This window comes from Oligoflexus sp., assembly GCF_035712445.1.
GTDB lineage: Bacteria > Bdellovibrionota_B > Oligoflexia > Oligoflexales > Oligoflexaceae > Oligoflexus.
Genome location: NZ_DASTAT010000099.1, coordinates 1 through 57,671, shown reverse-complemented (window position 1 = coordinate 57,671; position 57,671 = coordinate 1). Strand labels below are relative to the sequence as shown.

Below are 57,671 nucleotides of genomic sequence, written 5' to 3'. Positions count from 1 at the left end.
ACATTCTGGATGTAGCATTCCGTGCGTCCATAAACAGTTTTGCAGACTTCCTTCGGCTGAATGCTGCAGACTTTTTTGGTCTGATATTCCGTTTTGCAAACCTGCTTCGGTACAAAACGGCTTTTCACGGGACCGAGCAGGGCATCGGCGGGGGCGGCGCTCAGAGGCAGAAGTTCATCGGAGAAATCCGCCACGCGGTGCTCGCCGAATGAGGAATTCACGAAAAGGTCCTGCGTTTGCTGTTCGAACTTTAAGCGTTGGAAATCATCGAGACCCAGGCTTGCATCACTGCTGAAGCGCGGCACCGTTCCGGTGCTTACGATCTGGAGCGACGGGAAAGAAGCCTGCACCGCGCAGACTATGTACGCCTGGGATCCTGCATCGAAATTGATGATGGCCGGCGTGGCCGTGGCAAGATCATTGGGGTCCAGCTCCTGACAGGTCACGTCCGGTCCCAAAGTCAGCCGCAGCTCCTGTCCCGCGGCCGCCATGCTCGTGAACGCAAGACAACCCATCCAGATGTAGCTTTTCCAGTTAAGAAGAATGTTCATAGCAATTTCCTTTCAGAATTTAGGTCTCATCTCGTTCTTAGGTTTAGCGGGAAACTTTGTTCGGAGCCACAAAGATGACAAAAGATCTTCAAGGTGAAAGGTGGTCATGGGTAAAAATTGGGCTTACTGGCGTAAAAAAATCCTCCCATTGAGCTTTGCCCCAAGCTTCGTCACAGTGAAGCCTTCTTTCAACCTTTTGCCAGGAAAGTTTAGAGGCGCATGGAAACTCAAAAGCAGGACACCGTCCTTGTCAGCGACTGGCTGACACTTACGCAGGAGCGCATAGAAACCTTCGCCGCCGCGACCGAGGACCATCAGTGGATCCATACTGACCCTGAACGCGCCCGGGCCGAATCGCCCTTTGGTGGAACGGTCGCGCATGGCTTTCTCGTTCTCTCGCTCCTCAGTCGCCTTATGGCGACCGCCATGGACTTAAGCACGCTCCGACTCGGGGTGAACTATGGATTGAATCGGGTGCGTTTCGTGGCGCCGGTTGCATCGGGCTCCCGTATTCGGGCCCACTTCAGACTCCTCAGCAGCGAGGCCCTGCCAGCCCTGGGCGAGTTGAGTGGAGAGCAGATGACCTGGGAAGTTGTGATCGAACGGGAAAACGAGGATAAACCAGCCTGTGTCGCGGAATGGTTGACACGTCGCTATACATGAAAAGGAGAGCCTATGAAAAAGCCCTATGATCGACATGGAAACGTTGCCGTCATCGCTTTAAACAGTCCGCCCGTCAATGGTCTGAGCCACGAACTGAGAACGCAGATTGATGACGGACTGAAAGCCGCTGCCACTGATGGTGCGATTGATGCCATCGTGCTGATCGGCGCCGGCCGGGTCTTTTCCGGAGGCGCCGATATCCGCGAATTCAAGACAGGGAAAGGCCTTTTGGAACCGACTCTGCCGCGTCTGATCCACACGCTGGAATCCAGTCAAAAGCCGGTGATTGCCGCCATCGGTGGTGTTTGCATGGGCGGTGGCTTGGAGCTTGCTTTGGGCTGTCACTTCCGTATCGCTCTTGCGGACGCGATGATCGCGCTGCCGGAAGTCAAACTCGGTCTTTTGCCCGGCGCGGGCGGCACGCAAAGACTTCCGCGTCTGGTTCCAGGTCCGATGGCGCTGCAGCTGATCGTTTCAGGCGAGGCTCTACCGGCCCGCGCGTTTCAGGAAACCAAACTATTGGATGCGATCGTGGACGGGGAGCTTTTTGAAGCTGCCTTGGCCTTTGCGCATCGGGTCATTCAAGAAAAACAAAAGCTGCCAAGAGTTCGTGACCTGCAGCTGACGGCGTCGGATGATTTTTTAAAACTCTGTCAGAAAACCGAAGAGACTCTTTCCCCGCATTATCCGGCTCCTAAAAAATGTGTCGCCGCTGTGCGCGCGGCCTTTACCTTGCCTTTTGATGAGGGGCTCAAGCTGGAGGGTGAATTTTTTCAGGAGCTGGTGACAGGGGACGTTTCCCAGGCTTTGCGTCATGCTTTTTTCGCCGAACGCGCGGCGAGCCGGATCTCCGATATTCCCGACAGCATCAAGCCGCGTTCCGTGCAGCGGGTCGGAGTCATCGGAGCCGGCACGATGGGCAGCGCCATAGCCATGAATTTTTTAAATGCAGGGCTGCCCGTGATCCTGATCGAGCGTGAGCAGGCGGCTTTGGATCGGGGCGTGGCGACCATCCGCAGAAATTATGAAAGCTCTGTAAAAAAAGGCAAATTGAAGCAGGAGGACTATGAAAGGAGGCTGGCGCTCCTGACTGCGGCATTGACCTATGACGCGCTGAAAGACGCGGACCTGATCATCGAGGCGGTCTTTGAAAACATGGATATCAAAAAGGAGGTTTTCAAGGCTTTGGATCAAATCGCGAAGCCGGGCGCGATCCTGGCCAGCAATACCTCGACTCTCGATATTGATGCGATCGCGGCCGTGACGCAGCGTCCGGGGGATGTGCTGGGGCTGCATTTTTTTAGTCCCGCGCACATCATGAAGCTCCTTGAGGTCGTGCGCGGAGCACAGACGTCACCCGAGGTCCTCGCGACGGCCATGGCTCTGGCCAAAATCATTAAGAAGACCGCCGTGGTTTCCGGTGTCTGCGATGGTTTCATAGGCAATCGCATGATCGCGGCTTACAGTCAGCAGGCGATGAACCTTATGGAAGAAGGCGCAAGTCCTTACGCTATCGATAATGCTCTGGAAGCTTTTGGTATGGCCATGGGACCTTTCCGCATGAGCGATCTTGCCGGCAACGATATCGGTTGGGCCATTCGCAAGCATAAACTCCAGGTGGAGCCGGATCCGCATTATCCCCGGATCGCCGATCGACTTTGTGAAATGGGACGCTTCGGGCAGAAGACAGGGTCGGGCTGGTATCGGTATGCGACCGATCGCCGTGAAGGCGAGGCCGATCCGATCGTCGAGGAGCTGATTGCGTCCTGGCGTCGGGAAAAAGGCATTCAGCCGCGAACGGTGACGGATCAGGAGATCGTCGAACGATGCATCCTGGCTCTGGTGAATGAAGGGGCACGTATCCTGGAGGAGAAGATCGCCCAGCGGGCCTCGGATATTGACCTTGTCTACCTGAGTGGTTACGGCTTTCCTGCCTTCCGCGGGGGGCCCATGTATTACGCTGAGCGGCTGGGACTGAAGCACGTCGTGGAAAGCATGAAGGGCCTTTATCAAAAGACCGGCGATGGATTCTGGAAGCCCGCGCATCTCCTGCTTGATTCCACGACTCTATCATGAAGATCGTGACAGCTCATGAGACGACCGTTTGAATGAAGCGAACAGCTCCACTCGTCATTGCGGTCGATCCTCTGCGTTTTTGGACAGGTCGGTATCCAGGAACTATCGCGAAAGAGCCCGGGCGGTAGCCAAGGACCCGGGCAAGGAAACGGATCGTGCCGAATACCCAGCCTCTCGCAGTCCCTGACTTGCCTTGTGAATCCTTATTCCGAAACTTCGGTCATGTCTTCTGGTTCTTCGGCTTCCCGCGCTTCGTCTGCAGCGCTGGGCTGGCCGGTGGCGACAATTTTACCAACTTTCACAGCCTTGGATGCGACAGCCGGGTCGGAATGGAAGGTAATCCTGACAGGCGTCACAAGACCATTCAGATTCCAGGTGGTGCGACCGCAGTAGCGCGAGGATCTCCAGCCGCGGGCATCTTCCACGACCACGTAATCGTATTCACAGGCCGCGTGCTGTTCCAGATCAACCGACAAGGGGAAGCTCACATTGCGACCCGCACTGGACGGGATGGTCATGAGAACCCGGTTTTCATTGTTGCCGAAGGGGCCGAACGTCGTCAGCTTATCCTTGACAGGAGTGGGGGCCGGAGCGGGTTTGGGAAGCGGGCTCGGCCGTGACGGAATGCTGGTTCCCGCAAGGCTTGGATAGAGGTAACGAAGGCCTGCGACATCACCGGGCGAGAGTGTGCTGAGGCTGGAGTTGTGACAGTAGTTCATGATGGAGTTGGCATCGAAGTTACCAACATAGACATTCCAGTCGTTTTCGCGAACCTTGTCATCATAATCCCCGCAGCCAGGAGCATCAGTCCTTTCGTGTTCATGCAAAAGACCGAGCGCATGACCGAACTCGTGAACGGCAGTGGCCCGCGTCTGCGTGGTGGCAAAATTTCTGGCCCAGCTGCCTGACGATGGATAACGACCGTCCTGGCTGACATCAATCCGCATCGTTCCGCCCTGACAGCCGGTGCCACAGGAATAGCGGGAGGCACCCACCATCGAAAGACCGCCGCCAGCGCCTATTTTGCTTCCATACCAGTTATGAACCCGACTGAAGGTGACGCGAATGACCCGCGCGCTCTTGTCCGCTGCCGTACATGATCCCCAGCCGACCAAACCGATGCCGGCCTTGCTGGAGTAATCATTGGTCACATGATTTTTGATATCGTTGAAAAGTTCGTCCGACACATCACCCCGATTCATGATGCATACGGGAACCGATCTCGGATCTGGCCATTTGTTTTGGGTGGACACTACGGATTCTGGATTCGATGTTTCAGAATTTTGCTGACCGCAGGCCATGGCACCCAAGAGGATCAGACCAGAAGAGAAAATTCGATTCATTACAACTCCTGTGTTGAGAAATGCGGCTCTGAAAGCCGCCAGGCAAAAGGACTCCAGCGTCCATCCTGGGGATGAAGCGGTATGGGCTCCCGACTTGAAAATCGGCCGGCAGCGGAGTCTATAACCTTGATTTGACTATTCGCCTCGTCATGCGACAGGACTCGGGACGATGACTCGTGAAAAAAAACTGAACTATTGAAATGAAGTATTCGATGCGATCCGTCAACCGGAAAATTCCCTCAGATGCGTGAGTCTGTGTTTGGTGACAGATTTCATGCGATATCTTCGGACCCTGAAAACGACGAGAAAAGGCTTATCTCAAATCATCGTTCAAGACAACCCTTCTTAAAAAAAAGCAAGGCATGAGAGAAATTTTTGAAAAGCAGACGGGTTTTTCACCAGAGGTCTGCACTCTTTAAGCCAGACCTTTTTCTGCGGGTTTTTATATGCCAACCCGGCGTTCAGCAATGACTTTGTTGATGAAGGTCCGGTGCTCTTTCAGATACTGATTGAACTGATTCATAAGCTTCTCATGTCGCAGCGTTGACAGATGATAAGCGCTGCGTGTGAAGGGAAGGCTTTCTTGAAAAACCAAGGTGCCCAATTCCGGGTGCTCTTTCTTGATCTGTTCCAGGTTGTAATCGGCAACCTTGATATTGAGGTAGGCGCCATCGACAGAGCCCTTCAGCGTGGCGATGATCAGTTCGCGGAAGGAGTCGAAATATTTGGCTTCGATCTTTCCGGCTTCGATCTCGGCTTTGTAATCAAAGATCGTGAACCCGCGGAAGCTTCCGACCTTTTTCAGATCGGCAAGGCCCTTCACGGCCTTGGGATCGCGAACCAGCACGCCATCAATGAATTCGAAGACAGGATCGGAATAGATCACCTTGTGCTTCCGCTTCAGATCCGTTTGCCAAAACTTGTGGTCGGGAAATTTGAAATCGAGAGTGCCGTCCAGGAACTTTTCATAGAGGCGATTGACCGGCAGGGGCACGTATTCAAAGGTGTGGCCGTGCTTTTTGGCGAAGTCATCGAGTATATCCTTGGAAGCGCTGGCATCGGAGGGTTTGCCGATGTAATTATAGGCCGGATAGTAGTCGAGGTACTCGACGCCCACCTTGAATGATGCGGATTGCGCGAAGTCCGGTAACAGGAGCAGGAAAAGCAGGAGAATACGCATAGTGGATTCCTCGGCGAGAGCGTTATATGAAACGACCAGGACCGCTCAACCGGCCTTGGACAACTGGCGCTTCTGGGCCTTCGGGAACTCCAGCGTCAGCGTCGTTCCCTGTTTGAACCTGCTCTGCAAATGAATCCGTCCTTCATGATGCTCGACGAGCTTCTTGATGGCGGCCATGCCGATGCCGCGACCGGAGCTGATCGTCAGCTGTTCGGCCGTGCTGAACTCAGGCATGAAGATGATCTCGTCGGCGCGAAACGCCTTCGTGTCAATTCCCAATTCCTTGGCTTTGCTCAGCACCGCATCCTCGTCGATGCCATAGCCCTGATCGCTGATCTCCACGGCAAAGCCGAACTCCGTCGGCCTGGATCGCAGCGAGAGGATGATAGGACGCTTTTCCCCGTGTTTTTTCTCTGGCAGCAAAAAGCCGTGATCAAGGCTATTGGTGACGGCATGCACGAGGCAAGGGGCGATCACCTGCTCGACGAGCTGCTCATCCCAGTTTCCATAGTGATCGAGGATCTCAAAGCGTTCCAGGGTAAGGCCCTCCTGGGCCAGGCGCTCCCTGAGGTTTTGATGCAGCCGGCTGGCGGCTTGCACGAAGGTGCTCTGCGCACGCTTTTGATTGTTGAAGGTCTGTTCAAAGATGGAGATGTAGCTTTGAAAGATCTGCAAAGTCGTCTGCAGCTGCTCCATGATGCTGGCTTTCACCTTCTGCTTCACGGCCGTTTCCGAGTCATGGACCGAGGCGGCCAGATCATTGAAGTCGAGGGATCGGGCCTCCCCTTTGATCGTGTGCAGATGAAGGAGGGTATCAGGCTTGTCCCAGTTCTGCTGAATGTCCTTAATGATGCGCGGGCCTTGATTCAGGAAATTGCCGATGCTGCCCATGCCGTGATTCTGCGCAGAGGCCACCAGGGCAATGAGCTGTTGATTGCGGATCGAGAGCTGGCGCTTATGCTCTTCCTCCTGCTTTTCCTTGGTCAAGTCCGTGATGCTGACGAGCAGAGCTGCGATGCTGTCATCTTCCTTGTTCACGATGGGATACCAGGCGAAGCGGAAGAAGCGGCTGGATCCGCTGCTATCTTGAATACTGCCCTCGCGCGGCAAATGAGGGAGGTTGCCGATCAAAGCGATTTCATCGTCGCCTATGATGGAGTTGATCGCAGCCAGCATCTGATCACGACGGTCTTCGGTCATTTGGATCCTATCCAAAAGACAGGCCCTCAGGCCCTTCTGCAGCAAGTCCTCGCCGCTGACTCCCAGGATTTCCAGCGATTTTATGGAGTATTCGCTATCGACCTTAAAGCTCCCATCAAAGCTCAGGATGCCCTGGTCGATCGTATCGAAGACCACTTTGATCTTGTCACGGCTTTCCTGGAGTTCCCGCGTCCGGTCCTTGACCTTGTTCTCCAGATCCATCTGATAGCTCTGGATTTCATCCGACATGGATTGGAAGGTGTTGCCGAGCACAGCGATTTCATCGCTGCCTTTAAGCGCCGTGCGGGCCGTGAAATCCCTTTGCCGGATCCGGTTGGCCGCGGACTTCAGCCATTCCACGCGGGTCAGGACCGAAATCCTGAGGAAGAAGAAGATCACAAAAAGAAGGATCGTGGCCATGATCGTCGCGGATATAATTTTGGTGATCGCCGCCGTGCGGACTTTGGCCGCCACCTGACGGACGGAAAAATCGAAAAGCACATGGCCGACGAAGGTTTGATTATCGCCATCGTTATACCAGAGCGTAGCCTTGTAGCGCTGGATGCCCGGACTCAGGATCCCAAGATCCTGAACGAGGCTGGAGGTCAGGGAATTATAGGGAAGTGAGGGCTTGCGAAAGGTGTCCAGAACCTCTTCCGACCAGGCGGCATAGGCGGCATCACTGGCTTTCACGGGGCCATTATCCCGGGGATCCTGGGTATAGTAGGCGGTAATCTTGCCCCGATCGTCGATCAAGAGGATCGAGGCGATATTGCCGAACTCGAAGGACGAGGTGACCTGCGCATTGATACGGGGCGTATCAATGTTGAACATGGCGCCTGCCAGGTTGCTGACGAGATTGGTGAGAATGATCTTGTGAGCTGTGGAATTCTGCTCGGAAAAGTCCTTTTCCAGTTTACTCAGCTCGATGGCGGTGGTGATGGAAAACGTACCCACGATGGACACAATGAGGAGAACCAGGACCTTGTAGGTCAATTTCATAATCACCCTTCCTAAAAGCTGAATCAAGGACCTCCGAGCCGATCGGATCGCGATTAAAGATTCAGGCGAATGGCCAGCTGAGGAACGCTATCCTGCAGATCTTCCATACCATATTTATTCGACCAGTACTGATACTCAAGCCCTACGGCAAAGCTGTCCGTGACCAAGGCGTAAAGAGCGGGCTGGGCCAAGAGGTTGGCGACCGAGATGCCTGTGGCCTCCTTGCCTTCCTGGGTGGCGTAATCAAGGAACCCGGAAAATTCGAGATTCAGGCCGGCCTGGAACTTCGAGGACCAGACCACGGTCAGCTGGCTCGAAGTGCCTTCGATGGCCCGATCATCACGCAGATAGAAGTGGGTTTGCACAAAGTCAAAGGCCGGCACTTTCCAATCCACCGCCAAACCATAAAGGTAAACGGGGTTGGCATTCTTCCCGGCATTGTACTGGAGCGTAACCAGGACATCATCGACGACCGAACCGTAGTCCATGTCCAGGTTCTTTTTGGAACTGATGCGCGGATTGAATTCAAAATAGGGGTCGTCGCGCAGCGTCGACGAATTGGTGGCATCCAGGAAGAAGAAGGTATCGCCCCACTTCGTGCCGTTCACATGCTCGAAGGTTACGATGTCGGCCTCATTCTTCTCGGCCTCGTCAACAATCACTTTGCCGTCTTCAAAGCGGGTCGTTTTAGGGCTTTCGTAGCCATCGCCCCGCAGATAGACGAGCCGCGTGGCCCCCCAATCGAAAGCCATGGATTCCGCGCCACACACCAGGGTCACTGCACCGATCAGACAACTTAGCTTTTGCATGAATTACAATCCCCATTTTTGCTTGAGAACGGCCACTTCGGACTTCTTCTTTTTCATAAATTCATTGAACTTGTTAACGATATCCGGGTGTTTTGTGGTGGAAAGCTGATAGCTTGAGGTGTCGTGTGGAAGTTCTTTGTCGAAAACCGCCAGATCAACCTTCTTCTGATCGTTGACCAGGGAGTATTTGGCAACCGCCAGGTTGATGAAGACGCCATCGATGCGATTTTCAGCCTCCAGCTGGGCGAAGAGCGCCGAGAGGGAAGTATTGGGGACCAGCGTGATCGTACCGGCAGGATTTTTCTCGGACTTGATATACTGCGCATATTGAAAGGGCGTGAAGCCAGCTATCATGCCGAGTTTGGTCAGGCCTTTGAGTCCTTTGCCAAGGTTTTTGGGTCTTACCATCACGCCATCGGTGAACTCGACGATATCGTCCGTATAGTGGAGCGTCCGGCCTTTCCGAAGGTCTGAGGCCCATTCCGGGCGATCCGGGAATTTGAAATCCAGAGTGCTCTTCTTGTCGAAATAGTTGGCGTAAATGCGGTGGATGGGATTTGGGACGTATTCGAATTCAATGCCGGCATCGGCCGCGAAGAGGTCGAACAGCTCGCGGGCAAAACCCAGGTACTCGTTCCCGTCGACCCGGAAGTAGGGCATGTAGTTCTGATTCTCGACCGCGATCGTGTAGCGCGGCTTTTTCTGGGCAAAGAGTGCTTCGGAACAAAGCAAAAGCGATAGAAGGAGTACGCGCATGCTGGCCTCGGATGAAAATTAGGTATTTTGGTTATGCATATCATCTTCGAAGGCCGAATGGAAAAGCAAGTGTCTTTTCGCGTTGCTGGGTTGTGAGGGGGGTGAGGGCAGGAAGGCCTGGCGATCAGGGGTAAGTACATATTTATACAGGGGCTTGGTTCTATGGCATTTGCGCGTCGCATGCCTGGCGAGAACGAAGGCATCGTGGCTTCTGAATGAGTTCATCATCAGTCAGCTGCCGCCGATGCCAGCCCGGTAAGCGCAGCGTCTTACTTCAAAGGAATCAGCACGAGAGCGGCATCATCATTGCCGCCCTCGGCTCCTGCACCTTTCAGCCCGACGACCACAGCCTTATCGCCGGTTGGGGATACGGCCGCGCCCCAAAGGAAATCCGCAGATCCGCCGAAATCAAAAAGTTTGGTGCCTTTTTCGGCAAAGCCTTCATCCACGGAACCATCGACGCCCAGAACAGCGACCATGCCGTCGACAGCCTGCTCCGCCGTGCGGCCACCACCGACCAGCAGCATGCGGCCATCCGGAAGCGCTGTCATGTTACGGCCGTTATCATTGAAGCCTGCTGCATCCACGCGCACATAGCCGTTGCCGCCGAAGGCCGTATCACGGGTTCCATCGGCTTTGATGCGCAGTGAAAGGAAATCAAGATTTTCCTGCTCATTATTGCGACCATAACCGACCGTGACAATGGCGTCACCCTGCAGAGCCGCCGAGTAAACTTCCGTGACGGCACTCAGAACGGCTTCGCTGTAGATGCCGTTGACGCCGTAGCTGGTATCAAGCTGACCATTGGCATCGGTGCGGTAGATGACAGGAACCACGACGCTGCCATCCCGCATGTAACCCGTTCCCAGGATTTGACCATTCGGCAAAATCAAAGCAGGCTTCGGCGTCGCACTGAGATTTCGGATATCAAGAGAGGTTTGACCCGCGGTGCCGAAGCTCGTATCGAGCACACCGTCGGCGCTCAGGCGCAGCAGTACAAAATCCGTATCGGTGGCCCCATCACGTTTCTTCGAGGCATGAACCACAAGGCGACCGCTGCTATCGGCAGTCAAACCACCCAGACTGTCGGCCACGAAACTCGTTCCACTGACTTCACCTTCGCTCAGATCGAGGGTCACAACTCCATTCGTTCCAAAGCTGCTGTCCAAGGATCCATCTGCGTTCAGACGCAGAAGGGCGATATCGCGGTCACGGGCATCCTGGGCCCCAGCGTGTTCCACCGTTCCGGCAATAACGATCTTGCCCGTATCCTGCAAAAGAATACTGCGAGCCACTTCACCGCCCGCACCGACGATCGCATTGTGAATGGCGTAACCATTGGTTCCAAAGCCGGTATCGAGTTCACCATCGGCTTTGAATTTGGCGACGAGCATTTTTGAATCCGCGGTGGTTTCCGTCGAATCCGCCACGGAGCCCGTCGCATAGAAGTTGCCTTGGCTGTCAAACGCGACGCCGAAGAGCCGATCATGGCCGCTTGCGGAAACCGCCAAAACCTTCTGGGTTGGCTCGGCAGGAGTGGCCGCTGTCGTGTCATTCGAGTCGCTATCACCACCGCAGCCTGTGAGAAGGCCCATGGCCACTGCACAGCTAAAAGCACCAAAATTCTTGATCATTTTCCAGTTCTCCTCAGTTGTCCGGGGTAATGATAGCGAAGTTGAGAATCATTTTCAAAGTTAAAATGCAGGAGGGGTGCGCTTCCCAGCCTGTTCCCATGCCTGACGTTTTTTCTTCCCTTGGTTCCTGGATCTTTGTAGAAGGCTTCAAGTCAAGCACCACGATCCAGGAGAACACTTTGCAAACATCTGACGCCTGGGATTCGGAAAATTTTCGACGTCATGCGCACGCGGCTGTCGATCTGCTCACTGATTACCTACAAAAAGTTGGGGATCCCAGGACGGCCGGCCCTGTGCTTCCCTGGGTTCCACCCGACGCGATGCTGAAGCGCTGGTCGTCTGATTTTGAAAAGCCGCGGGATCCTCAGGAATTGATGCGTGAGGTCGTCGCCGGATCGAATCATCTGCATCACCCGCATTATGTGGGTCATCAGGTTACTTCGCCTTTGCCCCTGACGGGGCTTTTTTCTCTATTATCCTCGCTCCTCAATAATGGTTCCGCCGTCTATGAGATGGGTATGGTGGCCACAGCCATGGAGCGGCGTGCCCTGCTGTGGATGGCTCGCCACCTTGGTTATGGCGAGGACGCCGATGGTGTGCTCACCTCCGGAGGCTCTGCCGGTAATCTGACTGCGCTTCTCGCCGCACGGCAGGCCAAGGCAGGCTTTGATGTGTGGCGTGAGGGACAGGGTTCGGCACCGCCTCTGGCTGTTCTGGTTTCCGATCAGGCTCACTATTGCATCAAACGCTCCGCCCAGATCATGGGCTGGGGTGAAGAGGGCGTTATCCTGATTCCGAGTGACGAGCACTTTCGCATGCGCGCGGATCGTCTTGAAGATGGCCTGCAGCGAGCGGCGAGGCAGGGACGCCGGGTGATCGCCGTGGTCGGCAGCGCCTGCTCCACAGCTACCGGGGCCATGGATCCCTTGGATGCGATCGCCGACTTTGCGGCAAGACATGAACTTTGGTTTCATGTGGATGGTGCGCATGGAGCTTCGTTTGTTTTGGCTCCGGCCTGGAAAGACAAGCTGAAGGGTATCGAACGCGCGGATTCGGTCGTCTGGGACGCGCATAAAATGCTGTTGACGCCGGCCCTGATCACGGCGGTTATGTTCCGGCAAGGCAAGCATTCCTATGAAAGTTTCGCGCAGAGTGCCTCCTATCTTTTCGGGGATGCGCATACGGCGCGTGATAACTGGTATGACCTGGGCCTCAGGACTTTGGAATGCACGAAGAACATGATGGGCTTCGTGCTCTATGCAAGCCTTGCCAGCTATGGCGAGTCCTTTTTCGCCGACTATATCGCTTCCATGGGACAGCTGGCCAAGGACTTCGCCCAGCTGATCCGTGACGCTCCCGACTTTGAACTTGCCGTCCTGCCCGACGCGAACATCGTCTGCTTTCGTTATAAAGGCAAGGCGGGTGATGAGGACAGCGACAGGCTGCAGGAAGAGATTCGAAGCCGCCTGATCGCCAGCGGACGTTTCTATTTGGTCCAGACAAGGCTGAGGGGACGGCTTTATCTGCGAACGACCCTCATCAATCCAACGACGCGCCTCGCGCATCTGCGCGAACTGCTGGAGGCCATTCGGTCTTAAACAGCATCACTGCTTTTATGACCGCGAATCTGCAGCGTGTGCGTGGAATAGAGGCTGGTTTCACGCGGCAGCGTCAGGCGCAGCGTCAGACCGCGTTCAGGATTCCGCCTGAGCGAGGCCTTGCCTTTCAAACGCGTGGCCGCGTCCCGCACAGCGGCTGTGCCGACTCCGCGGCCGCTGGTCAGGGATACTTCCGTCGTGCTGCTGACGCCCGGTTCAAAGAGCAGATCGAGCGGATTTTCAAACCGCGCAAGATCAAAGTCATAGCGTTTGGCCAGGGCCTGAAGCGCCCTGTCGTCGATGCCATTGCCGTTGTCACTCAGCTCGATCACCGTATCAAAATCCTCGTGCCAGGCCTTGAGATCCAGCTGGACTTTGGGAGCCGTCAGCTGCTGGCGCAGGCGTGGAAAGACGAAGCCATGATCTATGGTATTGGTGATCGCATGCAGCAAAGCCTCATGGATCACTTCCAAAGCCGCTGAATTCCAGCCGAGGACAGCATCATCCACGCGAAAATAGTCCAGCGCGATCTGGTGCTTCTCCAGGAGCGAATAAAGGTTGAGGCGGGTGTGACTCGCCACATCGTAAAGATTCTGAAAAGCGATCGGATAGGACGAGGTCTGCGATCCGGCGATGTCCCGCACCATCTGCAGGTTGCTTTCGATATAATCGCGCAGAGCTGTTAACTTGCTGCCGAGTTCCGCGGCCTTCATGCCGCGGATCGAGGATTCCATGATGTGGATGCGATTGGCGATTTCCTGCAGACCAAGCGAACGCGCGACCCCTTTCAGGGTGTGCAGCTCAAAGAAGACGGATTGCGTGTTGTGCGCATCCACAGCCTGGAGCTTTTGCTGGGATTTGACCAGAAAACCTTCGACGGCCTGACGACTGCTTTTCATGATGGCGGCTACGATTCCAATCAGGGCCTGGGTCCTTTCCTGCTGCTCGCTCTTGATGCGATCATGCAGTCGGCTCAGGGTAATATCACGGGCCATCAGAAGCAGGTTGGTGATGATGCCGTTGCGGATGATGGGCTGCCAGTTCAGGACCAGGACCTTGCGCTGACCGGCGAAGGTGAATTCCAGCTCCCGCAGGATCTTATCCTGATTCACGAACCACTGGATTTCCGCGGCTCCGAGCGCCATTTCAAGGGCCGAGCGGCACTGATCCACCTCGTCCCTATCATGGTGGGCTGATGAGATCAGAAGGTCGAAAGCATTCTGCCCGATGATATCGCCTTCGGGCCTTTGAATGACCGAGCGCGTGAACTTGGAAAAGCCCTCCTGAATCCGGCCGCCTTCGCCGACGACCAGAATGATTTCCTCGACGATATCGAAGACGGTCTGCAGGCGCTCCTTTTGTTCCGAGATGGTATTGGCCGCTTCAATGTATTTTTGCTCGGCCCGGTAACTCTCTTCGAAAAAACCGCGGACGATCATCACGGTCAGGATCAGGGCCATGCTGAAGATAATGGCCGTCAACGTCGGGAGGACGGCAAGACTGAACATCGGAAAAATCGGATCCAGAAAGCCCGCAGCAAAGTTACCCGCCACCAGGAGTATGACGCTCGCGAAAACGAGCGGGTACATGACCTTGGTTTCCTTTCGGCCGTAAAGCAGGAACGGGGCGATGGTGAGTGGAAATCCATAAACGATGACCGGGAGTTTTTCATCAAAACCTGCGCAGGCGACGGCCACGGCGAGGAGTATGGGGACATAGAAGACAGTTTTGGCCAGCGTGAATCGGCCCTTTTTTTCGAGGTGCAAACAGGCTATGAGGCCCAGGAGTTCCAGGAAAAGCCAGGGGAAGAAGGAATAGATATTAAAAGCGAGAAGGATGAACGTCAAGGTGATCAGGTTCACCGACTGCACACCGCAGGCGACGTGGGTCATGCGGATTTTTTTAATATCCTCTTGACTCAGCCCCGGATGGTCGGTGGCATAGTCCAAGGCTTTGGATAGTATGGATTGTAAAGCTGCCAAACGCCGCCTCCTGCCCGGAAAAGAGGAACCAGTCCCTCATCTTTTCGGCTTATATTTCTCTTTCCTGGGCCAGGATTTCGAGCAAAAGACACTCATGTCAGAAAAATATGAATTCATGCCAAACCCTGTGTACAGATGCCGCTGACTTCACGGAACGTCGACTGGGGCGTTTTCTGTAAATTTCGAAAATTTATGGAAAAAAGCTGTACAGGGAATCCCCGGATTCGTTATCACTGAAGGCATTTGCATATCAGAAAGAGGGACAACATGGACTATAGAAGACTGGGTCGATCAGGTTTAAAGGTTCCGGTGCTGAGTTTTGGAACGGCCACCTTCGGCGGATCGGGAGAATTTTTCAAGGCCTGGGGCGAGACGAACGTTCAGGAAGCGAGCCGCCTTGTCTCGATCTGCATGGACGCGGGACTGAATTTTTTTGATACGGCCAACGTCTATTCCGGAGGCCTTGCGGAAAGCATCCTGGGCAAGGCTCTTGAAGGGCGGCGCGACAAGGCTTTGATTTCGACCAAGGCCACCTTTCCCACGGGCGAAGGACCGAATGATTATGGTTCGTCGCGGCATCATCTGGTGCAGTCCTGTGAAGCCAGTTTGAAAAGGCTCGGCACGGATTATATTGATGTCTACTTCATGCATGGCTTCGATAGTTTCACGCCGGTCGAGGAAACTCTGAGCGCCCTGGATGATCTGGTGCGGTCGGGCAAGGTTCGTTATATCGGCTGCTCGAATTTTTCGGGCTGGCATCTGATGAAGTCGCTGTCGGTGTCCGAGCGCCACGGCTGGAGCCGCTATATCGCGCATCAGGTTTACTACTCCCTGGTGGGCCGCGAATTGGAATGGGAGCTGATGCCCCTCGGTCTGGATCAGGGCGTCGGCACGATGGTGTGGAGTCCATTGGCAGGCGGTGCTCTGAGCGGAAAAATCCGGCGGAATCAAACGGCGCCGAAGGACAGCCGCCTCGGTCAGATTCAATTCATCAGCTATGAAGACGAGCTTTTGTATCGCGTCGTCGATGTGCTCGAAGCGATTGCGCAGGAACGTGACAAGAGCATCACGCAGGTGGCTTTGAACTGGATCCTGGCGCGTCCCACCGTTTCGAATATCGTCATCGGTGCACGCAATGAAGAGCAACTCATGCAGAACCTGGGTGCCGTGGGCTGGTCGCTTTCCGCGGACGAGATTGCACGCCTGGATGCAGCCAGCGAAGCTCGCGTCCTTTACCCTTACTGGCATCAGCAGGGCTTTCCCCAGCTCTTTCCAAAACTTGCATCGCATGGCGAGGAACGTTAGAAGCCCGTCTGGACAAGGCGCTTCATCTGGATTATTCTGCGAAGCTCTTGTCCTGATTGAGTTTGAAAGGATCCTTATGCGTTTGAAAATCTGGTCTCCTCTTTTCCTCGCACTCCTGGCCCACGCCTGCGGTGAGTCCACCGCCTCTTCCGATCTTGATATCGTGGCTGGTCGCGCCGACCAAACCTGGGGCAGCTCGGTGGTTCTGGTCAGTGATACAGCGCTGGGATCCTGCACAGGAACAGCCTTGACTTCGCGTCATGTCCTGACCGCGGCTCATTGCGTGCAGGGTGGAACCGGCAAACCCTATGTGAATATCTACGGCCCGGGTCAGGCGCTTCCTCAGAAAAACAGTCTGGCCGTTTTGAAGTTTGATCTGCCTGCCGGCATCGATGCCTCGCGCCTTGATTTCCAGGCCGATGATCAGCGTTTCGCCGATCTCGCTGTCTTGACTTTGGCCGAACCACTTCCCACCAGCATCAAGCCGCTGCCTTTGGCCAGCAGCTATCCTGGACGGGGCGCCACGGTCCTGGCCGTGGGAACCGGCGAGCATGACAGGACTTTGAATGCCGGCGCGGAAATGCGTTCACGTTCGGCCCGCACCTATTCCACGAGCGATTCCAGTGGTTCGATCGTGATGGCCGCTGCGTATACGAATAAGGGTGATTCGGGTGGACCGATCGTGTTCCGCGGCAGCGATGGCCGTTGGCAGCAGCTCGGCATTCTGAACGGGACTGTGGAATATCAGCAGAATATCCTGGACCGTTACACGAGCGTGCATGAAGCGCGCAATAGACTTTGGATTCAAAAGATCATCAGCGCCCGCTGAAAAGGGAGAGGGCCAGGCCGGGGGCCGAGCCCTCTCTTTTTCGTTAAAGACCCGCGTTCTTTTCGAACAGTTCCGATTCCGTATCAAAATTCGACTTGGCATCGTCGCCGTTGTAACCATAGTTACAGCGTGTGTAGGACTTATAGCGTTTCGAGAAGTTGCTGAATGTGCCCTTGTAGTAGGAATCATTCCGGCCCGAATAATACGCGATCTCGCGGTAGATCTGATAATAGATGGGGCGCACGTAGTAGTAATAGTAGTAGTTATGGTCGCCGCGTGTCGCATAGTAAGAATAGTTCTTGTACTTATACGCCTTGGGATAATACTGACCGTTTTTGTACTCGTAGGTGTATTTCAGGTACTGATCAAGGGATTTTTCCAGCCAGTAGCCGTAGGCATAGACCTTCGAATGGGATTTATCATAGCCCCATTTTTTCACGGAATAGGCCGCTTCCTTCATTTTATAGAGCTGCTGATACATGTCCTTGTGCCAATCGTCACTTGGCTTATTGCCGATATAGGGATTGAAATCAGGATGCGGCACCGCTGATTCGCGGCCTTCCGGTTTGAAATCATCCAGGGACGCATCGATTTCGTCCGGAGTCGCCGTGTCCGCGATCGGCGGAATCGACGTCGGTGGCGCATCAATGGGGGCAGGGACCGCGGCGCGGACCGCCTGGGCGACGAGTAAACTGAGGCTGATGACTGTGGCTTTGAAATACATGCTCATTCCTTTCGTGAAAGACGGAAGCTCGATGTTTTTCATCTTATCGAGCTGGCCGTCTTTTCCCACCCACAGCCCCTCACGAAACGTGATGTGAAATGAAAGGATTCCATGCAAATCTGACGAGCTAAGGCGTTCCGGGCGCGAGGTAGCGGGCCAGAAGCTGGGGATTCGGAGGCAGACCCACGCTTTCCACCTTGGGCGTCAGAAGGAGGTTAACCTCCTGAATAGCCCCATCCGCGGCCGGCAGGTTCAAGGCCCCGACGAAGTGCGAGTTGACGTTCAAGGGATCTGCGTCCGGCTTCCACGTCCCGCGGACGAGGTAATCTTTGGTTCGCCCCCCGGCCCGCACCCGCAGCGTGAAGTCACAGGACGGCAGGCAGTAGCTCTGTCGCGCCGCCTCCAGATCCTCGGTGCGGGATGGATCAAAGGTCCTTATGCGATGGGACGCATGCGGCCCGATCGGAGTATAAATAAAGTTGGCCTCCGGGGTCACGGCGCTGGTGCTATAGAGTATGCTGTACGTGGCCGCATCGCGGAATTGCGGAAGGTTCACGCCATCATTTTTGATCGGCTGATAGGAAAGTTTCTGCGCGTCCCACTTCACATATTGCTTTTGCGCTTCATCCCACAGCACAAGTTCCTGCTCCAGCCAGGTCTGCATTTTGCGGACGCTGAAGTCGGAGAACATGCGGAATAAAAAACCCTTCTCCTGATCCCCACTGCCGCCTCCAGCCATGGGATCTTTTTTCAAAGTGCCCGGCGTGCGTCCGATCGTATTATTTTGAACAGTGGGCGGAATAAAATAGGGGAGCGGAATCTCACCCTGAAGGCCCTTGCGGCCATCGAAACCCCAGGTAAGGCCCACATGCCCCGGATCACCCTGCAAGCCTTCCAGATCGGTTTGATAGGGATACGAAGGGTTATTCGCCCAATGGGGGAGCGAAAGCGTATGCCCGACTTCATGCAGGAGCACAGCATAGTTGCCGTCCACGCCCATGGCCGTGAAGCTGTCCGCAAGTCCACCGCCGACACCCACACCCGAGGCGAAGCTGTAATAGACGCTCAAACGATTGTCGCCCGCGGCGACCTGCAGCGCATTGGTCAGTCCGAGGATAAGACCCTGCTCACCATCAAAGGGCAGCCTGGTTTTCTGCCGATATTCGTCCGTGGAACGCACGCGCACGGCGGGAAGTTTGACGTCCGCTCGTGGCGGCACGACGACTTCACTGAAAAGCCAGGGGCCCTTGCGGTTCACGTTGAGTTCGGAAACAGGGAGCTTGGCGGCGACCTCGGCCTCCCAGCCTGCCGGTTCCAGAGCAGGTTTGGGCTGCTGAAACACCTGCATGCGTAGGAGCGTCAGCGCCAGGGGATTGGGTGCTCCAATTTTCGGCTGCAGTTCGGTGATCGCGGAGGCCACGATGATTTTAAGTTTCAGACCCGGCAGGATCCATTCTCTGGGCAGGATCGCGGTATAGGCATCATTCCATGAAGGTTCCGATGGTGCGTTGATCGGGAGACTGCGGGGACTGACCAAAGCCAGTGTTTCCATCCGATCGCCTAGCTGCAGCTCGACAGAACCCGCGGGAGGCTGTCCCTCAATTTTTCCCAGGACATCGACCTTGAGCAGAGTGTCACGATTCGAAATGAGGCTGAGCATTTCGCTGCCCATTGGCAGAACATGGGTCTGCGCGAGATAAATTTTGGAGAGCGCAAGGTCACCGGCAGCGCGGCCTAAGTCTTCACCTCGGGGCACCGCGCTGCGATCGGATCGTACGCTTTGCTGTGATACGCAGGACAGTAGTAACAAGGCGACCATGGTGATGGCAGCTGAGTCCTTGATCATGAGGCTTCCCGTTTGAGTGGTAGCGGCCATCATATCATGAACTCTCAGCGAGCCCGACAAAGAAAAAAGCCCTCAGTTTTGCTGAGGGCTTGGGGTCATTTAGGAAGCGTCTTTTTTTGCTCTTCCAAGTATTTCACCAGAGCATCAATCTGGATATCGGTCAGCTGCTTGAATCGGCGGGGCGGCATCGTCAGAAGATGTTCACCTTTTTCCATGGCCACCGCGGCTCCCATGGGCGAGACGATCTTGATCCCATCCTGCTTCAAACGTTCCGGGCTATAACCCAGCTTGATGCGCGAGATGGCGATGTCGATCTCTGCGGCTGCGTTCTGCATGGCCGCCAGGTTCACGTTGAAGCGCGAGCGCGTGATCGTGGGATCGAGGCGTGAGTTGTGACATTGACCACAGGCCAGCATGAGTGTCTGCTGCGGGGTCATCTCGGGAGCCACGGCAAAGCCCATGTCGCCGAGCTGCTTCTGATCGGTCCGCAGGACATTCCTGTGGTCCTCGAATTTATCAAGTGGTACAAGCCCGGCTCTGAAATCCTGGTACTGCTTGGTATACTTGGTCAAGAGGGACGGTTCGGTCACCTTCACATCATGATAAGGCACAGGAATCATCTCGCCGGTCAGGACGCGAGCGAAAAGCGCATCCCAGGTGGCACTGCGGCCAGGAATTGTATTGTCTTCGGGCTGGTTGGGCGACGACTGCTCGACCTCTGCCTGAATCTGATCGGTATTGAATTCATTCGGCTGCACGTTCGAACCGTTTTCACGAACGGTGTCTTCAAGGTTCGCAGGGTCTGAAGCACGGATCATGGGGCCGGGAATACCGCCGTAAACCTCTTCGGTGCCGTGAGCAGCATAGTAATCGTTGATGAGGTTGATGCCGGCCGTGTTATCACGGAAGAAGTGCGTCCATGGATTCTGCAGCTCCTGCATGCGCAGGATTTTGGGTGTGCCAGGACCGGCTGTCTGATGGCACTGACGGCAGTCCACGATGCTGTTTTTGATTTCGTCTTCGTGATAAAGGGAAAATTCCGTCCAGTTGCTTTCGATGGCTGGAGTCAGAAGGTCGCCGGCACTGCAGCCTTCCGGCTTGCTGTTACAGGCCTGTTTGAATCCGGCCAGGAAGAATTCTGGTCCCGTGGGGGAGTTGATGATGATCTCGGCGAACTGCTCGCCCCGAACGAAGCCCATGATCACGAAGTTAGGATCCACGTTGCCGACCGCGCCGGCGCTCATGAGCAGAACGCGCGGGTTGATCGCGGATACGAAGCGGCCGACGAGCGAACTGGAATGACCCTGGACGGCAAAGGCGGGGTTACCGCCACTGCCGTTATCACCGCGTGTCGTCAGATTGGGGTTAACGATCTGAAGACCCAGGATGGTTTGAAGTTCGATCAGGCTCTTGGGCCTCATCTTCTGCGCACAGAATTTCTGCATGACAGCGTTATTGGCAATGTTCGGCATGCTGGCGATTTTCTCGCAGACGACTTTCATCTGCTCTTCGCCGTGCTTCAGGCCATGCATGGCTTCTTCTTCACTCAAAGCCAGAAAAGTTTTCGCGTCCATCTGGGCTTCCCTTGGAGTTTTCGCTTCCATGGGTTTGGGGGCCGGGGCCGCGTCTTCAGCTTTTTCCATGGTGCTGGAAGGCTCTGGCATCTGCACGGCGGGCGCCGGTTCTTGAGCCGCGGGCATGCTGGGATTGAAGCGTTCCTTTTTCAAGGTACAGCCGATCATCGTGACGAGGACCGATACATAGATCCACTTCGGATGAATTCTCATGAACCCCACTCCTCTTTTCTTAGCTTGTTTTTCCGTCCTAGCCCAAACACTGTTGCAAGGCCAGAGCCGCCATGGGTTTTGCGACTAAACCATGGATTTGACAGGCGGACGCGGACTGCGGGGTTTCGCATAAATGTCAGAAGAAGAATCATTAAAAATAGATAAATGCGAAATGATCCATGCAACAGCTTGGAATTATTTGATAATTCGGGATAGTGATATCCGACAGCTCGTTATCCGGGGCATTCCGAGCGGAGCGTTCCCTTTAAAGATTGAGACTGACCGGGATTTTTATGAAGGCTTATCCGCGCTGTGGGAACCTATGCGATGGGATTCTGCGGCTTTTACGAAGATCCTTCGATTTCGTATTCCCATTCTTGCAGAGATCGTGCCGCAGCAAATATACAAAACGACAAGATTCAAACTTGGCGATTGATTCCAGGCTCCGGTCCTATCAGATTCAACAGTCATACGCGGACGATTTTGGACTGGCAGGATCAAGGAGGAAAACCCATGAAACTATGGCAATGCAAAGCTTTTTGTAGTCTCATTGTTTGGAGCAGTCTTACTTCCGTTTTTGCCCAGGATGGATTTACAGTTCCTATCGGTCCCCAATCTGGATTGAAAATAAAGGCTCCCGAACGGGGCGCTTTTCACAGTGCCTTTCTTGATACCAAAGATTCCGTGGCCTCAAGTGCTGATCTTTTGGATCGCGTGCGGCGTTATGAGGAACAGGCGGGACGCAAACTGCAGCTCGTCAGCCTCCAAAGCAACTGGCGCAATGGTTTTGAATTTCCTGGCGAAGCCGTCACTGGTCTTTATGCGGCGGGTTATTTTGCTTTGGTGCGGATCATCCCTGGTCTTGATAGTTCGCTTGATACGGGAAAGCCTGATCCGATCTTTGATCTTCGGAAGATCGCCGATGGCAGTTTCGATGCTCCCCTTGTGAAAATGCTGCAGTCCATTGCCGCTTTGAAAGGAAGGGATGGAGAACGCATTCCACTCATGATCGCCTTCGCACCGGAACCGAATGGAGGCCGCTATCGGCACAGCGGCTCGCTTTATGGAGGGGCCGAGACCAAAGGCTGGGGTGACCCGGAAACGGCGGATGGGCCCGAAATTTATCGGGACGCGTATCGTCATCTCATTGATCTGGCTCGACGCGCGGATGTCGGAGCCATCAACATTACCTGGGCGCTTCACCTTGAAAGCGAAGCGCGGCCCTCCGAGGTCTGGAACGCCATGAAAAATTATTATCCTGGAGACGATTATGTCGATTGGTTGGGACTGACTGTGCTAGGTGCTCATGACCTGCAGAATGTTTCCAGCTACCCCCAATTTCAGGACGTTTTGCTCGGGGAATCGCCCGTGCAAAAAAACCGCTGGTCGGAATTTTTAGCGGTTTCGGAACGCGCGTCGAAAGGTCTTTTCAAGTTTGCTGTCCTCGAAGATCCCGCCCAATCCTGCCGTAAAGCGGATTGGCTCAAGAGTTCCCTTGACGTCATTCCCAAGCAATTTTCCCAGTTCAGACTCGTGAACTATTGGAATGAATCCCGGCCCCAGGATCCGCGGGAGAGCCTGCGTCTGGATACGTCCTCCTGTGCGGTGGAATCCTACCGGACGGCTATCCAATCGGCTTTTTTCCAGGGCCGTCTGCGCCGGGACCAGGATGGTCCTGTGACGCCTCCAACACCGCCGACCGCTCCAACACCGCCTTCGCCTCCAACACCGCCTTCGCCTCCAACACCGCCTTCACCTCCCACTCTTGAAAACGTTCCTACCTATGCAGCAGCCTATGGCTGTGATAAGGATATCCGGTCCTTCAATGGTCCTCTGCGGCTCCGAGCCAGTTTTCAGGGCGGCGTGGATTTTGAAGTGCACTGGATTGATACTCAGGGTCGCTGGACCTTTATGGGCTGGGGGCGTCCCGGGCGTCCGCTTTTGGTGGACACCACCGCGGGTCACGCTTTTGCCATCAGGGTGGGCGGCCGCTGTGCTGGAAAAGTTAAAATCGGCCTGAATAACAACATTTTTCAAGTAGGCCCTTAACTCGAAGGATTCCCCATGGCAGACTTTCTATCCACGGCGAAAATTGCGGAACTTCTGGGACCTCAGGCCCGGTCGCTTTTGGAGCACCGCTGCGAAACCATCCGGCGCGATAGCCTTCATCTTCCAGGTCCCGATTTTATTGATCGGGTCATGATCCCGACCGATCGCAAGCCGGCCGTGCTCGGCAATCTTCAGCGGCTTTTCAATGCCGGTCGTCTTGGGGGCACGGGTTATATTTCCATATTTCCCGTGGATCAGGATATCGAACACGCGGCCGGAGCCTCGTTTGCCATGAATCCTTCCATGTTTGATCCCGAGACGATCGTGCGTCTGGCTCTGGAAAGCGGCTGCAGTGGAGTTGCTTCAACCTTCGGTGTGCTGGGCGCTGTCGCCCGTAAATACGCCCATAAAATTCCCTTCATTGCCAAGATCAACCATAATGAATTCCTCTCCTATCCGAACACCTATGACCAGACTCTTTTCGGGAGCGTGAACAAGGCCTTTGAGATGGGAGCGATCGGCATAGGAGCCACGATCTATTGGGGATCCGAGCAGTCCCGCCGGCAGATTCAGGAAGTTGCCGACGCGTTTGAACAGGCCCATGAACTGGGGATGTTCACCATACTGTGGTGTTATCTCCGCAATAGCGCCTTTAAAACGAAGAAGCAGGATAATCACCTTGCAGCGGATCTGACCGGACAGGCGAATCATCTTGGTGTGACAATCCATGCCGATATCATTAAGCAGAAACTTCCGGAAAATAACGGCGGCTATCTGGATCCTGAATTGAAGGGCTTTGGCAAGACGCATCCTTTGATTTATGAAAAGCTCACGACGGATCATCCGATCGACCTGACCCGTTATCAGCTCGCGAATTGCTACATGGGTCGCATTGGTCTCATCAACTCAGGTGGCGCGTCCACCGGGGCCAACGATCTGGCGGAATCAGTACGCACGGCGGTGATCAACAAAAGGGCCGGCGGCATGGGTTTGATTGCAGGTCGTCGTGCATTTCAGAGACCTTTTCAGGAAGGTGTTCAGCTTCTGCAGGCGATTCAGGATGTCTATCTGAACCCTGAAATCACGGTGGCCTGACACCCCTCAGCCCCTGGTGGGTGGCGCTATTGCGTCACCTAAACCGTTTTCACTGGGTTGCATGTAGCCTGAGGACTGCACGATATCTTTTGCCGGTTTTATTGTGACAGGGACGATTTGAGCGGACCGATTGTCCGGATTGCCGATGCTGGTAAACCAGACCAGATAACTTTCCTGGCAGGTAGGGCAGACGTGTTCCTCTTCAAAGCTCACCTGATCATTGGGCAGTGATTGCCTTGGCGCGACTTTGAGAGCCCAATCTTTACAGCAGCTGTTCACCTCGAATGGCCTCCATCAAAGCCTTTAGACGCTTCAATTGTATGCAAAAAACAGGCCTGCCGGCCAGCCAAGGAATTCGTTAGGATGTCCTGCGCGACGACTCGGCGAGTCTGCGATCGTGCAGGTCATTCCATAAGTTTCATGACCGTTTCTATCAGCTTCCCATGATTCACAGGCTTCGACAGATGAGCTGTGCAGCCTGCATCATGGCAACGCTTGATCTGTTCACGCATCGCATGGGCTGTCAGGGCAACTATGGGTTTCGAATAGCCTTTCTGTCGCAAGATACGCGTGGCCTCAAAACCATCCATGCGCGGCATCTGCATGTCCATAAGGGTCAGATCAAAGTCCTCGGTCGCTGCATAATCCAAGCATTCGATGCCGTCGCGGGCTGTCACAAGTGTGGCGTTGGTTCGGTGCAGGATGGCACTGATCAAGGCGCGATTGTCATCCGCATCATCAACGAGCAGGATTTTGCGGCCTTTCAGAGCCCCGGTGAACCTTTCGAGGAGTGCTTTCTGCTGCTGCCTTGCCTGCTCCTGCGCCACGGCCTTGTGATCAATCATACGAACGCCTGCCATGGGACCTGGATCCACCCATGCGATAAAGCTGCTGCCCTGGTTCAACTGGCTTGATCGCAGCTGGACATCACCGCCCAAGGTTCGCGCGAGGTGGCGTGAGAGTGTGAGCCCGAGGCCAGTTCCCCCATAGGTGCGGGTGATGGAGCTGTCCGCCTGCTCAAAAGGAGCGAAGAGGCGGGCGGCCTGTTCCGGGGAAACGCCACGGCCCGTATCACGGATTTCAAAGCGTAACTGCGCGGGCTCTGCCTGGTAACTGATGCGAATGTCCACGCATCCCTGGCTGGTGAATTTTACCGCGTTGTTGATGAGATTCATCAGAACCTGCTTGAGCCTTGTCGGATCGGATTCAATGATTTCCGGGACGAGGCCCTCGATTTCGACGGAACTATCCAGTCCGATTTCCTGAGTTTTCAATTCCAGAAGCGCCCGGATGTCAGAAATGATTTCGAGCAATGGCAGACGGAGGCGTTCAATGGTTAATTTTCCTGCCTCCACTTTGGAAAGGTCAAGGATGTCATCAATGATACGGAGCAGCTGAAGACCATTGCGATCTATGACCGCAAGGTAGCGCTTTTCCAGCTCGCGCGAAAAATTCTGCTCATGAAGGAGCTGTGAGAATCCTGTAATGGCTGTCAGCGGCGTGCGCAGTTCATGGCTCATGTTCGTAAGGAAGACACTTTTGAGGCGGTTGGCTTCTTCAGCTTCGGCCTTGGCAAGCTGCAATTCATCGGCCAAAGTCTTGCGCTCGTGAATATCGGTGCTGGTCCCGATCCAGGAGATGATATCGCCTCTTGCATTGCGCTGCGGCACAGCACGGCTCAGGTGCCAGCAGTATTCACCATCGGTCTGGCGTTTGAAGCGAATATCCTTCTCAAAGATCATCCCTGTATCGATGGATTCCTGCCAGCGTTCCCGCAGGCCTTGGATATCATCGGGGTGCACGGGCGAACCCGGATCATCCCAGTCGCTGCCGCGCGGCATGCCTGTGAATTGATACCAACACTCGTTATACCAATCCACATAGCCATCCGGTCTCGCCGTCCAGACAATCTGAGGCATGGTATTGGCCATCAGGCGAAATTTTTCTTCGCTCAGGGCAAGCTCAAGCGTTCTCTGAGCCACAAGCCTTTCCAGATTGTCCTTGGCGAGTTTCAATTCGCGATGAATGGCCTGGACGTCCTGCGATCTTTGATAGACATCCGTTACGGTGCCCGGATAGCAGCTCTGACTCTGCACGAATTCTGTGACGTCTTCCACGCGATGAATGATGTACAGCAGCGAACCATCGGCTGCAAATACAGGTTTGTTGACCGGGCTCCAGAAACGCTCCTGGGCTATGCCGGTCACGGGACAAGTTATGGCGTGTTTCTGAATAGCCATGAAATCGGTTACGTGTTCCCGCAGGACGCGTTCCAGAGACAGGCACAGCAAGGGCCCAAAGTATTCCATGGTTTCGCGGCTTCTGCTGGAAAACACCTCAAAAATGTTACGTCCCAGAAGTCGAGCACGCTCGGAATGCGTGGCTCCAAGATAAGCCTCGTTCACACCGATGATAGTGAAATCAAGCGCGAGCAGAAGATAGGGTGACAGTGTGGCTTCGAAGACTGCTTTATAATCGAGCATGGGAGATTCACTAACGGAAGTAGGAGAATCAAATCGCATATCGTTTCCTTGCCAGGGAGTTGGGAAGTGGATTGGAGTGCACTGGGCCATTTCCCTAGCAAAAGATGTTCCTTTAACGGAACCAAATTCGATGAATGGTGTCAAAAGCGCTTGAATCGCTACCAAAGTCGCATTCCCAGGAGTTGCCGCCATCACCCGCGAGACTCCACATCACATCGGGAACGGCATCCACAAAGCGGCCCAGGGTATTGAATGTGAGGACCGCATCGAGTCGATTGCTGTCCGAGCGATCCATATTTGCAGGAAGCGTCGCGTTATGTCCTGTTAATGCAGTAAACGAAGTGCGGACGTTAAGGCAGGTTCCCTGGCCTGTTTTTGCAGCAGAGAGACAGCCTGGTTCGGCGGTTTTGAAATGAATCATGCGGGTGTTTTCGGACGAGCGGCAGAAGAAACGAAGTTCCTTGGCCGCGCTGAATTTTGCAAAGAGAGCATTCCCCGCGTGACCCCAGAAAAGAGCTTTCGCCGATTCATCATCACCGAGGATATCACTGCCGAGCAGCGGCAGATTCTGGGTGCGCACGGACAAAGTCGGAGTCGTGCCTCCCTTGTGATTGTAGCTGAGCATGAGCGTCCAGCCGCCTCCATCCGTTTGCATATCGCAGGAGGCATCCAGAGCAACGCGTGTGTCCAGATTTGCGTTCAGGTAAATTTTATAAACGCCACTCAAGGATTCGGGCCTGGCTTTTTTAATGGCCGCGCAGCTGTCCGGGAAAAAAGCGGTCGGCGGTATGGGTGTCGGCGTGGTCGTGGGAGTCGCTGTCGCCCCAGGCGTGGGAGCCTCGGCCGGGCCAGGAACAAGCACGCTATCGTAGACCTCGACCGGAGGCAAGGCATCGGTCTGGTTGGGGGCCGCAGCCTGTTCAGAGTCTTGCAGCTGGGGCACGCTGCTCCCGTTGCGACAGGCGCTCATCATAATAGGGATAAGCAAAGCGTTCCACAGACACGCAGCTATAAGCTTTTTCACGATGTTCCCCTCGGTGGCGTTTTTCACGTCATCGGCGGAAAAGTTGGGGAACTTGAGGGCCAAAATTCACTATTTTGGATTGATTTCAATGAGTTGAAAAAGAGATGGTCGGGTCCTTTGAGGATCCGACCAGCCTGATTTTGGGATGTAGGGTTCGTCTCACATGTCATACACAGAAAACTTATCGGGATCTTTGGGGGAAACCTGAGAAGGATTTTTATAGATGTTTGAATCCAGGACCTTGCGCTTTGAAATTCGGGAGCAGGCCTACACAAAATTTCAAACAGCCTGTCGCGCAGAATCCGGGATTCTTACCCGGAATAGATTTTGCTCTTCGGTGACGCCGCGCAGGCGATAGGGTCCGAGGTTTTCACAAAGGCCATCCGGCATCAGGCGGGCGGTCGAGGCGCTTACGAAAATGCCATTCGGCTCGGCAATGTTTTCAATGCGCGAAGCCAGATTCACGGCGGACCCGATCACGGTATAGTCCGATCTATTTTCGCTGCCGATGCTGCCGACGATGGCCTCGCCAGTGTTGATGCCGATGCGCATTTGGAAAGTGATCCCATATTCGTGCTGAAACGTCTGGTTCAATACATCAAGCGCGCTCAGCATGGCCTGGGCACAGCGGACGGCTCTATCCGCCTGGACTGCCGGTTCCTGATCCTGTGGCGCCCCAAAGATGACCATGATCGCATCGCCTATGAATTTATCAATGGTCCCCGAGCAGGCGAAGATTTCGCGCGACATCACATCGAAATAAGCATGCAGGAGTGCGGCGGTCTTATGCGCACCGAGAGCCTCGGATTTGGCGGTGAAGCTGACGAGATCGGCGAAGAGTATGGTCACCGTGCGGGCTTGGGGCTCTTCATCAAGGCGTGATCGACCCTTGAGGATCTCATCGATCAAGGCCGCCGGTAGAAAGCGTTTCAGAACCCTCGTCTGGATATAGGTCTGGAGACTTTGAATGCGGGCATTGTTCAGACGCAGGCGATGAACCATGAAGAGGAGCGCAAGTCCGGCGAGAAGACCGAGTGCAATCACAATATTCTTCACGAGACCGAGCTGCTTTTCATAGGCCGCCAGCTTTCGCTGCTGCTCGGCCTTGATCTCGGCCACAGCCAATTCACTGCGGGCGCGTTCGAGTTCCAGCCGACGAACCGAAGTGCCCATGGCTTTTTTCACCTGAGGCTTCAGATAATCATGATAGTAGTTTTCGAGGAGGCGCAGCAGCATGAACGCATCGTCCGGATGCAGGGGGCGCCGCATGATGCTGTGTCTGATGAACTGAATATCCGGGGCCGATTTGGGGGTGACCGCATGGCATTCCGGAATTCGGGCCACGAGTTTCAATTCATAGGCGATCAGAGCCTTGTGGCAAAGGATTTCAGGCAGGCGGTCGCCATCATTGCTGTAGTTGGCGAGGTCGATCTTTCTATAAAAGTGAAGAGCATCCTCGGTGCGGCCGAGCCCCAGATGGGCCAGAGCGAGACTCAGCTGGGCTTCCGGATAGGTGCGGTTGCCTTTGGGTATGCGTGAAAAATTTTCGATAGCGGATGAAAAATTCCCCAGGGCGAAGAGATAGGCGATACCCCGATTGAAAATGGAGGACGTGGGGTCCCATTCCAGCGAACGACGCGAGAGTTCGCGCTCCAGTTCATCGTGGATGCCAATGCCTTTTTGAATAGAGTCGTCGGAGTTATGGCGATCTGAATAGGCCGTGGCCATCCCCTCCAGGAGAAAGATGCGATCGTAGTCATAGCGGGAGTCCTGCAGGCGGGCAATGGCTTCCTTCAGGACTTCGACCGCATCGATCAGATGGCCGTTATTAATGAGGGAGAAAGCCAGGTCATGAGCGATGGTGGACATCGTGCTGTAAAGAGCGGGATAAGCCAGGGATTCTTTGAAAATGCCTTCCATCGCATCCAGAGACTCGTCACGGATCGTCGGCTTTTGATATTTGGCCTGAAGATAACGCAGGAGGAAGTCATCGCTGCGAACGTCAATCTCTTTGAAAAGAGTCTGGGCTTCCTCGGGGCTTCTTAGGAAATAGATCAGCTCGCGGGTGGCGAGATAGAAAAGTTCGGGATCAAGCCCGGGCTGCCTTCGGTACTGGCGTAAAGATTCCCGCACGCGCTCTTCATTGCCATCCCCGTGGGCGGTGATGGTGGCGCCGACACGCTCGGAAAAGAGGCGATCATAGTCCCGGACCTCGGCAGAGGACGCGGAGAGGCCACCGCTCCGCAGCATGACGATCAGCACGAGGATTTTGGCGAATGGACCCATTGATAACCCCTCGACCACTTCTCGGACTTAGTCTCCAGGGCTGGATAGGCAAGATCTGCCGAAAAAAGAAAAGCCCAACCCCTGGGGGTTGGGCCTTGGCCAAATCAGAGTCAGGACTTATTTTACGCCAGCATTTTTCGCCAGTTCGATGGCGATTTCACGCCACCAGTTGCCAGCGGCTGGACCGCCGTTACAGGCACCATCGGATTCGCCAGGGCGCTTGCCCCAGATGAAGGCTGCAACGCCGTCGACGCCTGTATCAAAAGTAGGAAGCTTGCCCAAAGCGCGGTTGCGCGGGTTGCACCATTCGGTGTTGCCAGCCGGATCAATTCCGTTACGACTGGTGTCGATCAAAAAGCTCTTGTTGCCGACCTGCGAGCGAATGGATTGACCGTAGCTGATTTGAGCAGCCGTGGACTGGTAGTTCGAAGTGTTGAGAGAAAAACCATCCGCTTTATCAATGCCGACTTCTTTCAAGAGACCCGAGACGACGTCCGCGCTCAACCAGGCCGAGTGACCGGCATCAACGAAAACCTTCAGGTTGGGCTTGCTCTTCAGAACGCCAATGGCGGTTTTCATCAGGTTCGCACGTTCCGCACGGAGCTCTGTGCTCAAACAGGGTTTGCCGCCTTCAACCTGAACCATGCCGGGAACGGCGTCGGGTTCCAGGATCACGATCGCTTTGCGGGTGCCGACAGCGTTGGCAATGTCATTGATCCAGGGAATATACTTCGCTGCATCCAGACCACCTGCCGAGTGCAAACCGCAGTCACGATAGGGAATCATGTAAGCGACGAACACGGGATAGGCATCCTGCTGCTGGGCTTTATCCACCACTGTCCGCACAGCATCACCGACATTTCCCGACCATGATCCGAGCCAGACCGCAGAGCCTTGCTTCGCGATATAGTCCACGAGGGGGAAGTTCGGATCATTCGCATTCTTCATGTTGGCAGCATCGTTGGCTGCCAAAGAATAAGGATCGACGTAAAATCGCGCATTCTTATCGAAGACAGCTGACGCAGAACCACTCGTGCTGGGTTTGCTGGTGTCGGGAATCGTTGGTCGAATCACGACGTCTGCGCTGTCAGGTTCCGTCGGTTTGTTCGTGGACGGAGGCAGTCCAGGTACGGCCACATCTTTGCCCGGGAAACAAATCATGACGTTCGGACTGTATCGGGCTGACTCGACCTTGTGAACGCGGGACTTTTCATCCGGAATGGGTTTGCCGAACTTGTCCGTTCCTGGTGAGCAGGATTCCACAACAACCTTATCCTGCACATCCAGATAGCTCAGAAGGAAGCGATAGGTTCCATAAGGAAGTTTGGTGGCCGGATCTTCGAACGCGCCACTCCCCTGATTGGTGAAGGTGAGAGTTTTCTCGAAATTCGTGGGCTGAACTCCCGAGATCTTGAGCTTCAGTGTCTTGAATTCGATTTTGGTTCCATCGGGAAGATTGCCTGGATCGCCGACGCCGACTGTCGCGAGCTTTGACACAGCGTCGCCTGCCGGGACACCCGTCTGGGAACCACAGTTGACCAAAAAAGCTGCCGAAAAAATGAGGGGGGGCAAAAAGAGCTTTGATTTCACGGGGAACTCCACAGTATGTGCCACAGTAAAAAACCAACAGGAACCGGATCCGTTCCAAAACTTTCCGGGAGGAAAGCTTTGCATCCCGGTTCTAGCAATGTTTTGGCCATGCAGCTAAACCGGGGTTGTTGATGCAGATGAACTAGCGATGACGCTGCGAGGCTTTTTGTGATAAGGGAAAAAAGGCTTGTCACAAATCTCGAAGGCGATGCGTATGCTGGGTGCTGGCAGGAAGGACGTTTTATGAAGCGACTAATCATGTTGAATTTATTGTGGCTGGGCTTATGGATCCCTGAAAGCCAGGGTGCAAAAACGACAAGCGATCGGGACGAAGAATTGGCAGGAATCATGGCGAAAGCGCTGGAGGCCAATCCCGAACTCAAGGCGCTGGAGGCAGAATTCGCCATGAGTCGCGCTCAGGTCGGCCCGGCCGGAAGCCTGGATGACCCTATGCTCGGCTTTGAAGTCATGAATGTTCCCACGGATTCCTTCCGCTTGAACGAGTTGGAAATGTCAGGACTGCAGGTCTCCCTCTCGCAGAAATTGCCTTACCCAGGAAAGCGAGATGCGCAGCGCGAGATTGCGGTCCTCCGAAGTCAAACTCTGGAACACCGCATCCAGCAGATGAAGCTGAATATTGGCTGGACGATCAAGCGCATCTACTACGAACTTTTTCTGAAGGCGCATAAAAAAAAGATATTGGAAAACCAAAGGGCCTTTCTGCGTCAGACCTTGAAGACCAGTCGCGATCGCTACGCCTTGAATCAGGTATCCCAGGCTTCCATTTTGAATCTGCAGGTGGAAGAAGCCCAGCTGATGAATGAGCAGCTGCGCCTGAGCAGCGAGATGAAGGATCTGGAGGCTGAACTCGCCCATATTTCAGGACATGCCGAGCACGTGCCTTCGATGACGCTCACACGCCTCCACAGGACAGCTTTCAATCTGAAAGATTGGACCGACGAAGCCGTGGCCCGGAAGGTGGTGGCGCAGAACGCCGAACTGCAGGCCCTGCAGACCGATGTCAAAGTCAGTGATGCCTCGCTCCATCTCGCCAAAAAAAGTTACCTGCCGGATTTTGAAGTGATGGCGAGTTACACGATGCGCGAAAAGATAGCCGGCATGGAAACGTCGACCAACGGCCAGGACTTGCTGGGAGCCCGCATCGGCATCTCGCTCCCACTCTGGGGCGCGACGAAGCAGTCAGAAGAGATCCGCGAGGCGGTCGCCAGTCGGGATCGCTCCACCCACGCCTTCGATAATGCCCGTCTTATGCAGATTCATAAGGCCCGCGCCTTGGTCGCTGAGCTGAAAGAATCCCAGCAGCGCATCGAACTTTTCGAAAGTGGACTGCTCCAGCTTTCGCAGCAGGCTGTCGCTGCCGCTCAGTCGGCCTACCTTACCGGCAAGGAATCGTATGCGAGTCTGCTCGAAGCCTTGAAAAAGCAGCAGGATACCGAATATGGTTATCAGGAGGCGCTGGTCGCGTGGCAGCTGCAGATCGCACAACTGGAAGCCCTGATGGGGCAAAGCGTGGACAAAAACAATGAATAGAAATTGGAAAGCGCTCGTCTTGGTCATCGTTGGACTTCTGGTCGCGAATGCCGCGTTTTTATACTGGTGGACGCAGCGCACGCACGGGACGGCTGCCACAGAAACAGCATCCGCTCCGAAGGAAAGGAAGATACTCTTTTATCGGCATCCGATGCAGCCGAGCATCACCTCGAAGGTCCCTTCGAAAGATGAAATGGGCATGGACTATATACCCGTTTATGAGGGCGACGAGGACAATGCCAACAGTTCGACCGTCGAGGGTCGAGCCTCCTTCCCTTTGAGCCCTGACAATCAGCAGATCATCGGCGTGACCACGGCGACTGTCAGCCGTCAGCCGATGTCCCGCGACATTCGCGCGACCGGACGGGTGGCCTACGATCCCGAACTTTTCGCGGCCATCGAAGAATACCGCCAGGCCCTCCTTGCGAAGCAGCAGCTTAAAAATAGCAGCTATGAAGGCTTCGTCGAGCAGTCCTCGGCCTTGGTGAAAAGTTCGGAAACGCGGCTTAAACTTCTCGGGCTGACTGATGAGCAGATCCGGCAGCTGGCGCGCGGAGGCTCGCAGGCCATCAACCTGATCCTGCCGCAGGGCAAGGTCTGGATCTATGCCGAGGTCTTCGAATATGAAGTCACAGGCCTGAAACCGGGGCAGAAGATTGAAGCCGAAGCGCCGTCCATTCCAGGCGAAGTTTTCAGAGGAACGATCTCCAGCATCAGTCCCGTTCTGAACGCCCCGACGCGCACCATTCGCGTCAGGGCCGAGGTGCCTGATCCCAAGGGCCTTCTGCGACCCGACACCTATCTGAACGTCAGGATACTCACGAGCCTTGGTGAACAGCTGGCTGTTCCCGATACGGCTGTGCTCTTCAGCAATAATCAGGCCTATGTGTTTGTGAAGGATGCCGGAGAACGCTTCCATCCGCGCGCGGTGCAGCTGGGAGCCAAGGTGAAAGATTATTACGAGGTCAAGGACGGTCTTGAAGAAGGGGAGGTCGTGGTCACCGCGGCCAACTTCCTTTTGGATTCAGAATCCCGCCTTCAGGCTGTGATTCAGCAGAAAGGAGAAGCGCCTCCCGAGAGCGAAAAGAAACCTCCAGAAGCGGCGCATGAGCATCCGCACGGAGATCAGCCGTGATTGAAAGAATCATTGAATTCAGTGCCCGCAATAAGTTCTTCGTTCTGGTGCTCACCGGAGTCGCCCTGGCCATTTCCTTCTGGACACTCAAGCGTCAGCCTTTGGACGCCGTTCCCGACCTTTCCGATACCCAGGTCATCATCTATTCGAAATGGGATCGTTCCCCGGATATCATCGAAGATCAGGTCACCTATCCCATCGTTACCGCGCTTTTGGGAACGCCGCATGTTAAAACCGTGCGCGGTATTTCCGACTTTGGTTATTCCTATGTCTATGTGATTTTTGAAGACGGCACCGATCTTTATTGGGCCAGGAGCCGGGTGCTTGAATATCTGAGCAAGGTGACTCCGAATCTGCCGGACGGTGTGCAAACCTCGATGGGGCCGGACGCCACAAGCGTGGGCTGGGTGTATCAGTATGCCTTGATCGACGAAAGCAAAAAGCTCAATCTTGCCGAGCTGCGATCGCTGCAGGACTGGCAGCTGAAATTTCATCTGCAGAGTCTTCCCGGTGTGGCGGAAGTCGCGTCGGTCGGTGGTTTTGTCAAGCAGTATCAGATCAATGTCGATCCCAACAAGCTGACCGCCTATAACGTCTCGCTCCTCGAACTGGTCAAAGCCGTCAAGCAATCCAACAGCGAAACCGGCGGCCGGGTCCTGGAATTCGCTGGCACTGAATACATGGTGCGGGGGCGGGGTTATGTGAAGAACCTCAGCGATATTGAAAAAACCGTGGTCAAGACCGATCCGAAAACGGGTGTGCCCGTTTTGGTCCAGCACCTGGGACGGGTGGAGCTGGGGCCGGATATGAGGCGCGGCGTCACGGATCTGAACGGGTGGGGTGATGCGCCTGGCGGCATCATCGTCATGCGTCAGGGCGAGAATGCGTTGAATGTGATCAACGCTGTGAAAGCGAAGCTGGATGAGCTTCAGCCCACGCTACCCGAGGGCGTGAAGATTATTCCCATCTATGATCGTTCCGATCTGATTGAAAGGTCGATAGTTTCCTTGAAGCATAAGCTCACGCTTGAAATCATCATAGTCAGCCTTGTGATCCTTCTCTTCCTTTGGCATATTCCATCCGCCATAGTCCCGATCATGACGATTCCCATTTCCATCCTTCTCGCCTTCATCCCTCTTTATTTCTTTGGCGTCACGACCAATATCATGTCGCTCTCGGGCATCGCGATTTCCATCGGCGTTCTGGTTGATGGCGCGATCGTAGAGGTGGAAAACGCCTATAAAAAGCTGGAGCACTGGATCGCTGAGGGAAGGCAGGGGGACTTTCATGAGGTCCGGCTGAATGCTTTAAAAGAAGTGGGACCATCCGTATTCTTTTCCCTACTCGTCATCACGGTGTCCTTTCTTCCCGTGTTCACGCTGGTCGATCAGGAAGGGCGGCTCTTCAAACCGCTCGCCATTTCGAAAACCATGACCATGGCACTGGCTGCGATCCTGGCTCTGACTTTGGATCCCGCCCTTCGCATGATGTTTTCCCGCATGGAACCCTTTCGTTTCCAACCGCGCTGGCTGGCCCGGGCCGCGACTCACGTGGCGGTGGGAACCTACTATCCCGAGGAAAAGCATCCGATCAGTCGGGTTCTTTTCCGACTCTATGAGCCGGTTGTTCATTTCGTGCTGAAGCATACGAAACTGACCCTCGCCGCAGCGGGTCTTTTGATGCTGATCACGATTCCCGCTTATTTGAAGCTCGGTAGTGAATTCATGCCGCCTTTGAATGAAGGCTCCTATCTTTATATGCCGACCACACTGCCGGGCATGTCGGTAGGCGAAGCCAAACGGCTTTTGCAGAGGCAGGACGCCATCATCAAATCCTTTCCCGAGGTGGCCACCGTTTATGGCAAGGCCGGTCGGGCGGAAACCTCGACTGATGCCGCGCCCTTTTCCATGGTGGAAACGATCGTCGTTCTGAAACCGACCGAGGAATGGCCTGGCGCTGGTCCCCAGCAAAAGCGCCGCACGTTTGATGAGCTGCGCCAGGCCATGGATGAGCGGCTGAAATTTGCCGGCTTTCCGAACATCTGGACGATGCCTATTAAAAACCGCATTGATATGCTTTCCACCGGGATCCGCACGCCGGTCGGCATCAAAGTCCTCGGTCCTGATGTGCATGTGATTCAAAAAATCAGTGAGCAGATCGAAGCCAAAATCCGGCCGATTCCTGGGACCCGCACAGTTTATGCGGAAAGGACCTCGGGCGGTTACTATGTGGACATCATTTTCAATCGCGATGAACTGGCCCGTTATGGAATTCCCATGGAAGAAGCCCAGATGATTGTGGCCTCGGCTGTGGGTGGGGAAAACGTGGCCTCCACGGTCGAGGGGCTGGAGCGCTACCCCATCAATGTGCGCTATGCGCGTGAATTCCGTGAAGACCTGGACAGCCTGAAGCGGGTGCTGGTGCCGACGCCCCAGGGCCTGCCGATCCCGCTCGCGCAGCTGGCCGAAATCAGGCGTGTGGAAGGCCCGGCCATGATTCGCAATGAAAATGGAATGCGCGCCGGCTATGTCTATGTCGATATCCAGGATCGCGACGTCGGTGGTTATGTTCATGAGGCCAAGGCGTTGATAGCTCGTGAAGTCCAGCTGCCCAAAGGCTACAGCTTGAATTGGAGCGGGCAGTTTGAAAACATGATCCGGGTTAAGGAGCGTTTGAAACTGGTCGTCCCTCTGACGATTTTTTTGATCGCCATGCTGCTCTATATGAGCACGCGGTCATGGGTCAAGACGGGGATCGTGATGCTCGCCGTGCCCTTTTCCTTGATCGGCGCGGTCTGGCTCCTTTATGCCCTGGATTACAATATCTCGATCGCGGTCTGGGTCGGCATGATCGCTCTGATGGGCCTTGATGCGGAAACGGGCGTCTTTATGCTGCTCTATCTCGACCTTGCTTATGAGGATCGCGTGAAAGCCGGGCGCATGCGGAATGACGAGGACCTGCGCGAGTCCATTTTGCACGGAGCAGTGAAAAGAATCCGGCCCAAGATGATGACGGTCATGGCGGCCTTTATGGGCCTCGTTCCTATCATGTGGTCGATGGGAACAGGCAGCGACGTCATGAAGCGTATCGCCGCGCCCATGGTGGGTGGCCTTGTGACGAGCTTTGCCCTGGAACTGGTGATTTATCCCGTTCTCTACTTCATTTGGAAGTCGAAGTTTGTTATGAAGAAGGCACAGTCCTAATTCATCGCACAAAGGCGGGTTCATGTTTTCCAAGACAGCGCGGGTCAGGGTTCGCAGGTTTCATCGCGGGATGGCGGTCATCTTCGGCATTCAGCTTTTAATTTGGGTCACGAGCGGACTTTATTTTGCCTGGATGCCGATCAAAGTCGTCAAGGATGAAGACCGCAAAGCGGATCCGATGGCCAGCCCCCTGCCTTTGGATCGCGTGGTCGCCCCGCAGAGCCTGGCATTGTCGACTGACTTTCAAGCCAAAACCCTGCGCCTTGATCACACCCCGGCTGGATTTTTTTATCGCCTGGAATCCACGGAAGGTGTCGTAAACGTTTTTGATGCCTTGACGGGAACCCCCGCCCGTTATCTGAGCTCAGGTCAGATCGCAGAGCTTGCGCTGCAGCAGATTCATACCAATGACAAGCCCGTGGCCGTGAATTTTTTGGACACAGCGCCCGCGGATTACAAAGGTCCGCTGCCGGTTTTTCAGATCGTCTTTGATGATTTTCGCCGAACGCATCTATATGCTGATCCCTGGTCCGGTCGGGTCATCGTCAGGCGCAATATGTTCTGGCGCGTGTACGATTTTCTGTGGATGCTTCATATCCTCGACTTCGCAGAGCGGGAGGACTTCAATAATCCCTGGATCCGCATCCTCAGTACTGCGGCTCTCACCATCATTGTCAGCGGGTATTTCATCTTCTTTTTTGGACGTCCTCCGCGTCGCGTGTAGCCCGGTTGGGACAGTCCCCGGGGCATTTACGTATGTCCGACTCGCGTGAAAATCATCCTTTTTTTTCAGATAGGCTGCAACGCATGGTCCAGCCTGCCAGGCAGCGAGGGATCGAATGGACTCGCGAAAAAACAGATTCTATCCAGGCGGCAGGGTTTTATAGTTTGTGTGGATGATGAACTCACAGATTATAAAGGACGACTTATGAAAATGTTAGCACCTTTCAGTTTCGCACTGCTGTTTTCCGGCTTGACCTATGCTTCTGTTCCCTCTGAGGGATCTCATGCAAGCCAGGAAATGCAGATGGCCATGAAAGCCATGTGTGAGAAAATGGATGGCATGCAGTTGAGTCATGAAGCGAATCAGGACTTCGTGAAAATGATGATCCCCCATCACCAAAGCGCTGTGGATATGGCCCAGGCTTATCTGAAAGAAGGAACCGATCCTGAAATCGTGGACCTCGCGCAAAAGATCATTGAAGCGCAGAAAAAAGAAATCGAGATCCTGACGAACTGGCTGAAGGAGCGCGGCGGGAATAACCCGGGATCACCCCGATGACCGTGCCTGGCGGAGTGCAAACGGAACATCACCAGCATTATCCGCAAGTGGCTGCGGCTCAAAAGCCTGCCAGTGGAAACGCGACGGTATGGACCTGCCCCATGCATCCAGAGATTCGCAGGAATGCGCCGGGTCATTGTCCAATCTGCGGCATGGCGCTGGAACCTTTGCTTCCCGATACCGAAGACAGATCTGAACTGACAGCCATGTCGCGACGCTTCTGGATGGCGACGATTCTGACCCTGCCCCTTTTAGTCCTGGCCATGGGCGATATGCTGCCAGGGGCTCCTATTTCATCGCTTGTGACAGCCCAGGGGCGAGCCCTGCTTGAATTGATCCTGGCCTCGCCGGTCTGCCTCTGGGCAGCCTGGCCTTTTTATGTGCGGGGCTGGGATTCGGTGGTCCTTTCGCGATCACGCCGGGCACGTAGCGGTTTTTTTCTAAGCCGCAGCGGTGAGCGTAACCCTGATACTCCTGGGCCAGGTCCTGGACCTCAAGGCCCGCAGTCAAACGAGTTCAGCCATTCAAAAACTTCTGGGCCTCCCAGATTTTCCCAGGTGATCGTAACGAGCGGACACAGCGAAGCGGAGTTTCTGACCCTGGTGATCTTCTGGGTATCGTCAAAGCGCGCAAACTGAGCCAGTCGACGATTCGTAACATCAAACAGAACCTTTTTTTCGCCTTCGCTTATAACATAGCAGGCATTCCGATTGCCGCAGGTGTGCTCTATCCCTTCTTTCATCTTCTCCTGAATCCCATGATAGCTGCAGCTGCCATGAGCCTGAGCTCGGTTTCGGTCATAGTGAACGCGCTCAGGCTTCGTTACGAAAAAATAACCTGAACCTTTTAAGATTCATGATGTAAGGTAGGGGCCTTGGAAGCAAACGCAGACCCTACCGAAGGAGCAGGTTTTATGGTTTTCAATGGTGCGCAATTTCATATGCTCGTGAATCATCTCCCCGTCGTGGGATTCATTGGTATAGTCCTGGCCCTGCTGGTCACCTTGAAGGTCAAAAGCCCCGATGTCAGACGCTTTGTGCTTATGGCGACCGTTCTGGTTGGTCTCACGGCTTTGCCTTCTCTTTGGACAGGCGAGCCTGCCGAGGAAGTGATCGAGGATCTGCCCGGCATCAGCAAAAAGCTTATCCACGAGCACGAAGAACTGGCGGAAAAAGCGACCATACTCGCTGTCTTCACCGCAGGGGTTGCCGCCCTGGCCCTCGTTCTGCAGCGTCGTCGTCCTGAGACCATGGACAAATCCATTCCGGCTGTCTTTGTCTTCTCGCTGGCCACGGCGGGGCTGATGGGATGGGTCGCCCATGAAGGTGGCCTGATCCGGCATCCGGAAATTAATCCGGACGCAGCCGCAACCCCAGCCTCGGATGCGGTCTCCAAGGACGGTGAGACTGAGAATCACCTGGGCAAGGAGCATGAAGGAGGCTGAAACCTCTGCGTGAGCTGTCATGCCCGTCCCGCCCCAGCCAGGCGGCGGGCTTATCCCACTAACTGCAGGACGCTTGCCTTAACGCCAGATTTCTCCCTCCATTCCTCTTTCCTTGAGCCTCCCTTATAATATTAAAAATCCCTTAACCGGAGGAAACCCCATGAGCTGGAAGCTATCCGCGCTCGCTGCCGTCCTCAGCGCTTCTTTTATACCGCAAATAGGCAAAGCCCAGGAATCACAGACCGAGGTGGAATCCCAGGATGCTGAACAGCCAGGCGCAGCAGCCGCAGCGCCCGAAGCCACAGCCAAAAGCAAGGGCAAGGGTCTTTTGGGTGACGTAAGAATAGGTCCAAGCGTTGCGCTTGGTTTTCCGCATCCACTGACCGGCGGCCTTGATATCGTGTATGCGGACCTCTTCTCCGTCTCGGCGACAGCCGGCCGCTCGGGAGCCAAAGTCGAAGATACGGAAATCGAAATTCGCAACTGGGATGCGACTTTCCGTTTCTTTCCGTTCCAGGGCAGTTTCTTCATTGGGGCCGCCTATGGAAATCAGGGCATCGTGGGCAAACTCAAAACCAATATCGAAACCACGAGCTCCGGCGTCACTCTGAAAGTTCCCACGACTCTGCGACTTGAAGTCGAATCCAATTATCTGACGCCGCAACTCGGTTGGTTCGCACGCTGGGATTCCGGCCTGACCCTCGGCTTTGATTTTGGCTTTCAGCAGCCCTCGGGCGCTGAGAGTGAGTTGCAGACCTCTTTTGAAAATGTATCAGCGGCCAATGAGCAGGCGGTGCGCGATTCGGAAGACTACAGGAAAAACAAGAAAGATATCGAGGACGCTGCGGACGCCTTTGGAAAGAAAGGGATACCCTACGTCTCCTTCTTCCGTATCGGCTGGCTTTTCTAATTGCAAACCAAAGGATCATATCCCATGAGAAAAAAATATTTTCTGGCCGTTGCTTTTACCTCGATGCTTCTTGCGGCCTGTGAAAGTCAAATTGATGACCTGGAAACGACACGACTGACCAGCAATATCACTGTTGCCGAATCGAACGGAGTGGTCACAGGCACGATCAGTTCCACCGCCACCGCCGATCAGATCATGGTGTCGAGCGCCAACTCCGAGATTGCTGATTCAGCCGTGACCTTTCCACCAGGAGCCCTGGCTGTTTCCACGGAACTTGCACTCGGCAAAGCCTCTGATAAAAGCACCTCCGTGCTTACGGAACTGGGCGTGACGGATGGCCTTCCAGCCACAGCACCCGTTTATGCAGGACCCGTTTCAGGAACGCCGCCGGTCTTGGGCAACGCCCTCACCATTCAGCTGCCCTTGCCTTTGGATGAGCTGGCTCTTGCCGATACCGGGACGAGCAAACTCGTTCTCGTCTACGTGATCTATGTGGACAATAGCTGGAAGGCGGGCATGATTCCTCTGACTACAGAAAACCTGGAAGGGACTTTCGTGAAGCAGGAATTGCCAGGTCTCGGTTACTATCAGATCGTGTCCTTGAACAGCGCCCGAGGTCAAAAGGAAGTCGCTTCCGCAGTGCGACCAGAACTCGCGAAATAAAAAAGGGAAGCGGGGCGGCAACGCCCCTTTCTTTTACCTGCATTCCCTTTCCAACCTGTGCAATCTCCTACATAACTATGCAGTGTTGAGCAACACCGAGCGACAGTTCTGTCGACCGGCATCGCGTGAATTTTTCAAAGCTCACTCCTCAAGGCTTTCCACAGAAATAATTCAAACTGCGTATTGTCAAGTTGCGAAAATCCGATGATAAACCTTTCAGATGTCTTTCAACATTGTTCAATAAAGGGTTATGCAATGAAACTGAAGACTCTGTTTATGACCATTGGCTTGGGTTTTTGGATGAGCGCAGCACAGGCAGCACCAGCTCCGGCGCATGCTGCCGCGCAGCGCGGTGACCTTGTCACGACTTTGGGCCAGCAGGGATCGTTCAAGACTCTGGCGGCGGCACTTCAGGCCACGGATCTTATCGCGACTTTGGAAGGCGATGGACCTTTCACCGTCCTTGCACCGACCGATGCCGCCTTTGCCAAACTCGGCCAGGCCGCGCTGAATCAGCTGCTGGCCAACCCCGATCAATTGAAGAGCATTCTTCTGTATCACGTCGTGCCTGGGAATGTTTCCCTGCGTCAGGCCCTTAGGGCGGGTGAAGCCAAAACGGTGAATGGAGCCGCGGTGGACTTCACCTTCAGTCGCAAGGGTTTCTTCGTCAATGATGCCCGTATCGTTCGTCCGAATGTCCGGGCCAGCAATGGCATCATTCATGTCATCGACAGTGTTCTCTTGCCACCCGCGCCCGCTCAGGAGCCCCAGGATATCGTTTCGATCGCCGTGGCGGATGATCGCTTTGAAACCCTCGTAGCCGCTCTGAAAGCCGCGGACCTTGTCAGCGTCCTTCAAGGTGAAGGCCCTTTCACGGTCTTCGCTCCCACTGATGATGCCTTCGCCAAGCTCGGCAACGACACGATCCAGGCTCTGCTCGCGGACAAGGAAAAGCTGTCCAGCATCCTTCTTTATCATGTGGTCGCCGGTGCCGCGGTGGATGCAGCCACGGCCAGCCAGCTGAACGAAGCGGCGACCGCCAATGGTCAGAAGGTGAAGATCAGCTTTGAAAAGGGCATGCTGAAGATCAACGATTCGCTCGTGATCATCAAAGACATCAAAGCCTCAAACGGTATCATCCACGTGATTGATACCGTTTTGATCCCTGAGTGATTTTGTCGAATGGGGACCCCGATGCCACGCATCGGGGTTATTAGGATTACGCTACGTCTTTGATGGGCACGCGCAGAGTTTCCGGCACCGGAATTTCAATGCGCATGGTGCTGCCTTCACCCGGACGGGATTCGATTTGGAAGCGGCCGTTCACCCGCCGCACGGCAGCCAGGATCGACGACATGCCGACGCCGCGTCCCGAGATTTCGGTTGTGGTGTCAGCGCTCGACAGACCATCCAGGAACACAAGGTCGAGCTGCTCCTGCCGATTCATGCTGTCTATTTCCTTCTGCGTTTTCAGCCCCAGGGCTACAGCTTTCTTTTTCAGCTTCTCGATATCGATGCCCCGACCATCGTCCTTCACCGTCACCGTGTAAAAGCTTTCGTTGCGGGCTATGGCAAATTCAATGAGGCCCGTGGCATTTTTCCGGCCGCGCAAACTCTGTTCTTCGATGCCGTGGTCGATGGAATTTCGAATCAGGTGCATGATGCTTTGCAGAACGCCGCGCATGGTGTCCACATCCACCAGGGTGTCGAGTCCCTTGGTGAGGAATTTCACCTCTTTGCCCAGACGATAGGAAAGCTTCGCGACGAATTCATCGATCGGCCCGAGCAGCAGGGACGCCGGCTTCTGCAAAACGACGGCCGTCCAGTTTTGCAGCTGGGAGGCCTGGTTGCCCGGCAGGTCCGAGATAATGGTTTTCAGGCGGTCAAACTGCGAGGAGCTGACTTCGAAGTTGAGTTCATGCAGACCCGCGTACTCGAAGCCAATGATCTGAGCATGGGTGTCGATGAAAGTACGGAAACCGTCTTCCACATTCTGCACAAGTTTGGATGTGATCAAAGGCTCATCTTCGATGCCATGGATCTGAGCGGCAATATCCGTCAGTCCCCATGATGCGGCGTTGCCCTTCAGCGTATGGAGAATGCGGCGCACGCCCTCCTGGTTTTTCGATTGGGTTTGCTCACGGGCTTCCTTCAGCTGATCTTTGACTTCGGTCATGAACTCCTGAAAACCTTCCTTCCGCCGCAGGATACCGACCAGGATGCGGTTGATCTGCGCTTCACGCTGGGCGGCTTCCAGCTGACTGATATCGCTGATGGTGTAGAGGATGCGATCGACATTCCCATTCTTGCGGATCACGCTGGCTTCGCAACGCAGGATGCGCCCATTGATTTCAAATCGTTCCGGCAACTGGCTCAGGGTCACGCTGGTGGGCATGATGTCTTCAAAAACCTGATCCATGCACAGCGCATAATGCTCGGCCGTGCGCTTGGTCATCTTCAGGGCCTGGAAGATCGTCAGACCTCCCAGCTTCGGCTGGCCAAAGAGGGTCTGGCATGATTTGGTGAATTCATCATTGATGACAAGGTTGCGATCGACGACGAGAAAGCCGAAGGTCACGTGATTCAGGATGGTCTTGATCGTTTCGGTTCGGGCTTCGACCTGCTGCTCCAGGTTCTCCGAATATTTTTTCAGCTCCTGGTTTCGAACTTCCATGATTTCGCGTTTGCGGCGGTTTTCCTCGTCCCGCTGTTTGGCTTTCTCCATCTGCCGATGGATGACTGACTGTGCTCCCGCGTTATAGAGTTCGATGACCTTGCTTTTCAGAATGTTGACGGTCTTCTCGGCAGCCTCCGCTCGTTTTTGCCAGGCTGCTGTATCTTTGGGCTGGCTCATGCGGCTTTCCTCCCTAACGCGATGCCGACCAGGGTCTGGTTGATATGAAGTCCATTCAGCTGCTCTCCGTAAGTATCAAAGCCGATGATATTGCGGCTGAGATGCTGGAGGCTTTGGCCCAGCTTGTCGAAATTTTTATCCTTGCCGGCTTCCAACGCTCTCAGGATGCAGTTGCAGGCGAGGAAGAACTCAGCCGGCTGGCCCTTTCCAGAGGTGAAGGCTTGAATATCCTGGCTCAGAGCCTGGGTCATATCCAGGTGATCGCCGATTTCAAGAACCATTCCTTCTTCCACACCGCAGTAGAAGACGATCGAACCATCCGCTTCGATTTTCTGCACCGAACGGACATAAAGCTCATTGTTCACGCGGAAGAGCAGGGGATTCACGAAGGCCACATCCGCCGTAACTTCGGCTGCTGGCAAGCCCAGAGCGGCCGCATAGGCTTCCAGGGCGGTCATGCCGTCGAGTTCATAAACGCGGCGCTGGGCGGTATCCACGCGTGTCACCACGAGTTGCCGCGGGGTCTTGACGAAGTGCTGATGCTTGATGATGCGGAATCCGTCCTGGCTGTCGGCCATGACCAGGGCGGCCGCAGCGGAATAACTGCGACCGTTGACGATAATGCGGGTTTCCTTGAACTTAAGGTCATCACCGGCTGATCCGCCGAGCAGAGGAATACCTTCCAAAGCATCGGCCACGACCGCCGAGACATGCTCCTCTTTCATGGAAAGGCCGTCGATGAACGTGACGCAGAACTGCTTGTCGGGGTTGATGTGATCGCGATCCAAGGCGAAATTCTGCAGCATCTGATCCACAGTCTTGCGGGCGCGGGCTTCATCCAGGCTGGTAAGATTCTCAAGGACGGTGGCCTGCCAGCGGATCTCCGGCGACCAGATACCGGCCATCACGAGGCTGCCGTTGTAATGCGTGCCGTTGATGTGTTCGCCCGAAGTGGAGCAGCCAGCGCAGGGCACGCCCGGAAAGCGGGCCGCGATGGCCTTGGCCACGGCTTCGGAATTCTGCTCTGTGGAATGAAAGATGAAGATAAAGTTCGGTTGGGTTTGGGGCCACTGCTGGACAATCTCAGCCACGGCTGCAGCTCCATCGCGCAGTTGCGAAACTCCATTACAGACTTGCATAGTACTCCCCTGCAGTTGAAAAGGCCCGTTGTGCGGACATGATGCCCCCTTCGTCGACTTGCGGATGAACTTAAGCAATTCACGCAGAGCGAGCTAAATCACAACAATGACCTCAAAAACGCCGCTTACGGCTTGCGTAATTCATTTGGGGGGCTGACCGTGCTCGGTCGATTTCGCGAAAAGATTCTGCCTTGAGGTAAAAGTTCCCCAGGACTCAACGGGGCGGGAGGCTTTTTCTTGCAAAAAAATCCCTACATTTTTTTTACCTCATCGAAAACGGTATTCCACGGAAGACTCGACATGCAGGCAATCCAGCTCTTGACGATCATGCTGCAGGACTATACAAGCCGCAGAAGAGATTAAAAATGCTTGAGTGAAATTCATCATTAATGCGAGAGACACATAATGCGACTGCAAAATTCCCTGGGGCTTTTGATTTTTACGGCAGCTGCGGCCCAGGCTGCTGAAGTTCGTGTGGATGCCTTCTCTTCGAATGGCGGCTGCGGCAATAATCCGAGCTTTGACGTGGTGGAAACCTCCGCACTGAATCCGGTCACCAATTCCAAGGGTGAGTCCCTGCGGGTCTTCTTCAATGACTTTTTCCTGTCTACGAACTATGCGGGCACCGCGAATAAGAATTGCGTGCTGGATGCGACGGTTCGTATTCCGGCCGGCTTTCGCTTCCGCCCGGTCTCGGCCGCTGCCGAGGGATCTTATAGTCTGCAACCGCAGGGCCAGACCCAGGGTTTCATTCGCGTCAGCTACGAGGTTCAGCCCAACGGCTGGACGGCGGAAGCTTCCAATCAGTCGCCCTTCACCGGACAGGGTGATATCAACTGCATCGCCAAACTCGAAGAGCAGCTGATCCTCGGCTGCGCGAATGAAGACACGACTGTAAACCTTCATACGAACATTGATCTTAGTATTAATCAGAGCAGCAATACCTTTTCGCAGATGGAAATAGATGCCTCGCGGCAGAACCATGACCTTTCGTGGCGCTGGGAGCTCTATTCCTGCTCGATTCCCTTTGAAGAGCGGAATTTTCAGACGACCTACGTTGCCTATAGCGGGCAGAACATACCGGCTACTGTGCGTTTTTCAGGATCGCAGGGCACCTTTCAGGCGTCTGGCCTGAACGGGAGCTTTTCGCAGGTGACCTACAGCAATCGCGGTCGCACCGTGCAGGGGAAATGGTCAGCGGGCGGCAGCAGCGGAACCTTCAGTTTCTATCTGGTGAACGAGTCCACGGGAGAGTTTCAGGGCAGCTGGCGTGATTCCAAGAATCCGAATCAGGGTGGTGTTTGGAACGGGCGTTACATTTAGTTTTATGCAACAGCTACAATGTTTCACCCAACACACAAAATTCTTTGAAAAAATTTTTGATCGGCTGCAACAAATCCCAAGTTCTGCGTTCTGTTAAATGAAGCTGTAAAACATCAGCACAGTGCAACCCCTCAGCGAGGATTTCGTATGAAAAAGTTTCTGGCTCCTTTGGCTCTGGTTCTGAGTGCTTCCGCTTATGCTCATCCTTTCACCATCAGCGAACCTAAAGTGAATGACGACTGCGCCCAGGAATCGGAAATCCGAGTCGTCGAGGAAAATGGCGAATACTACATCAAGGCCTTCTTCGATGGCTCGATGAATGCCATCGCCGATGGCGACGCCAAATACCAAAAGCGCCGTTGTACGCTCGATTTCAAGCTGTCGGTGGCTCCCAACTATCAGATTGATGTGTTCGACTTCGCTGTGGACGGCGTCTATAACCTTTCCGAAAATGGCATCGCGCGCCTGACCGTATCCCACCGCGTGGCCAATGCGCCTTCCGTTCGCCAGACCGCTTTCTTCTCGCGGGCCAACGGCAGCGCTCCCGCCGGTGACATCAGTAACTTCGTGGGTTCCATCTTTGGTTATCAGCTTCAGAACTATGGCTCCTGCGGGGCCTCAGGCATTCCCTTGGAAACATCCGTCTATGCCTCGGCCACGCAGCCTTCGGGCGATTCGGGCCTGACCCAGATTGATCTTGACCAGGGCGTGTCCAGTACTCAGGGTTACACGATCTGTAAGATTAAAGTGAAACCCTGCCACTGATTTTCCGCGGAAAGGGGCGAAGGTCGTCGCCCCTTTTCCTCACACACTAGGATGGGGTTTCCATATCATGTTCATCCGATCATCATTCACAGGACTCATGCTGACGGCGGGGTTGACCTCGGCCGCTCACTGCGAGCCCTCGGCGAAGAATTCCCATGCGGCTCCAGGTACAGTGCCAGCCCCTTTCGTGACGCCGACTCCTGAACCTACACCTGATCCTCTGCCGGAACTTCCGAAGCGGGTGGAACTGCAGCTGAAAGCTGATGAAAGCACCTGCGCTGCAAGCTACAAGGTGGAGACGCAGAGCACCGGCGCCCTGCGCGTGGCGTTTGAAGATCTTGCCAATGATGCGGCGCAGGGCAAATTCCGGGCGTACTGTCGGTTGAATGGCACCGTGACCATACCCAAGGGCTATGCGCTCAGTCCATCTCTGGCTTTGACGGCGCACGTTCAGGGTGAACTCAAGGGCGGTATAGATAATGTCACGGGCCGCCTGCGCATCAGCATTGGCCGTTATGCGGGTCGTGATTTTGAATTGACGGAATATGCTCAGACGGATACGGAGACTCCGATCCAGCCGGTAAAGATGGAACTCAAGACGCAGCTTCCGGAAACTCCGAGCAGCTGCACCGAGGATCTGACCTGGCCCGTGTCGCTCTTCGTGGAATCCACCATCAATGGCCGCGCATCGTCCCGGATAGAAGACCTCAAGCTCGACAGTCTGAGCCTTGTGCCTCTGACCTGCAATTCCTAAAGGATAGTGTCATGAAACAAAGTTTTGCCCTTCTGCTTATTGCCTTGGGATACTCTCAGGGGGCCTCGGCTTCGATCGCCAGCGTGGAGTCGATCCAATCCAATTCCGGTTGCGGCGATCTTCGCTACGATGTCGCAGAAACCTCGGCGAATTCCGATCCGGGTCAGGGCATCATCGGCGAATCGCTGCGGGTCTTCTTCAATGACTTTCACGTCCAGGCCTCGCAGCCCGGTGAAGTGAAACGAACCTGCAAACTCGATGCAGTGATTCGCATTCCTGCGGGTTATCGCTTTCTTCCTCGTGCGGCCTATGCGGAAGGCTCCTATAGCATCAAACCGCAGGGAGCCAGCAAGGGCACGATTCGCGTCACCTATGACGTCCGCCCGGCGGGCCGTTTTTCGGAACGTAATAATGAAAAAGCTCCCTGGTCGGGTGATGGTGACTTCACCTGCCGTGGGGACCTGGTCGAGACTCAGTTCCTTCTCTGTGCGAATCACGACACCTATGTGACCCTCGGCACGGACCTGACTTTGAAGATTCAGCAGGCCAGCGGCGGCCAGTCCCTGATCGAACTCGATACGGCGCGCAAGGATGTGGATCTTGCATGGGACTGGCAGTTCAAACCCTGCGTCAATTATTTCGAGGGGCGTCGTTTTCGCGCCTATATGAAGATTGGCCCGACCAACACGCTTCCCCTGCGTTTTGAACCTTATGAGGATCGCGGTGCACTGATCCTGGATTCCGGCAAACAAGGCGCACTGAGTCAGGTCGTATACAGTGATGATGGTTTGTCTGTGTCCGGAAACTATTCCCTGGATGGGAAAAGTGGGCGGTTTTCGGTCAAGGTCATCGACACGGAAGCCGGGGAATTCCGCGGCGAACTCTATGGAAACGATGGCACAAGCGGCACTTTCTTCGGATATTACGCTGAATAGATGCTGACGTTTTTGAAGCAGCGCGAGCCTGGCAAAATCCTTGCTTAAGGCTTCGCGCTGTTCTCTTTGGGACACAAGTCTTTCACCCTCCGAACAGCATGGCCAAGTCACCGATCAAATGAGGATCACCATGCACGCTCTGGCTCGCGAACGTACCACCTGCCTGGATTTCAACCGCTTTTACCTTAACTATGAAGTCCTGGTTCGTTCCATCGTGAGGCGGTTCCATTTCCGCGACGCCGCGGCGGACGACCTTGTTCAGGATATTTTTATCAAGGCCTGGAAAGGTCTCGACCAGCTGGATAATCAGGCAGCGCTGACCGCGTGGCTCAAGGTCATCGCGCGTCATGAGTGTTTGAACGAAATTAAAATTCTGAAAAAGCAAAGACACCTGGTGTCGATCGCGTGCGTGGCGGATGAAGTGGACGAGGCGCCGGCCTCGGAAATCTTCGAGATGACTCTTTTCCAGCTGGAAGAGCACCTGGCCGTGCTCCACGACCTGATTCAGAATCACAAGGATCCCATTCGCCGGAACGTGGCCTGCCTCTTCTATCTGGAGCAACACTCGATCCGCGAGATCAGTCAGCTCATGGATATGAAGTCCAATACTGTGCTGTCCCACCTGCGCCGCTTCCGCTTGATCGTCACCAAAGCCATGCAAAGATGGATGCTGGAAAACGGCAGCCTCTCCTGAACTTCACTTACGTCAGCACCACTGTACCCACGACGACTTAGTTTTTCTGAATACCAAACTGTGGCCCCCCGTCGCTAGAATCTAACATAATTGTCGTAAACATATCCACAGATCAAGGGGGGACCGCTATGCGGAGTCTGATCGGGATACTATTGTCTTTTACGCTCGTGGCCTGCGGTGGAGGGGACTTCGGATCCTCGCGCTATGGACTGAATGAGGCCGAAACCATTGTCCTGGAGAATCCAGGGCTGACCGGACCGTACACGGTCAAATCCTATCTGCCGCCCGGCAGCAACAAAGACTACCGGTCTGTGATCATTTACTATCCCGACAACAGCATGGAGGCCACCCTTCCCGCGACAACACTGTCCGGTGGTTTCACCAACACCAAGGAAAACATGTCCTGGCTGGGTCAGCATCTTGCCAGTCATGGTTTTATCGTGGCCGTCTTCACGCCCACCAATCCTTATTCCCTGGATGCCCGCGTCTGGTCGGTTGGACATCAGGCGTCCCTGGAAACTCTTTTGGATGAAAGCGACCAGGGATCGAGTCCCATCGCCGGGCGTGTGGACCCGGATCGCCTTGGCCTCATGGGTTTTTCCTATGGCGGCGCCGGCACTGTGCTGGCGGCCAATGCCCTGGGCTCACGCGTGCGGTCGGCGGTTACGCTCTGCGCCTTCAATCCCAAAACATCCACCAATCCCATTCCCATGCTTTTCGTGACCGGCACCAAGGATACGGTGGCCTCTCCGAACAAGGTTCTGTCCGCCTTCCGCAAATTTGAAACGAGCATGCCCAAGGCTTTTGCGAAGTTCAATAATCTTGCGCATGGCGACATCACCAACGGCGGGCGCTATCACGAGACGCTCGCACGCTATACCACGGCCTGGAGTCAGGTCTTCCTAGCGGATATTCCCGCTTACGATACCTATATCAGTGGGGATGAAGTTCAAAAGCAGGTCCGCGACACGACCGTCTTTGCTCAGGTCACGGACTATATTTTCGAAGACTAAGCGCTGATCCCTTCGGTTGCGGTGAACCCGGCTTTCCTGTTATAACGGCCGGGTCACATGCATTCACCCAACCGGAGCTTTCCATGACGAGCCCACGCGTCCGCATCAAAACCACGCTGCCCATCGACGAGGTCGAAAAGCTCAAAACCTGGGCTTTGGAGCGTCAGACCACAGTTACGGCTGTGATCCGGCAGCTTATTCGTTATGGTGAATTTATCGAGGGGATCGAGAAGAGCGCGGATCGTCGGCTTCTGGTCGAGGAAGCCGACGGTCGGATGTTTGAAATTCGTTGGGTCGATACCGATCCAGATCCGGTCAAGGGCGCAGAATAAACTTCAACGGAATGTAAGCGTGGGCGCTGTCGCCGGGGCCTTTCCACTTCAGCTCCAGCGCGATGCGGTAACGCGGGCCTTGGAAGTAGGGCAGGCGCAGCTCATGCAGGCCTGCGGTCAAGGCGACGACTGCGGTCTTCTTCTGCTCCGAGTGCTGGCCATCATTTTCAATCACTTCACGGCCATCAATGAAGAGTCGACTGCCATCATCTGAATTCAGCATGAATTCGTAATCGCCGGCCACAGGCACATTCAGCTTGAAGCGAATATCGAGGCCGAACCATTCGATCAGACCATCCACTCCGGGAAAACCTTCCTTGAAATCGCGGTCGGTAATATCAAGCTGTCTCATACAGAGTTTTTTGGTCGCTTTCATCTGGCTGAAGTCAGGCAGGTGTTCCGTGTTCTCTGCCAAAGGAAAGAGTTCAGCCACCATCTGCCGTTCCTGATCTTTCTCGCAGTCCTGAAAAAGGGGCTCAGGATTGGGGGCTGGTGCCGGAAGCGTGACCGTATCCGGTGGAGGCAAAGGCTCGGTTTCCACCGGTTCCTGAAGCCTGGGCGGAGGCGCGTAGACCGCGTCCCCACGTTGAAAGTTGGATTTCTGGCAAGCCATGGCCTGCAGGACGACGAGGATGCTGGCAGAGAGAGAGAGAAAGCAGCGCACAACAGGAGCCCTCCTGGACATAGCTATAACAGCTTTTAATTCCCTAATTTTAACAGAATTGCGGGCTCAGGAAAATCGGCGTTGCGGGCTGGCGAGCGCCGGGGCTTCGATGGCGCCCGGCATTTCAAATATCAGATTCTCGCCGCTGCTTCGGACTGTGAATTCATACTGTTGGATGGCCTCGCGGAACGTCCGGTCGCTGCCCGGATAAAGATGATCATGGAGTTCGACCACAAGAATGCGCACCGATCCGAGCCACTCATGGCAGCCGGGGGCTTCAAAAACTTCGGATTCCGCACCTTCGATGTCGATTTTCAGAATATCAATCCGCGGCAGACGATACTGCTGCATCAGGCTCTGAATGGTGACTGAAGGAATATGATCGGGTCGGGGCGTTTTCGCGGCATGCACCTGAAAGGCCCACTGTTCACCGCTGCCCTTATGCACTTCGACGAAGCCTTCCTCTTTCCAAAGAGCGGCCTGGATCGCTTTGATGTTCGGATAATGCCTTGTGTTGCGCTGCAGGGCTTGAAAATTTTCCTCTTCCGGCTCGAGCGCATAGATGAAGGCATGCGGATAGAGTTCCGCGAAATAAATCGAGGAATAACCCACATAGGCCCCCGCATCGATGATCACGCGAATCTCCGCTTTTTGCGCCAGGGCCCTGTAATCCTGCTGAATGAAGACCTGCTGAAAGACCCAAGGGTCGGTGCTGTCCGCGCGCACCATGGTTCCGGTATCACGCTCGGAACGGTAGACGGGGAACCCGCCTTCGCCGCATAAAAAGCGATAGAACGTGACGAAGCCCTGGCCTGCGCCCAGACGCAGCATATAAAGCGGCAGGAAGGGTAGCATCAGAAGACGAAGCACCACAGCTTCCAGGGGCCAGCCGCTCCTTTGGCTCCACTGGTGGACCCGGCTCCAGAGGTTTTGACTCCAGCGGAGAAGAAGAGGTTTGGTCCAGACTTTGTTTGCCTTCATGGTTCGCCTTGTCTTCAGGTCCAAGTCCACCCCAACGTTTCGGCTCGCGTTGCAGCGGATTAAGGGGTGTATTCTTACTTTTGCTGCTGGGGCCGAACACTCAATCCGTGTCGGCTGCTCATGTCACTGGAATTTTGCCAATACTCTCGAATTATTGGACAGCTGGCGGCCTAAAAAAGTCAGTTTCGCTTGACGCTGAAAAGCTATAGAAGCGAAGGGTGTTTATTCTTTCGTGGAGATCCGCTTTGTTGAAACCATTGATCATGCTTGCGGCCTTGGGCCTGACCCCCATCGCGAATGCGCGGGCTTACTCGATAAACTGCGGCTCTCCGCAGGGATTTCAAAGCTTTGGCCGTGACGTAACTGTGAAAGCCCAGGGTGTTTGGGAGTCGCTTGGCTACGGTCATACCCGGCTCAACTATACGCTGCAGCTGGCGGTTGATTGTGTCGCAGGCGCCTCGTGCTGGGCGTCGGCCAAAGGTTCCGGCAAGGGTGTCGTCGCCAATCAGGACTATGAACCCGTCCGCTATCAGGACTTTCAGCAGTTCAGCCTGGATCCCATCCCTGCTTTGGAACAGGGCTATATGCTTCTGCCAGCTGCAGTCCCTGAAACCGCGAGCAGCTTCCGAGCTTATGCCATGCTGGATGCCGTGCGTGGCAGTTTTGGGGCTACCGTGCCGCTTTTATGTCGAGGAGAACCTGTGCCGTCTTCAAGCTCGTCCGTTTCTGAATCAGCTGTGGCCGAGATCGCTCGAGCCGATCGCATTATTCAGGATGATTTTGGTTTTCCAGGGCTGCACCTGCTCGCCAATGCCGAGGCTCTTGAAAAGCAGATGAAAAATGGGAAGGCCGATAAGGTAAGCGTTTCCCAGGCCACTCAGCTGGCCATGGCTGTGATCTTTGATAACTTCGATGCAATCGAAGCGCCCCTTACGATCGCAGCGCACGGCTGGGCATCCACGCAAGGGGAAAGACTCAGCGACAGCTTAACCCGGGATCAGGAAACAGCCGCGCGACAGTTTTTGCGGGAGCAGATGCAAAATCCCGGCACGTCTCTGGCTCTACATTTGGGTGGGATCATCAAAGGCCAGGACTATCCCCCCGAACAGGGTGAGAGTACCCAGGACAACTGGATCTTTGTCCTGCACATTCCCACGCTGTCGGACCATCTTTACTGGGTGATCGTGGACAGGCGTGGAAGCAAGGCGCCCTATCTTTACGGATTCAATTGATCAGGCTTCTGAGCTCACAGGTTCCGGTGTTTCCGAGGTCGGGGATTCCAGATTCTGCATACGGTACCCCACGCCGGGCTCGGTGATGATGAGCTTGGGTTTGTTGGCGTCTGTTTCGAGTTTCTGCCGCAGATGACCGATGTAGACGCGCAGATACTGAATGTGCTCGACCGATTTGGGGCCCCATACTTCGGTCAGGATCTGGTTATGAGTCAGCACCTTGCCCCGGTGTTTGATGAGACATTTCAAAAGCTCATACTCGGTCACAGTCAGACGAATTTCCTTTCCATCCAGCGTGACTTTTCGCGTCGCAAGGTCAACCACCAGACCGCCCGAACTATAGACCGGCGTTGCCAGACCCACCTGATGGCTGCGCATGGCCAGCCGCAGACGGGCCAGGAGTTCCCCGAGCATGAAGGGCTTGCGAATATAATCATGCGCTCCCGAATCCAAAGCATTCACGATGCTTTCCTCGTCATCACGCACAGAGAGTATAATGATCGGTCCCTGATACCACTCGCGCAGCTGGTGCAGAACCCGGATGCCATCCATATCGGGCAGGCCGAGGTCGAGGATAATGCCATCCGGGCTTTGTTGAATAGCCATCTGAATGCCCTCTTCCCCGGTCCTGGCTTCATGCACTTCGTAGCCGTGCGGTGCCAGCGCCAGGCGAATGAATCGCCGGATCTGATTTTCGTCGTCGATAACGAGCAGGTGCTGCTTTTTGCTCTGATTCATACTCTCTCCGTTTATGGACATCCCTTATTAAGAGGGGAGCGCCTGTTGATGACAGGGAAGGGTGATGGTGAACATCGCGCCTCCCTCGGGATGGTTCGCGGCTTCTATATGCCCGCCCTGGGCTTCAATAAAGCCCTGGGCAATCGAAAGGCCGAGTCCCAGACCGCCTGGATTTTGAGGCGAACCACGGTAGAACTTCTCGAAGACTTTGCCTGGTTCTGCGAGGCCCGGTCCATGATCCCGAACGGAAATATAGGCACAATCTTGAGAGGCTCGTACAGAGATTTCGATGAATGTGCCTTTTGGCGTGTAAACCCGGGCATTGTGGATGATATTGGCCAGGGCCTGGTCCACCAGAACAGGATCAACCCAGATCTCGGGAATGTCTTTTTGAAAGTCGAGCCGAATCGACTGGGGATAGCCCTCCAGTTCCAGGCGCTGAACGACCACGGCCAAAAGATCCCGGACATCGCAGTACTCACGGCGTGGCTTGAGCATGCCTGAGTCAATCCGGGACATGTCGAGCAGATTCTCGACCACACTGCGCAGGCGTTTGGAGGCGGTCAGGATTTCTGCGGCCAGATTCTGGACCAGTTGGGGATCGCGACTGGTGGTGTCATCCATCAGGGCACTGGACGAGCCTGTGATGGCCACCAGGGGCGTTTTCAGTTCGTGCGACACGGAATTGAGCAGGGTCTTATAAAGCTTCTGAGTGCGCTCCATAACCTCGACCGTGCGGGACCGGGCCTGAAAATTTTCCCGCTCGATGGCCACAGCAATTTGGTGGGCTGACATGGCGGCGTGGCGCTGCTTATCCTCGCTTTTTTCCAGAAGGTTCGAATTTGCCACGAGAAGAATACCGACCAGACCATCCCGGCCAATCAAGGGCAAGTACACCCGTCCCGAGTGGGTTTTATAAAGCGCGAAATCCCGGGTCGACTTTTCATCCTGGAAGGTCTCCAGCAGCTCCTGAGTTTCCGTGGCCTGGGCCTGGAATTGACTCGCAGGATGCCATTCCAGTGAGGCAGGCGCGGATTCATTGAAGGAGATGAAGGCCAGCGCCACGTTCTGTTCAAAGAGGCTGCTCATCGACGTACAGGAAATCTGAGCGACATCATCCCGCGATTGAGCCTGGGCCAGTTCACGGGCCAGCGTATAGAGAAGCTGGGTGGCCTGTTCACGCAGATGCAGGGCATTCGCCTGGTTCTTTAGTTGATTGACAAGCCCACCGATACTCACGGCCGCGATGAAAAGCGCGACCACAGTCGGAACGTCTTTGGGTTCATCCGGGGGAAAGAGCCAGTAGTAGTAGATCAGGATCAGAAGCGAAGCGAGGCTGAAGATGGTGATGCGGGCAAAGAAAAGTCCTGATACCGCGATCGCGATCATGAAGAAAATGCCGACCGCCACGTGACCGATAAAGGGCTCGATGAAGGTTCCGAGCAGGAAGACCGAAGCCAGGATCGGAGTGGAAATCTTAAGTTCGTTCCAGGTAATCAGTTGCCGTTTCTGGCGCGAAGGAGGGTTCAGTGCGGGCATGAAAGAAGGGCCTCACAAGCCAAAATAAAAAGAGCCTGCCAAATAATGTCATCATGGACGACAATACCTGACAGGCTCTGCAAAGTCTAAACTTTACGGCGCTGCGGGAGCAGGGGCCGCGCCTTCGCTGCCAGGAGCTGGCGTCGAGGCTGGATCGGTCGTGATCGCAAAGTCGATGATCTCATTCTTGCGAACGATATCTATGAGCTTCACCACAACTTCATAAGGAGTCTTGGCATCAGCACTGATGCTGGCAGCCAGGTTCACTCCTGGTTTCTTATCACGTTCGGCGCGGATCGCAGGACCCACCTCATCGAAACCGACTTGCTTGTCGTCGAGCCAGAGCTTGCCATCTTTGTCGATCGCAAAGGTCATGGTTTTTTCGTCAGGCTTTTGGGTCTGAGCCGAATCCGCTTCGGGCAGTTTCAGTTCGATTGCTTTGTTCGCGATAAAGGTCGCTGTCACCATGAAGATGATGAGCAGTACGAGCATGATGTCAACCAACGGGGTGACGTTGATACCCGAGATCTCTTCATCGTTGTTATCCAATGCTCCACCGGCCATGTCTTTTTCCTTTCAGGCTTACAACAAAAATTATTTGCCTTTGGGGTTGAAGTCGTCGCCCAGACCTGCAACCAGGGTGCTCACCATGGCTTGCGCATCAGTTGCGATAACTTTGATCTGACGTTGGAAGTAGTTGAACGCGAT

Annotated in this window: 48 protein-coding genes and 1 pseudogene (1 of these 49 running past the window's edge); 27 read left to right on the top strand and 22 right to left on the bottom strand. The window is 54.8% G+C overall.

Features of this window, described 5'->3' with window-relative positions; all coding sequences use genetic code 11:
- Positions 1 to 551 carry the 5' portion of a hypothetical protein gene (locus VFO10_RS21950; RefSeq protein ID WP_325144126.1) on the bottom strand. The gene continues 250 nt to the left of window position 1, outside the view, so only the first 551 of its 801 coding nucleotides appear in the window; the start codon lies at positions 549 to 551; its stop codon lies off the left edge, out of view.
- Positions 552 to 770: 219 nt separating this feature from the next.
- Here VFO10_RS21950 and VFO10_RS21945 point away from each other — a divergent pair, with 219 nt between their 5' ends.
- A complete protein-coding gene (locus VFO10_RS21945; protein ID WP_325144125.1) occupies positions 771 to 1,214 on the top strand; it encodes a MaoC family dehydratase in 444 nt (147 codons plus the stop codon).
- A gap of 12 nt (positions 1,215 to 1,226) precedes the next feature.
- Positions 1,227 to 3,290 carry a 3-hydroxyacyl-CoA dehydrogenase NAD-binding domain-containing protein gene (locus VFO10_RS21940; RefSeq protein ID WP_325144124.1) on the top strand — a complete coding sequence of 688 codons (2,064 nt, stop codon included), beginning with the start codon at positions 1,227 to 1,229 and terminating at the stop codon, positions 3,288 to 3,290.
- Between the two features lie 203 nt (positions 3,291 to 3,493).
- On the opposite strand, the gene VFO10_RS21935 is transcribed toward VFO10_RS21940, so the two are convergent.
- The 6 genes from VFO10_RS21935 to VFO10_RS21910 all read right to left on the bottom strand — a co-directional run bounded on the left by VFO10_RS21935 (position 3,494) and on the right by VFO10_RS21910 (position 11,214).
- On the bottom strand, positions 3,494 to 4,633 hold the full coding sequence (locus VFO10_RS21935) for a hypothetical protein (protein WP_325144123.1): 1,140 nt from the start codon (positions 4,631 to 4,633) through the stop codon (positions 3,494 to 3,496).
- 442 nt (positions 4,634 to 5,075) lie between these two features.
- Entirely contained in the window at positions 5,076 to 5,813 is a 738-nt protein-coding gene (locus VFO10_RS21930) for a transporter substrate-binding domain-containing protein (protein ID WP_325144122.1), read from the bottom strand.
- A gap of 45 nt (positions 5,814 to 5,858) precedes the next feature.
- Complete coding sequence (locus VFO10_RS21925; RefSeq protein WP_325144121.1) at positions 5,859 to 8,015, bottom strand: ATP-binding protein; 2,157 nt, start codon at positions 8,013 to 8,015, stop codon at positions 5,859 to 5,861.
- Positions 8,016 to 8,068: 53 nt separating this feature from the next.
- Positions 8,069 to 8,824 carry a DUF5020 family protein gene (locus VFO10_RS21920; protein ID WP_325144120.1) on the bottom strand — a complete coding sequence of 252 codons (756 nt, stop codon included), beginning with the start codon at positions 8,822 to 8,824 and terminating at the stop codon, positions 8,069 to 8,071.
- A 3-nt stretch (positions 8,825 to 8,827) separates the two neighbouring features.
- Positions 8,828 to 9,580: a transporter substrate-binding domain-containing protein gene (locus VFO10_RS21915; RefSeq protein WP_325144119.1), complete on the bottom strand. Its 753-nt coding sequence runs from the start codon at positions 9,578 to 9,580 to the stop codon at positions 8,828 to 8,830.
- A 269-nt stretch (positions 9,581 to 9,849) separates the two neighbouring features.
- On the bottom strand, positions 9,850 to 11,214 hold the full coding sequence (locus VFO10_RS21910; protein ID WP_325144118.1) for a hypothetical protein: 1,365 nt from the start codon (positions 11,212 to 11,214) through the stop codon (positions 9,850 to 9,852).
- 179 nt (positions 11,215 to 11,393) lie between these two features.
- Between VFO10_RS21910 and VFO10_RS21905 the strand changes: the two genes are divergently transcribed.
- Positions 11,394 to 12,812 carry a pyridoxal phosphate-dependent decarboxylase family protein gene (locus VFO10_RS21905; RefSeq protein ID WP_325144117.1) on the top strand — a complete coding sequence of 473 codons (1,419 nt, stop codon included), beginning with the start codon at positions 11,394 to 11,396 and terminating at the stop codon, positions 12,810 to 12,812.
- On the opposite strand, the gene VFO10_RS21900 is transcribed toward VFO10_RS21905, so the two are convergent.
- Positions 12,809 to 14,794, bottom strand: a complete 1,986-nt coding sequence (locus tag VFO10_RS21900; protein ID WP_325144116.1) for an ATP-binding protein — start codon at positions 14,792 to 14,794, stop codon at positions 12,809 to 12,811. The two genes, VFO10_RS21905 and VFO10_RS21900, sit on opposite strands and share 4 nt — an antisense overlap.
- 267 nt (positions 14,795 to 15,061) lie before the next feature.
- Between VFO10_RS21900 and VFO10_RS21895 the strand changes: the two genes are divergently transcribed.
- Positions 15,062 to 16,099 carry an aldo/keto reductase gene (locus VFO10_RS21895; protein ID WP_325144115.1) on the top strand — a complete coding sequence of 346 codons (1,038 nt, stop codon included), beginning with the start codon at positions 15,062 to 15,064 and terminating at the stop codon, positions 16,097 to 16,099.
- Positions 16,100 to 16,181: 82 nt separating this feature from the next.
- On the top strand, positions 16,182 to 16,928 hold the full coding sequence (locus VFO10_RS21890; RefSeq protein ID WP_325144114.1) for a trypsin-like serine protease: 747 nt from the start codon (positions 16,182 to 16,184) through the stop codon (positions 16,926 to 16,928).
- 43 nt (positions 16,929 to 16,971) lie between these two features.
- Here VFO10_RS21890 and VFO10_RS21885 read toward each other — a convergent pair whose 3' ends face one another.
- The 3 genes from VFO10_RS21885 to VFO10_RS21875 all read right to left on the bottom strand — a co-directional run bounded on the left by VFO10_RS21885 (position 16,972) and on the right by VFO10_RS21875 (position 21,285).
- On the bottom strand, positions 16,972 to 17,721 hold the full coding sequence (locus VFO10_RS21885; protein ID WP_325144113.1) for a hypothetical protein: 750 nt from the start codon (positions 17,719 to 17,721) through the stop codon (positions 16,972 to 16,974).
- 58 nt (positions 17,722 to 17,779) lie between these two features.
- Positions 17,780 to 19,498 carry a M66 family metalloprotease gene (locus tag VFO10_RS21880; RefSeq protein ID WP_325144112.1) on the bottom strand — a complete coding sequence of 573 codons (1,719 nt, stop codon included), beginning with the start codon at positions 19,496 to 19,498 and terminating at the stop codon, positions 17,780 to 17,782.
- Between the two features lie 95 nt (positions 19,499 to 19,593).
- Positions 19,594 to 21,285: a hypothetical protein gene (locus tag VFO10_RS21875; RefSeq protein WP_325144111.1), complete on the bottom strand. Its 1,692-nt coding sequence runs from the start codon at positions 21,283 to 21,285 to the stop codon at positions 19,594 to 19,596.
- A 133-nt stretch (positions 21,286 to 21,418) separates the two neighbouring features.
- Here VFO10_RS21875 and VFO10_RS21870 point away from each other — a divergent pair, with 133 nt between their 5' ends.
- From VFO10_RS21870 to VFO10_RS21860, 3 genes are all read left to right on the top strand, one after another.
- Positions 21,419 to 21,721, top strand: a complete 303-nt coding sequence (locus VFO10_RS21870) for a hypothetical protein (protein ID WP_325144110.1) — start codon at positions 21,419 to 21,421, stop codon at positions 21,719 to 21,721.
- 77 nt (positions 21,722 to 21,798) lie between these two features.
- A complete protein-coding gene (locus VFO10_RS21865; RefSeq protein ID WP_325144109.1) occupies positions 21,799 to 23,334 on the top strand; it encodes a glycosyl hydrolase in 1,536 nt (511 codons plus the stop codon).
- Positions 23,335 to 23,349: 15 nt separating this feature from the next.
- Positions 23,350 to 24,429, top strand: a complete 1,080-nt coding sequence (locus VFO10_RS21860; protein ID WP_325144108.1) for a class I fructose-bisphosphate aldolase — start codon at positions 23,350 to 23,352, stop codon at positions 24,427 to 24,429.
- Between the two features lie 404 nt (positions 24,430 to 24,833).
- Here the strand turns inward: VFO10_RS21860 and VFO10_RS21855 are convergent, their stop codons facing one another.
- The 4 genes from VFO10_RS21855 to VFO10_RS21840 form a co-directional block, all read right to left on the bottom strand.
- On the bottom strand, positions 24,834 to 26,912 hold the full coding sequence (locus VFO10_RS21855) for an ATP-binding protein (protein ID WP_325144107.1): 2,079 nt from the start codon (positions 26,910 to 26,912) through the stop codon (positions 24,834 to 24,836).
- A 112-nt stretch (positions 26,913 to 27,024) separates the two neighbouring features.
- On the bottom strand, positions 27,025 to 27,936 hold the full coding sequence (locus tag VFO10_RS21850) for a fibrinogen-like YCDxxxxGGGW domain-containing protein (protein WP_325144106.1): 912 nt from the start codon (positions 27,934 to 27,936) through the stop codon (positions 27,025 to 27,027).
- A 279-nt stretch (positions 27,937 to 28,215) separates the two neighbouring features.
- On the bottom strand, positions 28,216 to 30,222 hold the full coding sequence (locus tag VFO10_RS21845) for an adenylate/guanylate cyclase domain-containing protein (RefSeq protein WP_325144105.1): 2,007 nt from the start codon (positions 30,220 to 30,222) through the stop codon (positions 28,216 to 28,218).
- A gap of 117 nt (positions 30,223 to 30,339) precedes the next feature.
- Positions 30,340 to 31,719, bottom strand: coding sequence for a glycoside hydrolase family 6 protein (locus VFO10_RS21840; protein WP_325144104.1), 1,380 nt, complete (start codon positions 31,717 to 31,719; stop codon positions 30,340 to 30,342).
- Between the two features lie 336 nt (positions 31,720 to 32,055).
- On the opposite strand from VFO10_RS21840, the gene VFO10_RS21835 reads away from it, so the two are divergent.
- The 11 genes and pseudogenes from VFO10_RS21835 to VFO10_RS21785 all read left to right on the top strand — a co-directional run bounded on the left by VFO10_RS21835 (position 32,056) and on the right by VFO10_RS21785 (position 43,173).
- Complete coding sequence (locus VFO10_RS21835; protein ID WP_325144103.1) at positions 32,056 to 33,363, top strand: TolC family protein; 1,308 nt, start codon at positions 32,056 to 32,058, stop codon at positions 33,361 to 33,363.
- Positions 33,356 to 34,498, top strand: coding sequence for an efflux RND transporter periplasmic adaptor subunit (locus VFO10_RS21830; protein WP_325144102.1), 1,143 nt, complete (start codon positions 33,356 to 33,358; stop codon positions 34,496 to 34,498). The genes VFO10_RS21835 and VFO10_RS21830 overlap by 8 nt, the downstream gene beginning before the upstream one ends.
- A complete protein-coding gene (locus VFO10_RS21825) occupies positions 34,495 to 37,701 on the top strand; it encodes a CusA/CzcA family heavy metal efflux RND transporter (protein ID WP_325144101.1) in 3,207 nt (1,068 codons plus the stop codon). The genes VFO10_RS21830 and VFO10_RS21825 overlap by 4 nt, the downstream gene beginning before the upstream one ends.
- Positions 37,702 to 37,723: 22 nt before the next feature.
- Positions 37,724 to 38,425, top strand: coding sequence for a hypothetical protein (locus tag VFO10_RS21820; protein ID WP_325144100.1), 702 nt, complete (start codon positions 37,724 to 37,726; stop codon positions 38,423 to 38,425).
- A gap of 204 nt (positions 38,426 to 38,629) precedes the next feature.
- Complete coding sequence (locus VFO10_RS21815) at positions 38,630 to 38,983, top strand: DUF305 domain-containing protein (RefSeq protein WP_325144099.1); 354 nt, start codon at positions 38,630 to 38,632, stop codon at positions 38,981 to 38,983.
- On the top strand, positions 38,980 to 39,621 hold the full coding sequence (locus VFO10_RS21810) for a heavy metal-binding domain-containing protein (RefSeq protein ID WP_325144098.1): 642 nt from the start codon (positions 38,980 to 38,982) through the stop codon (positions 39,619 to 39,621). The genes VFO10_RS21815 and VFO10_RS21810 overlap by 4 nt, the downstream gene beginning before the upstream one ends.
- Positions 39,585 to 39,824 (top strand): annotated as a pseudogene (locus VFO10_RS31500) (haloacid dehalogenase); the annotation flags it as partial. The gene VFO10_RS21810 and the pseudogene VFO10_RS31500, both read left to right, overlap by 37 nt.
- Positions 39,825 to 39,896: 72 nt before the next feature.
- Complete coding sequence (locus tag VFO10_RS21800) at positions 39,897 to 40,427, top strand: hypothetical protein (RefSeq protein WP_325144097.1); 531 nt, start codon at positions 39,897 to 39,899, stop codon at positions 40,425 to 40,427.
- A 160-nt stretch (positions 40,428 to 40,587) separates the two neighbouring features.
- Complete coding sequence (locus VFO10_RS21795; protein ID WP_325144096.1) at positions 40,588 to 41,337, top strand: hypothetical protein; 750 nt, start codon at positions 40,588 to 40,590, stop codon at positions 41,335 to 41,337.
- Between the two features lie 24 nt (positions 41,338 to 41,361).
- A complete protein-coding gene (locus VFO10_RS21790; protein WP_325144095.1) occupies positions 41,362 to 42,000 on the top strand; it encodes a hypothetical protein in 639 nt (212 codons plus the stop codon).
- A 300-nt stretch (positions 42,001 to 42,300) separates the two neighbouring features.
- Positions 42,301 to 43,173: a fasciclin domain-containing protein gene (locus VFO10_RS21785; RefSeq protein WP_325144094.1), complete on the top strand. Its 873-nt coding sequence runs from the start codon at positions 42,301 to 42,303 to the stop codon at positions 43,171 to 43,173.
- A gap of 46 nt (positions 43,174 to 43,219) precedes the next feature.
- Here the strand turns inward: VFO10_RS21785 and VFO10_RS21780 are convergent, their stop codons facing one another.
- Positions 43,220 to 44,854, bottom strand: a complete 1,635-nt coding sequence (locus VFO10_RS21780; protein WP_325144093.1) for an ATP-binding protein — start codon at positions 44,852 to 44,854, stop codon at positions 43,220 to 43,222.
- Positions 44,851 to 45,993: an FIST N-terminal domain-containing protein gene (locus VFO10_RS21775; protein ID WP_325144092.1), complete on the bottom strand. Its 1,143-nt coding sequence runs from the start codon at positions 45,991 to 45,993 to the stop codon at positions 44,851 to 44,853. Before VFO10_RS21775 ends, VFO10_RS21780 begins: the two co-directional genes overlap by 4 nt.
- A 405-nt stretch (positions 45,994 to 46,398) precedes the next feature.
- Between VFO10_RS21775 and VFO10_RS21770 the strand changes: the two genes are divergently transcribed.
- The 7 genes from VFO10_RS21770 (at position 46,399) to VFO10_RS21740 (ending at position 51,809) form a co-directional block, all read left to right on the top strand.
- Positions 46,399 to 47,316: a DUF4360 domain-containing protein gene (locus VFO10_RS21770; protein ID WP_325144091.1), complete on the top strand. Its 918-nt coding sequence runs from the start codon at positions 46,399 to 46,401 to the stop codon at positions 47,314 to 47,316.
- A 147-nt stretch (positions 47,317 to 47,463) separates the two neighbouring features.
- Positions 47,464 to 48,081 (top strand): hypothetical protein, encoded by a 618-nt coding sequence (locus VFO10_RS21765; RefSeq protein ID WP_325144090.1) that lies wholly within the window; start codon positions 47,464 to 47,466, stop codon positions 48,079 to 48,081.
- A 67-nt stretch (positions 48,082 to 48,148) separates the two neighbouring features.
- Complete coding sequence (locus VFO10_RS21760) at positions 48,149 to 48,835, top strand: hypothetical protein (protein WP_325144089.1); 687 nt, start codon at positions 48,149 to 48,151, stop codon at positions 48,833 to 48,835.
- An 11-nt stretch (positions 48,836 to 48,846) separates the two neighbouring features.
- On the top strand, positions 48,847 to 49,770 hold the full coding sequence (locus VFO10_RS21755; protein WP_325144088.1) for a DUF4360 domain-containing protein: 924 nt from the start codon (positions 48,847 to 48,849) through the stop codon (positions 49,768 to 49,770).
- 130 nt (positions 49,771 to 49,900) lie between these two features.
- The gene (locus VFO10_RS21750) at positions 49,901 to 50,464 is read left to right on the top strand and encodes an RNA polymerase sigma factor (RefSeq protein ID WP_325144087.1); all 564 of its coding nucleotides are present in this window, start codon (positions 49,901 to 49,903) and stop codon (positions 50,462 to 50,464) included.
- Between the two features lie 128 nt (positions 50,465 to 50,592).
- On the top strand, positions 50,593 to 51,477 hold the full coding sequence (locus tag VFO10_RS21745) for a hypothetical protein (protein WP_325144086.1): 885 nt from the start codon (positions 50,593 to 50,595) through the stop codon (positions 51,475 to 51,477).
- Between the two features lie 83 nt (positions 51,478 to 51,560).
- A complete protein-coding gene (locus VFO10_RS21740; RefSeq protein ID WP_325144085.1) occupies positions 51,561 to 51,809 on the top strand; it encodes a hypothetical protein in 249 nt (82 codons plus the stop codon).
- On the opposite strand, the gene VFO10_RS21735 is transcribed toward VFO10_RS21740, so the two are convergent.
- Together VFO10_RS21735 and VFO10_RS21730 are read right to left on the bottom strand one after the other, a co-directional pair.
- Positions 51,793 to 52,473 (bottom strand): PA14 domain-containing protein, encoded by a 681-nt coding sequence (locus VFO10_RS21735; RefSeq protein WP_325144084.1) that lies wholly within the window; start codon positions 52,471 to 52,473, stop codon positions 51,793 to 51,795. The genes VFO10_RS21740 and VFO10_RS21735 overlap by 17 nt on opposite strands.
- A gap of 66 nt (positions 52,474 to 52,539) precedes the next feature.
- Entirely contained in the window at positions 52,540 to 53,454 is a 915-nt protein-coding gene (locus VFO10_RS21730; RefSeq protein WP_325144083.1) for an FkbM family methyltransferase, read from the bottom strand.
- A 245-nt stretch (positions 53,455 to 53,699) separates the two neighbouring features.
- Here VFO10_RS21730 and VFO10_RS21725 point away from each other — a divergent pair, with 245 nt between their 5' ends.
- A complete protein-coding gene (locus tag VFO10_RS21725) occupies positions 53,700 to 54,686 on the top strand; it encodes a hypothetical protein (protein ID WP_325144082.1) in 987 nt (328 codons plus the stop codon).
- On the opposite strand, the gene VFO10_RS21720 is transcribed toward VFO10_RS21725, so the two are convergent.
- From VFO10_RS21720 to VFO10_RS21710, 3 genes are all read right to left on the bottom strand, one after another.
- Positions 54,687 to 55,424 (bottom strand): response regulator, encoded by a 738-nt coding sequence (locus VFO10_RS21720; RefSeq protein WP_325144081.1) that lies wholly within the window; start codon positions 55,422 to 55,424, stop codon positions 54,687 to 54,689.
- A gap of 27 nt (positions 55,425 to 55,451) precedes the next feature.
- Positions 55,452 to 56,963: a sensor histidine kinase gene (locus VFO10_RS21715; RefSeq protein ID WP_325144080.1), complete on the bottom strand. Its 1,512-nt coding sequence runs from the start codon at positions 56,961 to 56,963 to the stop codon at positions 55,452 to 55,454.
- A gap of 93 nt (positions 56,964 to 57,056) precedes the next feature.
- A complete protein-coding gene (locus VFO10_RS21710) occupies positions 57,057 to 57,527 on the bottom strand; it encodes a biopolymer transporter ExbD (protein WP_325144079.1) in 471 nt (156 codons plus the stop codon).
- Between the last annotated feature and the right edge of the window lie 144 nt (positions 57,528 to 57,671).

Bases quoted from the DNA above. Each gene is read 5' to 3' on its own strand.
- VFO10_RS21945 (WP_325144125.1), top strand. From the start codon at position 771: ATGGAAACTCAAAAGCAGGACACCGTCCTTGTCAGCGACTGGCTGACA.
- VFO10_RS21940 (WP_325144124.1), top strand. From the start codon at position 1,227: ATGAAAAAGCCCTATGATCGACATGGAAACGTTGCCGTCATCGCTTTA.
- VFO10_RS21935 (WP_325144123.1), bottom strand. From the start codon at position 4,633: ATGAATCGAATTTTCTCTTCTGGTCTGATCCTCTTGGGTGCCATGGCC.
- VFO10_RS21930 (WP_325144122.1), bottom strand. From the start codon at position 5,813: ATGCGTATTCTCCTGCTTTTCCTGCTCCTGTTACCGGACTTCGCGCAA.
- VFO10_RS21925 (WP_325144121.1), bottom strand. From the start codon at position 8,015: ATGAAATTGACCTACAAGGTCCTGGTTCTCCTCATTGTGTCCATCGTG.
- VFO10_RS21920 (WP_325144120.1), bottom strand. From the start codon at position 8,824: ATGCAAAAGCTAAGTTGTCTGATCGGTGCAGTGACCCTGGTGTGTGGC.
- VFO10_RS21915 (WP_325144119.1), bottom strand. From the start codon at position 9,580: ATGCGCGTACTCCTTCTATCGCTTTTGCTTTGTTCCGAAGCACTCTTT.
- VFO10_RS21910 (WP_325144118.1), bottom strand. From the start codon at position 11,214: ATGATCAAGAATTTTGGTGCTTTTAGCTGTGCAGTGGCCATGGGCCTT.
- VFO10_RS21895 (WP_325144115.1), top strand. From the start codon at position 15,062: ATGGACTATAGAAGACTGGGTCGATCAGGTTTAAAGGTTCCGGTGCTG.
- VFO10_RS21880 (WP_325144112.1), bottom strand. From the start codon at position 19,498: ATGATCAAGGACTCAGCTGCCATCACCATGGTCGCCTTGTTACTACTG.
- VFO10_RS21875 (WP_325144111.1), bottom strand. From the start codon at position 21,285: ATGAGAATTCATCCGAAGTGGATCTATGTATCGGTCCTCGTCACGATG.
- VFO10_RS21870 (WP_325144110.1), top strand. From the start codon at position 21,419: ATGTCAGAAGAAGAATCATTAAAAATAGATAAATGCGAAATGATCCAT.
- VFO10_RS21865 (WP_325144109.1), top strand. From the start codon at position 21,799: ATGAAACTATGGCAATGCAAAGCTTTTTGTAGTCTCATTGTTTGGAGC.
- VFO10_RS21860 (WP_325144108.1), top strand. From the start codon at position 23,350: ATGGCAGACTTTCTATCCACGGCGAAAATTGCGGAACTTCTGGGACCT.
- VFO10_RS21855 (WP_325144107.1), bottom strand. From the start codon at position 26,912: ATGCTCGATTATAAAGCAGTCTTCGAAGCCACACTGTCACCCTATCTT.
- VFO10_RS21845 (WP_325144105.1), bottom strand. From the start codon at position 30,222: ATGGGTCCATTCGCCAAAATCCTCGTGCTGATCGTCATGCTGCGGAGC.
- VFO10_RS21835 (WP_325144103.1), top strand. From the start codon at position 32,056: ATGAAGCGACTAATCATGTTGAATTTATTGTGGCTGGGCTTATGGATC.
- VFO10_RS21830 (WP_325144102.1), top strand. From the start codon at position 33,356: ATGAATAGAAATTGGAAAGCGCTCGTCTTGGTCATCGTTGGACTTCTG.
- VFO10_RS21820 (WP_325144100.1), top strand. From the start codon at position 37,724: ATGTTTTCCAAGACAGCGCGGGTCAGGGTTCGCAGGTTTCATCGCGGG.
- VFO10_RS21815 (WP_325144099.1), top strand. From the start codon at position 38,630: ATGAAAATGTTAGCACCTTTCAGTTTCGCACTGCTGTTTTCCGGCTTG.
- VFO10_RS21810 (WP_325144098.1), top strand. From the start codon at position 38,980: ATGACCGTGCCTGGCGGAGTGCAAACGGAACATCACCAGCATTATCCG.
- VFO10_RS21800 (WP_325144097.1), top strand. From the start codon at position 39,897: ATGGTTTTCAATGGTGCGCAATTTCATATGCTCGTGAATCATCTCCCC.
- VFO10_RS21795 (WP_325144096.1), top strand. From the start codon at position 40,588: ATGAGCTGGAAGCTATCCGCGCTCGCTGCCGTCCTCAGCGCTTCTTTT.
- VFO10_RS21790 (WP_325144095.1), top strand. From the start codon at position 41,362: ATGAGAAAAAAATATTTTCTGGCCGTTGCTTTTACCTCGATGCTTCTT.
- VFO10_RS21785 (WP_325144094.1), top strand. From the start codon at position 42,301: ATGAGCGCAGCACAGGCAGCACCAGCTCCGGCGCATGCTGCCGCGCAG.
- VFO10_RS21780 (WP_325144093.1), bottom strand. From the start codon at position 44,854: ATGAGCCAGCCCAAAGATACAGCAGCCTGGCAAAAACGAGCGGAGGCT.
- VFO10_RS21775 (WP_325144092.1), bottom strand. From the start codon at position 45,993: ATGCAAGTCTGTAATGGAGTTTCGCAACTGCGCGATGGAGCTGCAGCC.
- VFO10_RS21770 (WP_325144091.1), top strand. From the start codon at position 46,399: ATGCGACTGCAAAATTCCCTGGGGCTTTTGATTTTTACGGCAGCTGCG.
- VFO10_RS21765 (WP_325144090.1), top strand. From the start codon at position 47,464: ATGAAAAAGTTTCTGGCTCCTTTGGCTCTGGTTCTGAGTGCTTCCGCT.
- VFO10_RS21760 (WP_325144089.1), top strand. From the start codon at position 48,149: ATGTTCATCCGATCATCATTCACAGGACTCATGCTGACGGCGGGGTTG.
- VFO10_RS21755 (WP_325144088.1), top strand. From the start codon at position 48,847: ATGAAACAAAGTTTTGCCCTTCTGCTTATTGCCTTGGGATACTCTCAG.
- VFO10_RS21750 (WP_325144087.1), top strand. From the start codon at position 49,901: ATGCACGCTCTGGCTCGCGAACGTACCACCTGCCTGGATTTCAACCGC.
- VFO10_RS21745 (WP_325144086.1), top strand. From the start codon at position 50,593: ATGCGGAGTCTGATCGGGATACTATTGTCTTTTACGCTCGTGGCCTGC.
- VFO10_RS21740 (WP_325144085.1), top strand. From the start codon at position 51,561: ATGACGAGCCCACGCGTCCGCATCAAAACCACGCTGCCCATCGACGAG.
- VFO10_RS21730 (WP_325144083.1), bottom strand. From the start codon at position 53,454: ATGAAGGCAAACAAAGTCTGGACCAAACCTCTTCTTCTCCGCTGGAGT.
- VFO10_RS21720 (WP_325144081.1), bottom strand. From the start codon at position 55,424: ATGAATCAGAGCAAAAAGCAGCACCTGCTCGTTATCGACGACGAAAAT.
- VFO10_RS21715 (WP_325144080.1), bottom strand. From the start codon at position 56,963: ATGCCCGCACTGAACCCTCCTTCGCGCCAGAAACGGCAACTGATTACC.
- VFO10_RS21710 (WP_325144079.1), bottom strand. From the start codon at position 57,527: ATGGCCGGTGGAGCATTGGATAACAACGATGAAGAGATCTCGGGTATC.